Origin of the sequence: Chryseobacterium kimseyorum (assembly GCF_025971945.1) — a bacterium.
GTDB lineage: Bacteria > Bacteroidota > Bacteroidia > Flavobacteriales > Weeksellaceae > Chryseobacterium > Chryseobacterium kimseyorum.
Genome location: NZ_JAPDHW010000002.1, coordinates 458,905 through 509,924, shown reverse-complemented (window position 1 = coordinate 509,924; position 51,020 = coordinate 458,905). Strand labels below are relative to the sequence as shown.

At 34.4% G+C, this 51,020-nt stretch carries 47 protein-coding genes, 3 tRNA genes and 1 pseudogene (1 of these 51 running past the window's edge); 23 read left to right on the top strand and 28 right to left on the bottom strand.

Annotated features, from left to right (window positions below; translation table 11 throughout):
* The first annotated feature begins 307 nt into the window (after positions 1–307).
* From OMO38_RS05020 to OMO38_RS04995, 6 genes are all read left to right on the top strand, one after another.
* Complete coding sequence (locus OMO38_RS05020; protein WP_264749118.1) at positions 308–583, top strand: helix-turn-helix domain-containing protein; 276 nt, start codon at positions 308–310, stop codon at positions 581–583.
* Between the two features lie 214 nt (positions 584–797).
* Positions 798–1,787, top strand: coding sequence for a replication initiation protein (locus OMO38_RS05015; RefSeq protein WP_264749117.1), 990 nt, complete (start codon positions 798–800; stop codon positions 1,785–1,787).
* A gap of 384 nt (positions 1,788–2,171) precedes the next feature.
* Positions 2,172–3,047, top strand: coding sequence for a toprim domain-containing protein (locus tag OMO38_RS05010; protein WP_264749116.1), 876 nt, complete (start codon positions 2,172–2,174; stop codon positions 3,045–3,047).
* Between the two features lie 238 nt (positions 3,048–3,285).
* Positions 3,286–3,744, top strand: a complete 459-nt coding sequence (locus OMO38_RS05005) for a plasmid mobilization protein (RefSeq protein WP_264749115.1) — start codon at positions 3,286–3,288, stop codon at positions 3,742–3,744.
* Between the two features lie 9 nt (positions 3,745–3,753).
* The gene (locus tag OMO38_RS05000) at positions 3,754–4,677 is read left to right on the top strand and encodes a relaxase/mobilization nuclease domain-containing protein (RefSeq protein WP_264749114.1); all 924 of its coding nucleotides are present in this window, start codon (positions 3,754–3,756) and stop codon (positions 4,675–4,677) included.
* Positions 4,678–5,271 carry a hypothetical protein gene (locus tag OMO38_RS04995; protein WP_264749113.1) on the top strand — a complete coding sequence of 198 codons (594 nt, stop codon included), beginning with the start codon at positions 4,678–4,680 and terminating at the stop codon, positions 5,269–5,271.
* A gap of 740 nt (positions 5,272–6,011) precedes the next feature.
* Here the strand turns inward: OMO38_RS04995 and OMO38_RS04990 are convergent.
* Positions 6,012–6,446 (bottom strand): helix-turn-helix domain-containing protein, encoded by a 435-nt coding sequence (locus OMO38_RS04990; RefSeq protein WP_264749112.1) that lies wholly within the window; start codon positions 6,444–6,446, stop codon positions 6,012–6,014.
* A 146-nt stretch (positions 6,447–6,592) separates the two neighbouring features.
* Here OMO38_RS04990 and OMO38_RS04985 point away from each other — a divergent pair, with 146 nt between their 5' ends.
* Positions 6,593–8,164: a hypothetical protein gene (locus tag OMO38_RS04985; protein WP_264749111.1), complete on the top strand. Its 1,572-nt coding sequence runs from the start codon at positions 6,593–6,595 to the stop codon at positions 8,162–8,164.
* Between the two features lie 87 nt (positions 8,165–8,251).
* Here the strand turns inward: OMO38_RS04985 and OMO38_RS04980 are convergent, their stop codons facing one another.
* The 4 genes from OMO38_RS04980 to OMO38_RS04965 are packed head-to-tail and all read right to left on the bottom strand — an operon-like array spanning position 8,252 to position 16,457.
* The gene (locus OMO38_RS04980; RefSeq protein ID WP_264749110.1) at positions 8,252–8,980 is read right to left on the bottom strand and encodes a hypothetical protein; all 729 of its coding nucleotides are present in this window, start codon (positions 8,978–8,980) and stop codon (positions 8,252–8,254) included.
* 15 nt (positions 8,981–8,995) lie between these two features.
* Positions 8,996–12,433: a DUF6443 domain-containing protein gene (locus tag OMO38_RS04975; protein WP_264749109.1), complete on the bottom strand. Its 3,438-nt coding sequence runs from the start codon at positions 12,431–12,433 to the stop codon at positions 8,996–8,998.
* Positions 12,434–12,436: 3 nt separating this feature from the next.
* A complete protein-coding gene (locus tag OMO38_RS04970) occupies positions 12,437–15,205 on the bottom strand; it encodes an RHS repeat protein (protein ID WP_264749108.1) in 2,769 nt (922 codons plus the stop codon).
* Positions 15,206–15,212: 7 nt separating this feature from the next.
* Positions 15,213–16,457, bottom strand: a complete 1,245-nt coding sequence (locus OMO38_RS04965) for a T9SS type A sorting domain-containing protein (RefSeq protein WP_264749107.1) — start codon at positions 16,455–16,457, stop codon at positions 15,213–15,215.
* Between the two features lie 18 nt (positions 16,458–16,475).
* Here OMO38_RS04965 and OMO38_RS04960 point away from each other — a divergent pair, with 18 nt between their 5' ends.
* Positions 16,476–16,613 (top strand): hypothetical protein, encoded by a 138-nt coding sequence (locus OMO38_RS04960; RefSeq protein WP_264749106.1) that lies wholly within the window; start codon positions 16,476–16,478, stop codon positions 16,611–16,613.
* 6 nt (positions 16,614–16,619) lie between these two features.
* Here OMO38_RS04960 and OMO38_RS04955 read toward each other — a convergent pair whose 3' ends face one another.
* A complete protein-coding gene (locus tag OMO38_RS04955) occupies positions 16,620–16,754 on the bottom strand; it encodes a hypothetical protein (protein ID WP_264749105.1) in 135 nt (44 codons plus the stop codon).
* Between the two features lie 299 nt (positions 16,755–17,053).
* Between OMO38_RS04955 and OMO38_RS04950 the strand changes: the two genes are divergently transcribed.
* The 8 genes from OMO38_RS04950 to OMO38_RS04915 all read left to right on the top strand — a co-directional run bounded on the left by OMO38_RS04950 (position 17,054) and on the right by OMO38_RS04915 (position 25,979).
* Positions 17,054–17,659 (top strand): recombinase family protein, encoded by a 606-nt coding sequence (locus OMO38_RS04950; protein ID WP_264749104.1) that lies wholly within the window; start codon positions 17,054–17,056, stop codon positions 17,657–17,659.
* Positions 17,660–17,938: 279 nt separating this feature from the next.
* Positions 17,939–20,734 carry a T9SS type A sorting domain-containing protein gene (locus OMO38_RS04945; RefSeq protein WP_264749103.1) on the top strand — a complete coding sequence of 932 codons (2,796 nt, stop codon included), beginning with the start codon at positions 17,939–17,941 and terminating at the stop codon, positions 20,732–20,734.
* Positions 20,735–21,173: 439 nt separating this feature from the next.
* A complete protein-coding gene (locus OMO38_RS04940) occupies positions 21,174–22,358 on the top strand; it encodes an NUMOD4 domain-containing protein (protein ID WP_264749102.1) in 1,185 nt (394 codons plus the stop codon).
* A 60-nt stretch (positions 22,359–22,418) separates the two neighbouring features.
* Positions 22,419–22,805, top strand: coding sequence for a DUF2750 domain-containing protein (locus OMO38_RS04935; protein WP_264749101.1), 387 nt, complete (start codon positions 22,419–22,421; stop codon positions 22,803–22,805).
* A 205-nt stretch (positions 22,806–23,010) separates the two neighbouring features.
* The gene (locus OMO38_RS04930) at positions 23,011–23,526 is read left to right on the top strand and encodes a hypothetical protein (RefSeq protein ID WP_264749100.1); all 516 of its coding nucleotides are present in this window, start codon (positions 23,011–23,013) and stop codon (positions 23,524–23,526) included.
* Between the two features lie 154 nt (positions 23,527–23,680).
* Positions 23,681–24,295 carry a hypothetical protein gene (locus OMO38_RS04925; protein ID WP_264749099.1) on the top strand — a complete coding sequence of 205 codons (615 nt, stop codon included), beginning with the start codon at positions 23,681–23,683 and terminating at the stop codon, positions 24,293–24,295.
* A 195-nt stretch (positions 24,296–24,490) separates the two neighbouring features.
* Positions 24,491–24,712, top strand: coding sequence for a hypothetical protein (locus OMO38_RS04920; protein WP_264749098.1), 222 nt, complete (start codon positions 24,491–24,493; stop codon positions 24,710–24,712).
* Between the two features lie 310 nt (positions 24,713–25,022).
* A complete protein-coding gene (locus tag OMO38_RS04915) occupies positions 25,023–25,979 on the top strand; it encodes a hypothetical protein (protein WP_264749097.1) in 957 nt (318 codons plus the stop codon).
* Between the two features lie 282 nt (positions 25,980–26,261).
* On the opposite strand, the gene OMO38_RS04910 is transcribed toward OMO38_RS04915, so the two are convergent.
* From OMO38_RS04910 to OMO38_RS04900, 3 genes are all read right to left on the bottom strand, one after another.
* A tRNA-Leu gene (locus OMO38_RS04910) sits at positions 26,262–26,345 on the bottom strand.
* A gap of 8 nt (positions 26,346–26,353) precedes the next feature.
* A tRNA-Gly gene (locus OMO38_RS04905) sits at positions 26,354–26,426 on the bottom strand.
* 6 nt (positions 26,427–26,432) lie between these two features.
* Positions 26,433–26,514: transfer RNA gene (locus tag OMO38_RS04900), tRNA-Leu, on the bottom strand.
* A gap of 174 nt (positions 26,515–26,688) precedes the next feature.
* Here OMO38_RS04900 and OMO38_RS04895 point away from each other — a divergent pair.
* From OMO38_RS04895 to OMO38_RS04885, 3 genes are read left to right on the top strand one after another with little or no spacing between them, the layout of a single operon-like run.
* Positions 26,689–27,072, top strand: a complete 384-nt coding sequence (locus tag OMO38_RS04895) for a DUF3127 domain-containing protein (protein WP_229983009.1) — start codon at positions 26,689–26,691, stop codon at positions 27,070–27,072.
* Positions 27,073–27,126: 54 nt separating this feature from the next.
* Complete coding sequence (aat, locus tag OMO38_RS04890) at positions 27,127–27,780, top strand: leucyl/phenylalanyl-tRNA--protein transferase (protein ID WP_264749096.1); 654 nt, start codon at positions 27,127–27,129, stop codon at positions 27,778–27,780.
* Positions 27,767–28,651: a DMT family transporter gene (locus OMO38_RS04885; protein ID WP_264749095.1), complete on the top strand. Its 885-nt coding sequence runs from the start codon at positions 27,767–27,769 to the stop codon at positions 28,649–28,651. Before aat ends, OMO38_RS04885 begins: the two co-directional genes overlap by 14 nt.
* 641 nt (positions 28,652–29,292) lie before the next feature.
* Here OMO38_RS04885 and OMO38_RS04880 read toward each other — a convergent pair.
* The 5 genes from OMO38_RS04880 to OMO38_RS04860 all read right to left on the bottom strand — a co-directional run bounded on the left by OMO38_RS04880 (position 29,293) and on the right by OMO38_RS04860 (position 35,848).
* Positions 29,293–30,672: a tetratricopeptide repeat protein gene (locus OMO38_RS04880; RefSeq protein ID WP_264749094.1), complete on the bottom strand. Its 1,380-nt coding sequence runs from the start codon at positions 30,670–30,672 to the stop codon at positions 29,293–29,295.
* Between the two features lie 127 nt (positions 30,673–30,799).
* Complete coding sequence (glmM, locus tag OMO38_RS04875; protein WP_264749093.1) at positions 30,800–32,182, bottom strand: phosphoglucosamine mutase; 1,383 nt, start codon at positions 32,180–32,182, stop codon at positions 30,800–30,802.
* Between the two features lie 286 nt (positions 32,183–32,468).
* Complete coding sequence (gene feoB, locus OMO38_RS04870) at positions 32,469–34,502, bottom strand: ferrous iron transport protein B (RefSeq protein WP_264749092.1); 2,034 nt, start codon at positions 34,500–34,502, stop codon at positions 32,469–32,471.
* Positions 34,502–34,756, bottom strand: coding sequence for a FeoA family protein (locus tag OMO38_RS04865; protein WP_264749091.1), 255 nt, complete (start codon positions 34,754–34,756; stop codon positions 34,502–34,504). The genes feoB and OMO38_RS04865 overlap by 1 nt, the downstream gene beginning before the upstream one ends.
* A gap of 156 nt (positions 34,757–34,912) precedes the next feature.
* The gene (locus OMO38_RS04860) at positions 34,913–35,848 is read right to left on the bottom strand and encodes a GLPGLI family protein (protein ID WP_264749090.1); all 936 of its coding nucleotides are present in this window, start codon (positions 35,846–35,848) and stop codon (positions 34,913–34,915) included.
* Positions 35,849–35,973: 125 nt separating this feature from the next.
* Between OMO38_RS04860 and OMO38_RS04855 the strand changes: the two genes are divergently transcribed.
* Positions 35,974–36,471 carry a DinB family protein gene (locus tag OMO38_RS04855; RefSeq protein ID WP_264749089.1) on the top strand — a complete coding sequence of 166 codons (498 nt, stop codon included), beginning with the start codon at positions 35,974–35,976 and terminating at the stop codon, positions 36,469–36,471.
* A 62-nt stretch (positions 36,472–36,533) separates the two neighbouring features.
* On the opposite strand, the gene OMO38_RS04850 is transcribed toward OMO38_RS04855, so the two are convergent.
* Both OMO38_RS04850 and OMO38_RS04845 read right to left on the bottom strand, forming a co-directional pair.
* Complete coding sequence (locus tag OMO38_RS04850; RefSeq protein ID WP_264749088.1) at positions 36,534–37,298, bottom strand: FkbM family methyltransferase; 765 nt, start codon at positions 37,296–37,298, stop codon at positions 36,534–36,536.
* 153 nt (positions 37,299–37,451) lie between these two features.
* On the bottom strand, positions 37,452–40,145 hold the full coding sequence (locus tag OMO38_RS04845; RefSeq protein ID WP_264749087.1) for a TonB-dependent receptor: 2,694 nt from the start codon (positions 40,143–40,145) through the stop codon (positions 37,452–37,454).
* 303 nt (positions 40,146–40,448) lie between these two features.
* On the opposite strand from OMO38_RS04845, the gene OMO38_RS04840 reads away from it, so the two are divergent.
* Positions 40,449–41,333, top strand: coding sequence for a cupin-like domain-containing protein (locus OMO38_RS04840; protein WP_264749086.1), 885 nt, complete (start codon positions 40,449–40,451; stop codon positions 41,331–41,333).
* 33 nt (positions 41,334–41,366) lie between these two features.
* Here OMO38_RS04840 and OMO38_RS04835 read toward each other — a convergent pair whose 3' ends face one another.
* The 12 genes and pseudogenes from OMO38_RS04835 to OMO38_RS04780 all read right to left on the bottom strand — a co-directional run bounded on the left by OMO38_RS04835 (position 41,367) and on the right by OMO38_RS04780 (position 49,659).
* Positions 41,367–41,909, bottom strand: a complete 543-nt coding sequence (locus OMO38_RS04835; RefSeq protein WP_264749085.1) for an RNA 2'-phosphotransferase — start codon at positions 41,907–41,909, stop codon at positions 41,367–41,369.
* 10 nt (positions 41,910–41,919) lie between these two features.
* Positions 41,920–42,861: an ADP-ribosylglycohydrolase family protein gene (locus OMO38_RS04830; RefSeq protein WP_264749084.1), complete on the bottom strand. Its 942-nt coding sequence runs from the start codon at positions 42,859–42,861 to the stop codon at positions 41,920–41,922.
* Positions 42,861–43,547, bottom strand: a complete 687-nt coding sequence (locus OMO38_RS04825; protein WP_264749083.1) for an SIR2 family NAD-dependent protein deacylase — start codon at positions 43,545–43,547, stop codon at positions 42,861–42,863. Before OMO38_RS04825 ends, OMO38_RS04830 begins: the two co-directional genes overlap by 1 nt.
* 4 nt (positions 43,548–43,551) lie before the next feature.
* Positions 43,552–44,058 carry an O-acetyl-ADP-ribose deacetylase gene (locus OMO38_RS04820; RefSeq protein ID WP_264749082.1) on the bottom strand — a complete coding sequence of 169 codons (507 nt, stop codon included), beginning with the start codon at positions 44,056–44,058 and terminating at the stop codon, positions 43,552–43,554.
* A gap of 10 nt (positions 44,059–44,068) precedes the next feature.
* Positions 44,069–44,638 (bottom strand): annotated as a pseudogene (locus tag OMO38_RS04815) (DUF4291 domain-containing protein).
* Positions 44,639–44,699: 61 nt separating this feature from the next.
* Positions 44,700–45,101: an ADP-ribosylation/crystallin J1 gene (locus OMO38_RS04810; RefSeq protein WP_264749081.1), complete on the bottom strand. Its 402-nt coding sequence runs from the start codon at positions 45,099–45,101 to the stop codon at positions 44,700–44,702.
* Between the two features lie 169 nt (positions 45,102–45,270).
* Positions 45,271–45,744, bottom strand: coding sequence for a macro domain-containing protein (locus OMO38_RS04805; protein WP_264749080.1), 474 nt, complete (start codon positions 45,742–45,744; stop codon positions 45,271–45,273).
* Between the two features lie 5 nt (positions 45,745–45,749).
* Positions 45,750–46,157: a hypothetical protein gene (locus OMO38_RS04800; RefSeq protein ID WP_264749079.1), complete on the bottom strand. Its 408-nt coding sequence runs from the start codon at positions 46,155–46,157 to the stop codon at positions 45,750–45,752.
* A 144-nt stretch (positions 46,158–46,301) separates the two neighbouring features.
* Positions 46,302–47,372, bottom strand: a complete 1,071-nt coding sequence (locus OMO38_RS04795) for an adenylosuccinate synthetase (RefSeq protein WP_264749078.1) — start codon at positions 47,370–47,372, stop codon at positions 46,302–46,304.
* A 3-nt stretch (positions 47,373–47,375) separates the two neighbouring features.
* Positions 47,376–48,230: a hypothetical protein gene (locus OMO38_RS04790; protein ID WP_264749077.1), complete on the bottom strand. Its 855-nt coding sequence runs from the start codon at positions 48,228–48,230 to the stop codon at positions 47,376–47,378.
* A gap of 2 nt (positions 48,231–48,232) precedes the next feature.
* A complete protein-coding gene (locus OMO38_RS04785) occupies positions 48,233–48,568 on the bottom strand; it encodes a hypothetical protein (RefSeq protein WP_264749076.1) in 336 nt (111 codons plus the stop codon).
* A 395-nt stretch (positions 48,569–48,963) separates the two neighbouring features.
* Positions 48,964–49,659 carry an NUDIX hydrolase gene (locus OMO38_RS04780; RefSeq protein WP_264749075.1) on the bottom strand — a complete coding sequence of 232 codons (696 nt, stop codon included), beginning with the start codon at positions 49,657–49,659 and terminating at the stop codon, positions 48,964–48,966.
* A 122-nt stretch (positions 49,660–49,781) separates the two neighbouring features.
* On the opposite strand from OMO38_RS04780, the gene OMO38_RS04775 reads away from it, so the two are divergent.
* Together OMO38_RS04775 and OMO38_RS04770 are read left to right on the top strand one after the other, a co-directional pair.
* Positions 49,782–50,420, top strand: a complete 639-nt coding sequence (locus tag OMO38_RS04775; protein ID WP_264749074.1) for a DUF1579 domain-containing protein — start codon at positions 49,782–49,784, stop codon at positions 50,418–50,420.
* Between the two features lie 62 nt (positions 50,421–50,482).
* On the top strand, positions 50,483–51,020 hold the 5' portion of the coding sequence (locus OMO38_RS04770; protein ID WP_264749073.1) for a hypothetical protein. The gene runs 227 nt beyond the window's last position; the window shows 538 of its 765 coding nt (coding positions 1–538); the start codon lies at positions 50,483–50,485; its stop codon lies off the right edge, out of view.

Sequence of the window (51,020 nt, the reverse complement as noted above, 5' to 3'; positions counted from 1 at the left end):
ATATATAAATCATGGCGAATTGTTTTTCTTATAACTTGATTTATTTTAAAAAAATTCAATAATCTTTATTCCTTAATTAAACGAAAGAGAAGTTAAACTATATTAAAACGGGCTGTTTTTAGTTAAATTTAGTTAAAAAATAGATTCCGTTCAAAAGTCTAATTTGGATTAATTTAGATTAATCTGGATTTAAAAAATAAAATCTGGGCTAATTTGGATTAGATTAGACGAATCTGGACGACCAATAACTATTTGATTTACAGTTATCAAATTATTATTATTGCATTTGAATTTAAAATACAATAATATGTCCGTACAACTTTATTCCCATTCCAAAGGAGATTTGGAAAAAGCGGTAGAAATCATTCTTAAGAAAGCAACCGAATTCACATTACCTGCTAAAGCAGAACAACAACCCGAAGACCTTATTCCACAGATTGAAGCTGCGAAATTCCTTCACGTTTCTATTCCAACCATTATTGATTGGAGAAAAAATAAAAGCCTACCCTACTACAACTTTAGCGGTCGCTATTACTATTCCAAAAAAGAACTCTTAGAATACGGAAAAAATAGAAGAAAATAAGTGTATCTAATTCTAATTGATAAGTTACACCTCTTCTTTTGTTCAACCTTGCAGTTTTTTGTACGGATTCAAATTCTTACAAAAAATTAGCGGAAAAAATTCTTGCTATGAGAGTTGAAATAAGCTACTATAAAACTATTCAAAAGCCATCGCTCAGTAGATAAAATCTCAATCCTGGATGATAACAATATTTTAAAATGTAAAGCAATTATAGATGGAAAGTAAAATTTTCACTCCAAAAACTCGAAAAAAAGTTCTTATTTCTAATGATTTTCGTGAGGTTTTAATTTCTCACGAGACAACCATTATCGAGCAGAGAATTTTGGTGGTCATCTTGTCTGCGATTAAAGAGGAACAATCCTTATTTATATCGGTGAAATCCCCAATAAGGACAAAAGAAGAGCATCAGCTTTCTTTTGATGATTACTATGAAGGATGGGCTAATCAAGGAACGGTAGATTTTTTATTACCACTCAACGATTTAAATCCGGATCGAAGAATGAAAAATGACTATATCCAATCCGCATTGATCAATATGGCCACTATCAACTGGCTGAGATTAAAAGATGAAACTATCAACGGGTACAAGGCTGTCCCTTTTATAATAGAGCCGGGATGGAACAAGAAAAATATATTTTTCAAAATGGATAAGGCTGTAATGAGACATCTAGTAAATATGAGTTCTTATTTCTCAATCAAAAAAGAACTCCCCTACCAAGCCTCAACTTCCAATACTATCCGATTTTTAATGTGGTTATTGAAATACAAACAGCACGGAGGAATTATAAAATCGTATTCTCAGTTACTTAAAGAGTTATTCATTCCTAAAGAATACTATGAAGGGCATTACCGTTTTGAGAGAGATTTTTTGAATAATGTAAAGGCAGATCTGGATACTTTTAATGAGCTAAGTTTTAATTACGCATATAGCAAAGGCAATTATAATTTTTTGATATACTACACAAAGAACGCTGTCGGTTCCAGAGAAATGTTTTCATCATTAAACAATCTTCAGACGGATCGGGCATTGAAATATTTAAAAAAGATACGGAAGCTTGACGATAGAAGTTTATCCGTCCTACGGAAGCTTTTTGAAGTCAGAGGTTACAAAGAGCTTGCAATTCGTTTGAAGCGAAAAATTGATCCGAATTTGATAGGAATTGATTACTTAAAAGCAGTGTTTCAATTACTAGAAAATGAGTAGGATATTATCTCCGTTCTTCTGGATATTACCTCCGTTTTTTTAGATATTATCTCCGAAATTATGGATATTATTTCCGTAAAAATAGATATTATCTCCGTATTTCTGGATTTTATTTCCGAATAATAACGATTCGCCTCTGTTTAAGTTATTCATTTTCAAAACCTTATAGGTGTATTGAAAATCTGCTTAATTATGTTAACACCTATTAACTATTATAATATTAATAATTAAAATAATAACTGTGGATAAAATATCAAGAATCTGATTTTTGTAAAGGACTGAAAATCAACTGTTTTAAAAATAGAAAAGTTGTTGACAATTTGGATATTATCTCCGTAGATATTTTTGATGGTGAATGAAAAAAATAGCAAAAAAAATTACAAAATGAACTGCAAACAATTCAACAGCATACCGTTGGAAGAAGTCCTCCTTTCTCTCGGACACCTTCCCACGAAACAAAATGAAAAAGAAGCTTGGTATCTCAACCCCTTTGCCAGCGAATCCCAAGCCTCTTTTAAAATCAATAAAAATCTAAATTATTGGTATTTATTTTCAGAAGGAATTGGCGGAAACAATACCTACTTTATTAAGAAGTATCTGAATAAGACTACAAGTGAAATTTTAGCCTGGGCAGAAGATCAGAATTTTTCTTCTTTTCAAAAGCAAAATATTTCGAATAAGAGTTTCCAAAATGCGGAAAAAAATTATGAGATACTTGACGAAAAAGAAGTTCAACACCCTGCACTTTTGGAATATTTAAGAGAAAGAAAAGCCGAAAATCAAACTCAATTCTTGCACGAAATTCATTATCGGATGAGAGATAAAAACTACTTCGGAATTGGCTTCAAAAACGATTCCGGCGGTTATGAAATTCGTAATAAATATTTAAAGATCTGTATGGGCAAAAAAGACATTTCTACAATCAAAAACGATTCAAATTCAGTTAGGATTTTCGAAGGCTTTTTTGACTTTCTTTCTTTTAAAAATGCAGAAAATTTTTTAGCGAAAGAACCTTCAGATTACATCATTTTAAATTCAGTTTCGATGCTTCACACTATTAAAGAATCACTCAATAAATATGAAAATATTATGCTTTACATCGACAATGACGATGCCGGAAATCGTGCAGTAAGAATGATTAAAGATGAAAATCAAAACGCAGAAGATTGTCGGGATTTATACTCAGATTTTAAAGATTTAAATGACTGGCTAATGCACAAAAAAGAAGAGCCAAAAGTAGAATACAGATTAAAAAGATAAGATTTATACCTGTGTAAAATAACACAAGGTTATCTGAAAGGTGAGTAATATAATAGCAGGTGCAAACCTGCGTAAAATAGACCGAGGTAGATTTAGCAAAAGATTGAAAAAATATGGTAGACAGCTAGTGCAAAAAGTACCCAAAGTTTACAATAAGCGTAACCGCTGATTGCAAAATTGGGATTTTTGATTTCTTCCTATCGTCAGAAATGTTTTGAAACACACTAATATAAACGCAATGGAAAAAGATTTCTTACAGGACTTTATCACGAAAGCCGTCGAGGAAAATGAAAAGAAACTTGATGGTGAAAAGAGAAAAAAACATTTTCAGGAGCTCGGCAGAAAAGGTGGTTTGAAAAAGAAAAACAATAAACATTTAAGCAAAATAATTTCTTTTCGGGTGACAAATTCTGACTATGATGACAGTCAAAAATCTGCTCAAAAATTAAAGCTCAAATTATCCACTTATGCAAGGATGGTTTACATGGAAAAAGAACTTAAAATAAATGAATTTAAAACCGATGAAGTTTTGCTTCAATATGGGAATCATTTCATAAGAATTAAAAATTTACTGAGGCATCGTGAGTTCTCTGAATTTGAAAATAAGAAGCAGATCCTTCAGGAAATTGAGACCGTCACCAACCTGATTTATCATTATCTGTATGAAAAACCAAAAAGAGAGAAACCTGCTTACTGAAATCTAAAAATGAACAATAGCGCAACAACCAGAAACATCTCAAAGATTGCCATCGAATACAACGGCAATGACAAAGGAACAGCTCGGAGAATTTACCAAAATAATCTGGTAACCGAAGATCCGGAACACCAATTTAAAGAGATGAAAACAGTTGCGGACAGAAACAAAAATGTAAAGAACTGGGCACTGACCGGATACATCTCTCCTGAAAAATCCATTGGAGACAGACTTTCCAACGACGAATTCACAGAACTTGCGCTGAGAGCATTGAAAAAGATAGGAGTTTCCGACAATAATCAAATGGTTTTGGATATTCATTCGTCAACGAAACAAAAGCACATTCATTTCATCGTAAATAGGGTTGACATTCGTGGTGTCAATACAATTAAAGCTAACAAAATCGGTGAGAACTTTGGTAAGGCTGTACGAGAAGTCTGTCAGGAAATGAATCTGAAAACAGATATTGAGATTGGTAAAGGAAAGAAAAAACTGATGTTGGATGCGTTGATGGCTTCTCTCAAAATGTCAAGAAACTTTCAAGAGCTTATTGATTCAATGAAAAATTTAGGTTATAGGATAACACTTTCTCAAAACGAAAAAGTAGGTATTTCGGGGATGAGAATTGTAAGATTTGAAGATATTAATCATCAAACCGAGCGTGAATATAAGCCGGGTTATAAGCTTTCTGAAATCACAAATACATTGAAAATTTCAGACATAAAACAGAAGCTGAAGGAAAATCAGGAAAGAACATTAAAGTTCGATTCAACAGAAAATATTCAAGTTAGTGTAAATGCGAATGTGAATGAACAGGAAGATTCAACCTCTGTCAGTAGGCAGCTTGAAAATATGGCTAAGGTATTATTAAATCCAACTTTCACCGCACCGCAGGATGATGATTTGCTAAAAAAGAAAAAACGGAAATTTAGATAAATGGAAAATAATAACAACCATCTAGATAGCTTTGCATTACTCAACAAAGTAATTGAAACTAGTGAAGCTACTATCGAACATTACATCATGCTCATGAGTTCTCGTGAAGATATAATTCGAATAGATCAAAAAATAGATCAATCTTTAATTAATTTGAATGCGACTTTTGAAAAATCTTTTAAATTCATGGAAATAGAAGACCAAAAAAGGCAAAACTTTCTTGTTTCGATTCCTAAAAGCATCGAGGCAAATCTTTCGAATAATGCAAACAGGCAATTAGAGCAATTTGAAAAAAAATCAACACTCGTAAAAACTGTCTATTACGGAATGATTGCAGCACTTTTTCTTTCTATTTGTACAATTATCGGAAATATTGTTTTAGCTAAGCAGTGGTACGCCGAAAGCCTTCGCTGCAAAATTGAAATCAGGCAGCAAATTCTGGACGAAATTAAAAATAACGGTCAATCAGTTTACAGAATGGAAGATTATAAGCAACTTCAGTACAATACAGAATTGATGAACCAATGGATGAAAAAAAATCCAAAAGATGCAGAGAGGTTTTTAAGAGTTAAGGATGGTTATGAAAGCAGATAGATAAGAGTTTAATAGTACTGAAATACCAACTCTTACCAATCAATCAATTATCTTTCATCCAACGGTATTCCAAAAATGAATGTCTATTTCTTTATTTTTTTCCCTTTACTTCTTTTCGCCATTAGTAATTTATTTGTTCATGACATTCATCTTTTAAATTATAAAAAAAGAGCCACGCCGTTGTATATAATCTATAAGCATTTAGTGAGTGTTCAAAACCTCACCCTACGGGTTTACAAGCACCCTCGTTATTTTTTTATCCGATGATCAATTCGATACCGGCCTTTGGAGCAGTTTGATATTAATTTTGGACGAGATGATTTTTTCGGTTTTCTATTTGGTGTAAAACGCTTTTCCTGGAAGCTTGTGTAAACTTGCACAAAATAAGATGGATAGAGACTTTGCAAAAAGTGTCCTTTCGTATGAAAAACGCTTTTTGGTCTTTGTCTATTAATTGAAATATAGCATCAATAAAATATAATACATTAAAAAAAATATGGAAATACTGGATTTTAACAACACAAATGCAATCAATAATAATGATAAGATTAATTTTTCTCTTTATCGCAGCAATGTCACTTATCGGAGTGGCGTTCTATGTATTCAGAAAAACGTTTGAGTGCAAGGATGAGACGGATTTTGGTGTGTAGAATCGTTTAATTGGTATAGTAAGAAGCCTAAAGACTAAAAAAGTGGAGCCTCCCTTATGGAGAGGCTCCACTTATATTCTAAGTTAATTCTTAAGCTTTTGTTATTTTATGAATCAGCTCCTCGATAAGCCTGCTTTTTTCTTTCTCACTCTCCAACAGACGTTCGTACAGCTTTTTGTTCTCCTCATAGGATTCCAGCAATTTATCTATCGGATTAAAAGTTGGATAATAATTTAATGAACTCGCTATTAATGTCGAGTTATCATTACTTGTATTGTGGTAAGTATTAGCGATAATATTAAAAAACGCATCCTCCGAAAAATTCTTCAAAGCTTCTACTGATATTTCTAAAGCTTTTGCAATAGGTTCCAACTTTACGTCCTCAAGTTCTTCAGCATTTTCAAATAAGGATATCTTCTGCTGGCTCACACCCAACAGTTCTGCCAAGGTCTCCTGTTTCATCCCTCGCATTTCTCTGATTCTTGCGATATTTCTCCCGATATGTTTTTTCCCTGTTTCTACCATTGGTTATGATTTTATCTTACCAAAGATATAAAATTACACGCTATTGCGCCAAGTCTGTTTTTTACATCGTTTCTCTTGTAACATACACCTGCCATTGGTTCTGTACTCGGGTTTGTAGGCTCAACTTGCTGTAAAATATTACGAGTATGTCACACAAAATCATTATCCCAAACACACATCCACATCACAAAAGATTGTCGGATTCCATTAACTCTTTCGCAGGTAAACACGATGTTAAACTTGTATTCCTAAGTTATTCCAAGACCTCCCAAAAACATTTCCTTATCGTCCACATCAAGGATACACACGTCCCTGAAGAAGTTCAAAAAAGCAAATGGATTAAAAAAGCTCTGGAGCAATTCGATACCCACATATTTATAATGGGCGAGCAAAATGTCAGACTAAGCCTGAACAAGGGAAGCCTGTTCATCTACAGACACTGCAATGCTTCAACCTTGATATACAAAAAGGAAGGACACGAGTTTACATATCCTGAACTCTCTAAACAGCTTAAAAGATTCAGACAGTTCAAGGAAGATTACTATCACACCAAATTCCTTTTAGACGCCGAGATAGAGGGAGCTAAAGAGAATAATGCCTTTTCAATGGCTTACCATCTCTATCTGTCTCTTTTCGAGCATTACATTTTCTATTTGGAGATTCTCTGCATAGGCGACTATTTCTCCAAAGGTTCGCTCAGTGAACGCATTGTAAGGTTGGAGGGTTTTCTGCCGGAACTTAAAACGTTGATGCTGAAAAAGACGGAGAATACGTATTTTATCATTGATGCACTAAATAGTGCAAAAAAAGCAGATAAGGAACAAGAACTTTCGTGCTTGAAAGATGAGTTTGAGGACGCCATATTTCAGACCGAACAGCGACTTCAAGGTATTGTGGAGGATGTTTTTGACGAGATAAAAAAAACTGCAAAAAAGACCGAACAAAATCCAATATTGATTGCAAACAAAGGGGTTTCTCCCTACGAACCTGTAATTACAATCCTAAAACGTTTCCGCATCAAGGAGATTTTTCTATTTCATCAGGAAGAAGAGTCTTTTGAGAACAAAAAAACAACGGTATTGTATCTTCTTTTAATCAGTAGTAAAATAAATAATGACAGCCTTTTCAATATAATGCAGATGGTATCAAAACAGACAGAGGGAAGATTTAACGTCGTACCGATTGCACATTCAGGGGCGTGGATACAGGAGCATCTTTGGGAGTATCAGGAGTTTTTCCAAAAAGTGATGATTCCGGAAAATTCAATATTCCAAGCAGATGTTCCAACAGTAATCCATTGGCACAAAGAACAACTATACTCAGATACCTGCGCAATGCAGTACAGGGACTGTAATGAACTGTATGAAAAGTATAAACTATTGCGCTCACAGGAAGAACTAAAATCCAATGAGGGTTTAGGGTTGATTCTGAGTGCGCTCTTTTATAGGATTGGTACTGTATTTCCGTACGCAACCCTTGGTTACCGTCCCAACGACATCAACATCCGGATTCTCTGGAAGCTCTGCGAGTATGCAGACCCCAAGGTCAAGGACTTTGACTACCTTATCAAAAAACTGCCCTTTGATTTCTTCGAGTTCATTAATCCGCACAAAAACCTGTACTGGAACTTCACCCACCTTGGAGAGAAGCATTTCCCGATATTCGATGAACTGGCGCAGGGGTTCTTCGACCTTGTTGACAAGCAGTTTGAAAAGTAACAAAAAAACGTCTTAACACAAAAAAACCTCGAAATTGCGAGGTTTTTTATTATCTGCCACATGATGCAATCGTGTGATAGCGGTAGATTACCAACGGCGAAACTCTATTTTCATATCAAGAAAATTTCTATCATCTAATTTATTTGATGCTTCTACTATTACTTTTTTAAGTGAATTTTTACGAGGTATAATTACTTTTTCTAATTTAATACATCTATGAAGCTCTAATATTTCAAGGTCTAAATTTTGGGTAATATCTAATTCTACTATAGAGCCGTTATTTATCCAAAATTCTTTCAGTTTGGGGAATTTATTTAAAATATCATTTGACTTTTTATTCTCATACCAAAGAATGAGCTTTTCTACTTCCTCAAACTTATCCAAAATTTTTCCTTTAAATGTTTTTACCGACAAAAAGGTAATATCAACTAAAGTAGGAAAGTTAGAAAAAGATATATCTACTTTCACAGAATCTCCAATAGTTAAATATTTTACATTATGAAATACAGGAAATAATTTATAATCAATAATACAATTATGAAATGAAATACTTTCAATATTCAATTTAGATAATTTATATATATCTGAAGTGATTCCAACGCCTATCCCAACACTTTTAATTCCTTGTTCAATAGCAATAGATATTGCCACATCTAAATCACTTTCCAAATTACTACCAATAAATTCAAAAATGGTTCTGTCTGATTCTTTAATGAATTTATTTTTTAATTCATTTGAAATTATTTTTTCCGCATAACCAATAGGAAAAAAAAGAAGAGCTCTATGACCTTTTTGATTTGATATTACTATTTCCATTTTCGCATAATTTAATTAAAATCCATCTTGTAATATGTATCCGTATCCATAAGATTGTCGGATGTTAAAATTTATTGGGTTTTGGTACCCCTGATCATAGCTTCTTTGTGATTTAATATTGAACGTTGCATCCGTTTGCATTCTTCTGTATTCATCTTTAAATGACTCTCTATCCGATACAGAGGGAGTCCACTGCATAGATTTGACAAAAGTTACATGGTTTACAGATTGTTGAATTGCGGAATCAAACATCCTATATAAAGGTCCTTTTCCATGATATTTGTAGCCTTCGTCAAAAATAATAGTATACGATCCCGGTTGCTTTCCTCTATTTTTAACAGCATCAGTAATTTTCGCAGCTTTAAGTTCTGCAATAGTTTTAACACTTCCATAAGCAATTCCCATTGTTTTAGGATCGGCTGGAATATGAGCAGAGCCAAAGAGATCATTAATGGCCATCCATCCTAACCCGATAAGCCCACCTCTAGAAAAAGATGCTGTACCCTCCGCAACAAATTCTCCTAGTGTCAATGCACCATTAGGACAGCAGTTTTGATTACTACTAAGATAGCTCTGCATCCAGCCACTCAGCGAGCTTCCATCGTTAGCAAGATAAGCCATGATGTCTTTATACATCTGGGTTTGTCCGAAAGTGGTACTTCCTCCACCACCTCCTTTTTCTCTTTCAGAGCCTGATGTCATTTGTACAAATTCATCCAGAGAACCAAACTTTCTTCTCTGATTGCCTGAAGTAAACCAGCCACTTTCAGTAGGAACATTCCATGACCAGCTTTCATCGACAGCCATTGCTTTTCTTCCATCAGGATCAATAAAACTGATCGGGTTATTATAAGCATAATTGTAAGGCGTAAATCTTCTGGACGTTTCAGCTAAAGGATCAATCACACCCCAATTTCCAATATCTGCCATGTACCTCCTTGCCCCGAAGTCGCTCCAACCCGTTTCCTTCTGGAATTCTTTTCCGCTGTGTTCGTAATTGTAGGAAGGATTACTTTGTACCCTAAACTCCTGCTTCATCCCATAAGGATAGAAATTGCTTTCTTCAATGATCGCTGCTCCCGAACCGTTTTTAGTGTAACTTAATCTGATGTTCCCTAAATGGTCGGTATAGCTGTAAATATACTTATTATTTTCAAAACTATAATACCCTTCAGCTGTCGGTACAAATTTTAAAACACCGTTTTCATACTGAAAGCCGTCTATATAATCTGTTGTCATTCCTGCACTTGTTTTCGTCAGCTTGCTTCCATCTGCCCGGTAAAGGTATTGGATGGCATTGCTTTTTTGAGTAACATTTGAAGGTAGGTCAAGCAGATTATATGCGATGTTTGAGATGCCCTTATCCATTTGCCTGGTCATGTTCCCGTTCAAATCATAATCAAAAGCACCGCCACCTGATGGATAACCAGAGGCATTGTTTCTAGAATCAGTTACAGTCTGTAGCCTGTAGCCACTGTACACATAGGTAAGATCATCAATTTGCTGAGCAGTGGAGCCAATTCCTCCACCGGTTCTCTTCAGGGTACTGATGTTTCCTCCCAGATCATACGTAAGGACTTCATTGTAGAAATTATCTTTAGGTGCGGCGGCTCCCGGCTCTGTATACACCCCCGAAGTCATTCGGTTTAAAGCATCGTATTGGTAAGAATACTTTTTCAGTATTCCATCCTGTGCACTTTTCCAGATTGCTTCTTCTACGTTTCCGCTTCTTTTTCCTATAGTGGGACTTGCAGGAGCATAATATTTCAGTTCATATCCGAAAAGTTTTGTTCCCAGGTTTGCAGGATCGTTAATTTTAAGCAAAGAACCCCTGATATTATAGGTATAGCTGATATTCTGCAAACCGCCACCGACAGCCTTGCTTGAAAGTTGCGAAAGTTCGTTATAGCTGTTTTCCGACAGTAATTCTGCTGCCATCTGACCTGTAATCTGATGGTATTGTTTTTTCAGGCGGTTTTGGCTGTCATATTCAAAAGTCTGGGTAATCACTTTTTCGGCATCCGAAGCTAGTCTTTTATGATAAACTTTGGTAGTCAGCGGCACCCCTGTAAAGTCAATATTAGACTCTGTTTTGGTATAACCTCCCAAATGATTCACAGAATGCATACCCACAATTCGGGATTTTTCATCATACCATGAGTATGATTTCGTCCAGTTGTCATTCTCAAGGTTTTTTACATAAGAAGCGGTAGGAAGGTTTTTGGTATTGATATTCTGGCTAAGATCATCGCTGATAATTGATTTTCCAAAAACAGTGGTAGGTCTCGCCGGGCTTCCCTGTGGGTATGTATCATAATAACTGATTGACAGGATTTGTGAAAATGAGGTAGGATATACCGTGTTGGTATAGTAAGCCGTTTGTCCTGTAGCAGCAAAACCTCCTGTGCTTCTGCTTTCATAGTATGCTGTTGCACCATTTAGCTGGTTCTGTTCTGCCTGTCTTCCTGCACTACTATAGGTATTGGTACTCGTAAAAATTCCTGTAAAAACAGTTCTCCCAAACTTATCAAATTTGGTAAATAGCCATTTTTTAGAATCTCCCATATTAGCGTCCTGTGTCATCACTATACGATCGAGCTTATCGTAAACAAAGTATTGCCAGCCTTTACCGGGCAGCTTTTTTTCTACCTGCCTTCCTTTAGCATCATATTTATATTGATAACATAGGTTATTGAGCGTTGCCTGATCAAGTGCCAGATTGTTGGCAAGAGGAGGAACTACTGCAACGAGTTGACTGTATTTGTTGTAAATATAATAGGTGTCAGAATTCGGGCTTCCTGTTTTTCTCACCATCACGGTCTGTTCTTTTCCGTTCACAAATTCTGTGGTTACATTACCGTCTTCATCGGTTACAGAATTTTTCACTAGTTGCCCAGCTGCATAATAGACGGCGGGTGAAATCACATCTTTCGTTGCCCCGTTTTCCCATGTGGTCTGCACAGTGAAGAGCTTTACTTCAGAAGCAGCATTCACCTCATATGCGTACGTTGTACTGTGAGACTGGTAATCTGCTCCGGGCTTTTTTGAAGAAAGAGGCTTTCCGATGGGCGAGCTTTCAACTGTGGACGAGCTGTAATAATAAATATCTGAACCATAGCTTTGCGGAGCATTCGTATGTGGATTTGCATAGATTGCTCCGTTCTGGGTCTGGTTTTGCGGAATCGGAAGATAAGATTTGAGGCTTCTCCCGAACTCGTCATAGTCTAGGGGAGTTACAATATCTTTTGCATTAGGAGTTCCCTTGATGCTTATGACCTGCTTTGCCCTTCCCAAACCGTCGGAATACTGAATAGCTTCAGTCTTTCTGGTGCAGTCTTCATTGAGGCAATTTTTGGTGTAAACATAGTTTTCAGCAGTAGAAAACTGACTGCTCTGTGCATACGTTAGTAAGGTTGCAAACAGCAACAGGAATATATTTAAATTTCTTTTCATGGTTTAGTGTTTGTAATTGTACTGGTTTTCCTTCAGTAATTTTCCGTTACCATCCTTTACGGTGCTTAATCTACCTGCCGCATCATAAGAATACGACACTTTAATCCCATTACCGGAAATTGAGTTAGTAACTCCTACTAAAGGATCATAAGTGTAGACGGTTATTGGGTATTCCTGCAAAGCACTGTTTAAACGCAGATTGTTTAAAGCTGTCAGAAGTGTAGGTTCGTTATTGCCGTTATCTGCATCTGCATCCGAAGCGGTAACAGCATTGGTAACAACTGACAGTGAAGAGATATCGCTGTATTTTGCTCCCACGATCTCTGCAATAGGCAGAGTCTTGTTGTAGCCCCAGATTGTTGTCGTGCTTACTCCTGCTTTATTAGTAACCTGTACAAGATTCCCTTTATCATCATACAGATCAAACGTTAATTGTGTTTCAGGATTTTGTGTAAGATCTGTGGTTACTACAGATGTCGGATAAAAATGACCACTGTTGCTAAAAATTGTTTTGCTGGTCGATAGGATATCACCATTATCTTTTAGAATAGATTCAAGAGGAACCGAAATCATATTGGCATTCATCAGTCTTGTATCTGAAAGATCCTGAGCATATCTTGTTAAGGTTTCCTGTATATCTCCGTTATGGGTAGTCAACTTAGAGGAAATCTGCTGAAAATTGTTTGGGCTGATTGTAGATTCATTTACCGTAATATAATTTGTATTATCTCTTTTCACAGTATTTGTTTCTGTAAAATGCTGTACATATCCGGGGATATAAGAATAAAAACTTGACAATGCATGTCCTGAGGCGCCCGGAATATTAGTGATTGTATAAGTATATTCTGTTTTTTCCTGTGACTGATTACTGCTGTTCCGAATTTCCTTTTTTTCTAAAAGACCATTGCTTGTAAGATTAAAGTACAGTGGATTCAAATTAGCATCTTTGTAATCATCGGGTATTTTATAGGTGTATTGTATACTCCCATTATTTAGATTGCCAGAAATTTCAGTTTCTTTCACATTCTTATACAAAACAAATTGGGAAGATGATAAAGAATTGGGGTCGTTAAGTTCAGAGTAGTAAAGATAACCTGTCGCATCCTGGGGATTTGTGAAAGAATTATAATCGTACTTTTTTGTCTTTACAAGAGTACCATCTGAATCAAAAGATCTTATCATCTTTATTCTTGCACCTGTCAATTCTAATACTTTATTACTGTATGGAAGCGGTAGGGAATTAATTTGATAGACCTTGAAGTTTCCATAATCAGTCGCATTATTGGTGTTAATTGTGTAAGTGCCGGGATTGAGACGGTAATTTGGGATGCTACAAGTGCTGTTATCCTCTCTTGTCATTACAATGCCATTCGGGTTTTTAACATTAAATGTAAAAACCGGGGGAGGATTGTTGAAATCTATGATTGTTCCATCATACAAAGATTCAACATTGAGGTAAACGGGATATTGAGTTCCGGAATTTCCTTGTACCTGAAATGTATATACCAGAGAACTGCTGGTATTGTAAGGAATAATGTTTTCAGCATAGTATTGCACCGCCGAATCTGCAATGTAATTATATCCCGTAAAATTTAAAGTACTTTTGTCTGCATATACCTCATTGGCCTCAAAATCATACAGTACAAATCCTTTGGTTGGAAAAGTTATTTTTTTTAAAGTTCCCTTTATATAATTGTAAGCGCCACCATCAGTCGCACAGATTTGATTGCCTGGTTCGGATGGCGAATTATACGTGTCTCTATATTCAAAGTACGTTTGCTCCTCCATTTGAAGATTTTTATTTAATTTTTTTAAAAAAGCAAGTGTCTTTTTTGTAATCAAACTTCCGTAAGAATTAGTATAATTTGTTTCAACACTTCCATAGATGAACTCATATTTTGATATTAGCAGCCCATTCATGCCCATCAGAGAAACATTTTTTACGGTATACGGATCATTAGCAAAATTTTCTTCACTATCGTCAGATGCAGTATAATCAAAAGCAAATGAGATTTTCCCTTTCGAAGTAATCACATCTTTTAATTTACAGTACTGATATTTTAAAGTGGTCGATGCACCTATGTATTTATTTTTTTTATCGTAGACGTAGTTGACAATCTCATGATTTCCAGCATCCTTAACCATATTAAGCTCAAAACCTGTTTTATGATTTTTTGTTCCGGCATTCGTTGAGTGAGTGCCAATATTATAATCATTAAAAAAATATTGATACCCTTTATCGTCTGTAATCTTGAATGAATTAATGATCAATTTAGTACTGTTCAGATCTCTTGTATATTCAATTTTTAACTTCGATCCAGAAATATTGTTGATCACCAGATCGTTACCTGTACTACTTTTATGGATATTAAATTTTCCCGAATACCCCGGGATGGAATAATAAAAAATATCAGCTTCGCTTTCTGTAATTTCGGTGATATTTTTAGTTTCATCAATATCTAAAATTGCTATCCTATTGATGCTTCCTCCTTTAAATAGCGTCCATCCCAATCCCACCTCACTCGCAGGATTGCCATCTACCGCACTGTAGGGATGGTAAGATAAGGCTACAGAAATAGGGAAACCAGCATCTGAACTTTCTAAATTATAAATGGGAATACTGATAGAAGGAATTCCAGTCGCCGGCGAGACGGTAGCATTGGCATAGTTCTGAAATGAAGCAGCAGATGGAGGTGTTGAAATTTGACTTTGTGCAGATATCTCGAATGTTAGTAATCCTGTCGTTATGAGCAGAGTTAATATTTTTTTCATCGTTATGTTATTTCTTAATTATTTTGGCATTGGCAATTTTATTCGTATCCGTTTTTATCGTAATCAGATATGCTCCCTGAATCAAATTTTGTGTATTAATCTTGGTTACTTTGTTCTTCGTTTTCATAGTTTGCAATTGTCTTCCTCCCATATCGTAAAGTGTAATATCGGCTTCCTTGAAGTCAAACCCAATCTCTACATAACAGTAATCAGATACCGGATTCGGATAAATTTTAATATCTAATTTCTCAATCAACTGATCCAGCTGCTTATCTCCCAACTTCACAATCTTCCAGTTCTCTTTTCCTAACTCCTCAGCACTTGTACCTGCCAGAATAATTGAACCGTCTCTGTTTAGCTTAATATCAGATAATCTTTCTTCCTTTTTTCTCGATTCTCCTTTCACATGCTTTCTCCACTGCTCATTGCCGTTTTGATCAAGGTAGAGCATCCAGAATGTTTCATCATCTGTTTCTATTCTACCTTCTGCCTGTGTGTAACCACCGAGTAAAATTCCTTTTGAGTTTTTATCGTCTCCTGTTTTGATGACATTCATGCCCATCAGAACATCCCTGTTTTTGAAATTGTAGGATTTCTGCCAAATCTCTTCACCTCTCTCGTTTAAGGAAATCAACCACATATCAGTTCCATCTTCAATACCTATAGATTTATTTCCTGATCTTTCGGATCTTGAACTTCCACCAATCATGTATCCTGTAGAACTTAAAGCTAAAGTTTTGATGCGATCATCTGCTTTACCGCCGTAGTTTTTTTCCCATTCTACTTTTCCTTCTTTATTGAGTTTAACAATCCAGTAATCGCCTTCCCCAAAATTTTCTGTTTTCTTTGATCCTCCTGTGTTACTTCTGGAATATATTCCCAGTAAAACACCTCCATCCACAGTAGGAATCATTTTTTCCACTTCGTCCAGTCCTTTTCCACCTAAAATTATTTGTGAAAGTTCTTTTCCGTTCTTATCAATTTTTACCACCAGGACATCTTTGGAACCGTAGCCTTTAGCTGCATTCTGAACATTTCCTGCAATAAAGAATCCTAGATCCGTAGTCTGAATCACAGCTCTTGCATCTTCATCCTGAGCTGTACCCAAAGTTTTTTGCCACAGTTCGTCACCGAATTCATTGATCCGGATCAGCCATATATCTGAACCTCCTTCGGAAGCATCTTTTTTGTCTAAGTTTTTACCAGAATAAGAAGTTCCTGCCAAAAGAAAACCTCCCTCCTGTGTTGCCACCGTCGCTGAGAGAAAATCATGGTTCTGACCCGAGAAATATTTTTCCCAGACTTCTTCACCCTGTTGATTGAGTTTAATGAGATGAAAATCGTAACCGTTGTTTTGTTTGTTTTCGGAACTAAGTTTCTTGGATTGAATGGAACTTCCGGAAATTAGATATTGCTAATCGATTGTTGTGGTGACTTGAGAGAGAAAATCCTGAGTGGAGGATTTAATATCTTTCTGCCATACTACATCCTGAGCATGCAAAATAGCAGTCGTGCATAAGAATAATGCACTCGCGTAGAGTTGTTTCATGATTTGGATTGGTTATTACTTTTTTGCGAATCTAATCTTTTTTAACACATATCACAATACTTTGATACAAATTTGATGTTGACGTGATATATATATATTTGACAAAGCTAAATTTGAAAAGCGTCAAAACTTGACGTGTTAGAAGATGAAATTATTTATAAAGTAAAAACGGTGGTTTTATAAGATTTTGGAATACGCAAACTTTGAATTCTTATTTTTTTAAATAACATTCTCAAAATCTCGTATCATTAAACAAAGTTTCATAAATTTACGGAGTATGAGTTTAATGTAACAAAATTATGAAAATAGGATATGCCCGAGTTTCAACCAAAGATCAAAATTTAGATTTACAAATTGAAGCCTTAGAAAAAGCAGGTTGTGAGAAAATTTATCAAGAGAAAATTTCGGGTGCCACAAAAAATCGCCCTGAACTTGATAAAATGATAGAACAGTTCAGAAAAGATGATGAACTTTATGTCTGGAGGTTGGACCGGTTAGGGAGAAGTTTGAAAAACATTATTGATCTTGTTTTAAGTTTGAGTGATAAAGGAATTATAATAAAAGGTCTTGTAGATGGTGTTGACACTTCTACGATTAACGGACGGCTATTTTTAAATCTTATGGCATCTCTTGCCGAGTACGAACGGGAGTTGATAAGAGAAAGAACGAATGCCGGATTACAATCTGCAAGAGCAAGAGGGAGAACCGGTGGAAGACCGAAGGGATATACACAAGAAACAATTTCAAAGCTACTACTTCTACGTTCAATTTATAAAGATCCAACAATGCGGCCGGAAGATATATACAAGCCTTTAGGACTGACCAGGGCAACATTTTATAGGTATGCTAAGATTCTGGACAATCATACGGATGAAGAAATAAAGAAAATGGGAATTAAAAAATAGTAAATATTAAAAAAATAAGTTTTGATTGACGATTTGCTGAACGTGCCCAAAGGTAGCTACTGTCTGCGTAATGTAGTTTATTTCATCTATATGGATTTTTATCCAAAAAACAAAAGATTCATCACTCCAAATTAATATTAAGGTAACCAGACTAGAAGCACTTAACAATCAATTTACCAAAATAAAATTTTATATTAGCAGCATAAATAGCTAAGCCTGCTAGTAATTATATTGACGCAGTGCGTAATAACCAAAAGTTAGCATAAATTATAAAAAACCATGAAAAAAAATTTACAGATTCTATTTACATTTTTTATTGTTTTAATAAAATCACAATCACCTATTAATTCTTACATAAAAGAAACAAATTTTTTTCCTGGGTCAGAACCTAGCGGATTAATACAATTTGGAGATAATTTAATATTTGCAGCAAATACAACCTATGGTTTTGAACCGCATAAATATAATTTGCAAACGAATTCAGCCGAAATGATACAGAATATCAATAATGGATTTGCTGACAGTATTATAAAGAAGGAATTCTATAAAATAGGCAGTAGCGTATATTATTTTGCTACAGACAATTCCAATTTACAATTATGGTCTACAAATTTAACTACCAATGTTACTACAAAAATAAAAGATTTAAATATATATTATTCAAATACAAATAACATTATTGCCAAAGTTTTAAACAATAAATTATATTTTGTTTTTCAGCAAAAGCTATATGTAAGTGATGGTACAGCAACTGGGACAATTCAAATTAATAATGTTACCAATGTTGGAAATTATATATTTGAAAATAATGGATTTGTATATTTTTTTGGTAACAATAATAATTATGGTCGAGAAATATGGAAAACGGATGGCTCTGTAGCTGGTACAACTGTCGTTAAAGATATTAACCCGGGGACAGCTTCTTCAATAATATTTGGTAATGAAAAGATGTATCAATTTAGTAATAAAATTGTATTTATTGCTATGGATGGTAATTCTAATTTAGGCTTATGGAGTACTGATGGTAGTTCAATCAACACCACCAGTTTCTATACATTAAGCAATAATTCCATTTTCTATGATTTTGATTTTCAAAATTACGACAAATTACTTTTCACTGTAAACGGAAATTTGTGGAAGACAGACGGAACATCTATGGGTACAAATCTTATTTATACTAGTATTCCACCGATTAATAAACTCACGTACTATAAGAATAAAATTTACATTGATACAACTTCTAATTTATTCTATGTAAATCAATACGATCAAGTGAATTTTTTAACTAATTCAGTTGGCACTCTATTTCAGACAATTTCTCCAAGCAATAATGGTAATTATTTAGCTTTAAGAGAATACAATAACAATTCTTCACCAATCTATTTTTTTGATAATAGTAATTTATTACAAACAAATATTAAATTCACAAATGATACCAAATTTATTGAATATCAAAATCGATTAATCTTTTCAGGTTATATTGAATCTTACCAGGATTTTTCTACAACTTATAAGAATACCGAATTATTCTCTTATGATCCTTTGAATAATGTTTCAAAAATTGAAAAAGATTTGAGTAATGGTAGTTCTGGAGCACCTCGAAATTATACCGAAATAAACGGCGAAGTATATTTTCAATCTAGAGATGGTTATTATTATCAAATTTATAAATTAGACAGCAACAACAACGTCGTAAAATTAAGTGGTAATTTGGCTGATGATTTTATAAACGACACCGTCGAGTTTAATTCTTTAATTGTTTCGGGAAATTTTATTTTTTTTCATAATAATAAGTTATACAGGACAAATATAATTACACATTCTTCAGAACAAATTTCTCCACCTGTTAATGAAAAAATATATGGAACCTATGCAGTAAGCAATAACAAAATTATAATGAAAACTTTTAATAATACTGATAATTATATGAGAATTTGGAGTTTGGAGAATAGCTCAACAAATTTCTCTTTGTTACTTGAGAAGCACGTTAATAATATGCCATCTTTATCTAATGTCGATAAAGATTTTGTAAAAACGGATTCCGGAATTTATTTTAAAATGCTTAATAATTCCACTACAGAAATTTGGAAGTCTGATGGTACTTTGAATAATACGATTGAAATAACTGATATTGGTAGTATTTATGCTTTTAAGAGTTTCTTAGGATCTCTTGGAAATAAAGTAATTTATGCTAATAATCTGAGTACAGGATTACAAAATTCTGAACTTTATTATATTAACGATAGCAATAATCAAAATTTCCTGATAAAGAATAATTATCGATTTATTGATGGAAATTCGTTTGTGGCGAATAATAAATTATATTTTTTTACTTCAAATAGCAATGGCTTCTACACAGAAATACATAGTACAGATGGAACGTTACAAGGTAGCCAACTGATTACTACAAGTTTTTTTACTGGTGAAAATTATATAACTAAATGTGGAAACCAAAATTATTTTATTGGTAAATCCGGAGGTAATCAAATACATGGGATTTTTAAGACTGACGGAACCGCAGCTGGAACATCTTTAGTAATTGATGGTTATCAACCTGGAGTGATAGGACAAAATTTTACATCTTTAAACTGTCTCAATAATGAAATCTACGCCATAGATTCTATGCAAAGAATTTTCAAAACGAACGGAAATGTTGGAAATTATCAACAAGTTAGTTTTACGATAGATAATCAACTTTTACAACAACCTAACTACACATGGATTAAAAGTTTATACATACATAATTCTAAAATTTATTTTAGTGTCGATCAATACAAGAATCATGGTGAAGAACTTTTTATTACAGATACTATAAACACTTTGTCTGTTAGCGATGACCATGTTATCGGCCATGATAGAATACTGATCTATCCTAATCCTGTAGCTAATGAATTTAATATTAAACTAAATAATGGAGAAAAAATCTTAAAAGTACTGATATATGACGCAAATGGTAGAATGATTTCTACCCATCATAATACATTAATAAATGTTCAAAATTTATCTGCCGGAATATATTTTCTAAATGTTTTTACTAATTTAAATAGTTACAATAGCAAACTGATTAAGAAATAATTATTTATATAGTTACTAGTTAAATATAACTTCTGCTAACATCGGTAAATGTTACACAACTCCAATATTCCGGGGATAAATTAAAATACTAGAAAAAAATAATCCTTTTTAAAAGCGATTTTAGGGAGGTTTATCTTTTAAACATCCAATGAAAATATAAAATTAGTAGCCTTAAACTAAATATTTTAAACCATAATAAACAAAGTTTGGGAATTCCATTCTTCCCTTGTCTTGAAGACGAAACCTGGGCTAAAATATTCGGAATTTTGAATATAACCTTCACTACGAGCACACCAAAAGTAAATTTAATATATATAATCTTTTGAGAGTTTTAAAATAGTCAAATCAAGTATAGCATAATCTAGGGTTTCGTGACAGATAATAACAAATATTCTCAAAAACGATAAAATAGTAGATGTGTACTTTATAATTTTATTTTATGAAACTGCCAAATGAACTAGAAGATAAATATGTAAGAGAAGTTCTCTATAACTATTCCTTAGAAAACCTTCCTAAAGAACAATGGAAGCCGATTGAAGGTTTTGAGAATTATGAAATATCTAATTACGGAAGGGTAAAGAGCTTAAGTCGCCTTTCTCATATATCATTAGGAGTAGAACATTGGGTTTCCGAAAAAATCCGAAAGTTGCTTTTTACCAAACAGTATAATAACTATCTTAAAGCCGATGTTTATAATGTGCACTGTGGATTATCTTTGGAGGGTCGAAAGTATACAAGATCTGTTGCTCGGTTGGTGTATTATCATTTTGTTGAAAAGTTTGATATAGATGATCGTTCAATTATTATTTCGTATAAGGATAATAACGTATTTCATAAGCATAGCAGTAATTTAGAGAAAATTTCAGCCAGCGAGAGACGTTTGAAAATCTTTCGTCATAATAGAGCTAGAAACGTATATGTTGATTATCTGCAGGCAGTTAGCCAGTATACCGCCGAAGGAGAATTTATTGCTCATTTTGAAAGCATATATGATGTAGAAGAAAAATTGGGTATTGCTTGCGAAAGTATTATGGACGTTATCAATAAAAACATCTTAACATCAGGGACATTTCGATGGTTTTTGCGGGGTAATCCTCCGAAACAAGAAGATTTTTACATGGTCAAAACAGCAGATGTGTTAAATGATTTACTTAATAAGCATCTTTGGGAGAAGTTGGGTAAACCCATAATCGACAAAGATAGTCCTCCTTCGTGTTTTAATTTGTCAGTGATAGATCTTCCCGGAGAGTACTGGGTTCCAATTCCCATTCTTGGATTTGAATCTAGATTTGTCTTATCTAATAAAGGGAGGGTAAAACGGTTAAGTGGTTGGATTTCAAGCGGACGTATTATGTTTTTACAGGAGAAAATATTATCTCAAAAACTGATTATTAATAGTGAAAAAACGTATTCTCTATCATGTACATTAAGTAGTGAAAGAAAATATGTTCGGGTTGTAATAAGTAAATTGCTTTATTGTTGTTTTGTAGAAAAATTTGATTTATCAGACAGAAATTTGATGGTGGTCAATGAAAGTGATCCTTTATGGGATATTGATATTTCAAAATTATCACTGCATCCGGCCAATTACGTTTTGAAGAAAAAATATAAAATTGAGGATTAAAATCTTCATTAATCATAATCTCAAAAAACGATATATTAGATTGCATCAAAAGAAATACAAATGACAGAAATAAATAAAAAGATTTCAGAAGTACTTAAAATGTCATTAGATGAAAAGTACGAGTATTTCATTCGAAAAGTTGCTGATTTTGAACTTATTTGGGGACTAAATAGTGATGGATGGGCATTATACGGGGATAGTAAAGGAAACCGAGTGCTTCCTTTGTGGCCTGAAAAAGAATTTGCTGAAGTATGTGCTGTTGATGAATGGAAAGATTACATTCCTGAAGCTATCGAGTTAGAAAATTTTTTACACAAATGGGTTTCCGGAATGACTAATGATAACACATTAATTAGTGTTTTTCCAACGGTAATTAGTTCGGGGCTTATAATTTCGCCGTCTGATTTAAATCAAGACTTACTTCATGAATCAGAGCAGTATGACTAAAGTATTAATCTGCACTATGCATAATATAAAAAAAATATTTTCTTGTACTTCCTTTCATTTGGTAATACTATAATTTTTTCTTTCTGTTAATTGATAACCAGCAAAAAGTGCTTATAATAATGCTAATTAGAGATATATAAATCTTAAAAAACGATTAATACTATATAATTAATATTATTATTGCATTTTGTTTTAATTAATTATTATGAAGTTAACACTGCATTTTATATTTTTATTCTTTACTCAACTATTATTCTGTCAGGCTATTGAATGGTCTGAAGAACGTAAGTTGAATTTTGACGATTTCAAAAGAACTATTTTTACGGAAGATGGCTTTAGTGCTGCGGAATCAAATGTTGCCATAAATTTTCGGATTGTTTCAAAATCTATTTGGACGGGTAATATAAAAATTAAGATCTATGCAGTTTTTAATTCTGAAGACTCCTGGTTTAGAAAAGATCAATCATCAAATACCTATGTTTTAAATCATGAACAGAAGCATTTTGATATAGCGCATGCCTTTGCAACTTACCTTCAAAAAATAGTAGATAAGGAAATAAGGGGAGTAACAGATTTTAATAACAATTTTCAAAAATTGTATGATATAACCTTTGCTGAATATATTGCTTTTCAGACTAAATATGATCTGGATACTGGCCATGGTTCAAATTTAGAACAGCAGATTAAGTATAATGATATTATCAGTAAAATGATTGAGTAAATTATTGCTATGTCTTTATACTGCGATTGATTTAAATTGAAATCTTTATTGTATAAAACATTTAATAATTATTCAGTTATGTATTAATAGTCTCAAAAAACGATACATATAAAAAGATATGGGACTATTTGACAAATTTTTTAAGACAAAAAAAATGCAATACGAAATAATAAAAGATGAAAATGGTAAACATCAAATAGGAGGAGAAATTCCACAAGATTTTACGATTCCAAACAATGAATTTTTAGCTGGGTTTCAATATTTGGGTTTTATAGACAATTCAGATCCAGTTTTTTCTTGGCTTCCATTCAGAGTAAACCTAATTCATCCAATTTATACTGACGAATATTTTGTTTTTCTTGACTATTCAAATCCAAATAGTCCGACAATTATTGAACCTATGGACACTACTTCGTCAACAAGTGCATTTGACGAAATTGATAAAAACTCAAAAATTATTTGGGAAGGAGTTAAAGTAAGTTTAGAGGAAAAAGAAGAAATTGACGAATTTGAAAGTATAGGAATTTGTGGCCACCCAGATTGGCTACAAGAAGCGGAAATTCCAAAATGCCCGAAAAGTGGAAAATCTATGAGATTTTTGTGTCAATTAGGAAGTTTTAGTGATATTGAAGCAACGTTTAGCAACGTTGAACCAACAAAAGGAATGGAAGAATATTTCCAAAAATTAAACTTTTGGTGTGATGGAAATTTATACATTTTTATAGAACCGACAACAAAGACAATGTGTTATACAATGCAAAATACATAATAACATAAACAATCGAAAAAGAGCAAACTATCAACAAGCTTTTTGCAATAGTGGTGCGAAATTTCAAAGGTTTTATTTCTATTAAACTTTTGTATAAGATTGAAATTTATACTCGATTGCCTTACCATCTCAAAATCTAAGAACATTAATAACAGCTAAACTAAATTTCAAAAAAGAAAACGATAAAAAAAAGTTATGACTGTAATCTTATGTATTGATTTTCATCGAAAACCCATGAATTGGAAATCTCCTGTTCTTCCAAGAATAGGAGAAAAGCTATTTACCGGAGATTTCTTTCCTGGAGAAGAACTTAGCCAAATGGAAGATTATTTGATTGTTAGGGATGTCATCTGGCATAAAGAAAAAGAAGATTCAAATGAATACAGTGTTAGTTTGCTGTTAGATTATCAAGAATAAATAATGTAAGAAATAGGAAGATGGGATACAAAAATAAAATCATTGAATTACTAAAGGACGGTTTCACAATCACTGAAATATCAGAATATCTAAAAGAAAATAACTTTGAAACCAGCAGTCTAAGTTCAGTTGAGAAATTTGTCTATAAATTAAAGAAAGAATATAAAGCTAAAACGATGTTTCAACTTGCTCATTTAATGTTCAAATAATCTCACAAAATGATGATAACACAAATTACGGAATGAAAAATTGTATAATAGATAATTCTTACAATTATAGTGTAGTTTAATTATTTTTGAAAAACCATTTTATGAAGAAAATCTACTTTACCTTCTTTATTTTACTCAATTTTCTGTTGTTCGCTCAATACACATCCAATTCTTTAGACCGAATTTATTTAAATGTCGAGGATCTTCAATTTGATCAGATTAAAGATGTTGAAATTGAGAATTTCCAGTTTATCAATCCTACTTTAAATTTTGATTATGGGGTATATATCTTTCAGGTTAAGCCTTTTGAGTTCATACCTAAAAAAGGGGCAAAACAAATAAAAAAAATTTCAACATATCTTAAGTATGCACTCAACGGGGATAAGAATTTGTTTTCTTATGATTTATTTGATCGAGAAGGAAAAAAATACATCACAAATGAGCGGGGATATATTAATATTTACTACCATTATGATGAACAAAAACGTTTGAAAGAAAAAATCAGAGTTGTAAAAAACGATACTGTTAACCACAGCAAATATCATTTCAATGAAAAAAATCAGCTTTTAACATTATCTGAAACAGCTGTTGAATACGATCATCAAAATAAGCCAAATCAATTTAAGAACACTAAATTTCCTAACTCACCATACTCAACAGTTTTAATTTATAATAAAAACAAAGTAAGGATTGAAGAACGTGAGAGTAATGAAATAATTGGATTCAGAGAATTTACCTATTCAAAAAGTAATAATTTAATTAAAGAGAATTATAAAAGTCGAACAGTTTTTAACAGTTACAACGATAAAAACCAAAAGATAAAAAGTGTTGAATTCAATAATAAAAATTTATATTCTATAGAGAATTTTGAATATAATGAAATGGGTGATCTCACAATGCATCGTTTTCGTTTTAGTGGAGATATAAAAAACGGGACAAAAGCTGAAAGTCGATCACATTATAAATACGATCGGTGGGGCAATAAAATTTACGTACTTACTGAAGGAGAAATCAATGCAATTACTACCGAACATTTTTATGAAATTGAATATTATTAATATTTATCTTCAGATTTGGTTGTCGACACTATTTTCATTACTAAAAAAGAAAAACAATTATTATTTGAAGAATAATCTCACAAAACGATTTATTAATTATTCAATATTTCGTGCAAGAAATTTCCATTGCAAACAAATAGGACATTAGTAAACTTTGTAAAGTACATTTATTGATAAGTAATAGTAAAAGAGAAAAATTTAGTAGAAAATTAAATGTTCCCCCTATTGTTCCCCCTTAAAACAAAAAACTCTCTGATAACCGTAGTTACAGAGAGTTTTTAGTACCCCAGACGGGACTTGAACCCGTACATCCTTGCGGATACAGGATTTTAAGTCCTGCGTGTCTACCAATTCCACCACCAGGGCGTGATGAGAGCGAAAAACGGGACTCGAACCCGCGACCCCAACCTTGGCAAGGTTGTGCTCTACCAGCTGAGCTATTTTCGCAATTAGTGCGGATGAAGGGACTCGAACCCCCACGCCTCACGGCACCAGATCCTAAGTCTGGCGTGGCTACCAATTACACCACATCCGCATTATTATTGAGTTATTTTAAAGATCTTGTTTCGTTTTTGTGAGTGCAAATATAGGGCAATAATTTGTATTTGCAAGACTTTTCGAAAATATTTTTATTTTTTTTACAAAATTTCTTTCCGTGTTGTTTTATTACATTTCAATTTACTACTTTTACAAAGTTAATAATTACGATATGGAATTACAAGGAACGGTAAAGAAAATCACTGATGTTCAAACATTTGCAAGTGGTTTTCAAAAGAGAGAAATGGTTATTCTTACACAAGAACAGTACCCGCAACCAATAAACATTGAATTTTTACAAGATAAAATAAATTTATTGGATGCTTTGAAAGAAGGAGAAAATGTAAAGGTAGGAATCAACATCAGAGGAAGAGAATGGGTTTCGCCACAGGGAGAAACTAAATACTTCAACTCAATTACCGGATGGAGAGTAGAAAAAGTAATGGATGGCGGTACTGGTTCTGAGCCAACGCAGGCTTCTTCTCAGCAATCTGCATCACCGGTTTCTAACGAAAATCCTTTTGCAGGAGACGACGATGACGATTTACCTTTTTAATTAAAGCATACCACCAAATACAATCCCGCTTTTTAAGTGGGATTTTTTTCACCTATGATTCGATTAGATCCAAACGAAATTTCATTTCCCAATCCGCAGATTTATGACGGTCACGAAGGCATTATTGCATTCGGAGGCGATTTATCGATGGAAAGAATTTGGTTTGCCTATCAGAATGGTATTTTCCCGTGGTTCAATCCTGATGAAGAAATTCTATGGTGGTGTCCTGACCCCAGGTTTGTGCTTTTCCCGAGTGAATTAAAAGTCTCCAAATCGATGCGGAAAATTTTAAATAATCATCTTTTCACATTTACCGAAAATCAGAATTTCAGAGAGGTGATTAAAAACTGCCAGCAGGTCAGCCGAAAAGGACAGGACGGAACCTGGCTTTCTGATGAATTGATGGAATCTTTTATCCAACTTCATGAGTATGGATTTGCCAGAAGTGTTGAAGTTTGGCAAAACGGGGAACTGGTTGGTGGCTTTTATGGTTTGCAGGTAGGCAAAGTCTTCTGCGGAGAAAGTATGTTTGCCAAAGTGAGCAACGCTTCAAAAGCCGGCTTTATTAATTTTGTGGAAGCTCATAAAGACCAGTTCGCTTTAATCGACTGCCAGTCTCATACCGAACATCTTGAAAGTTTGGGAGCAACAATGATTTCTAAACAAGAGTTTCTCAAAACGTTGTACGAAAATAATGAACGCAGATAAAGAAAAATGGATTCTTCTGATTGTCCTCAGTATTATTTGGGGATCATCTTTTATTTTAATTAAAAAATCTTTAGATCATTTTACTCCTTATCAGGTCGGAGCGTTAAGGGTTTTGATTGCGGGAATTATCCTGATGCCAATTGCCATATCAAAATACAGACTTTTCCCGAAGAAACATTTAAAATGGCTTATTCTAGCCGCATTTGCGGGAAATTTCATCCCGATGTTCCTGTTTCCTATCGCCGAGACAGAAATCAGCAGCAGTATTGCCGGAATTATTAACTCAATGATGCCTATTTTCGTCATCATTGTCGGAACATTATTCTGGAAATTTGAAACTACTAAAAGACAGATGATCGGAATTTTCATCAGCTTTACCGGAGTTTGTCTGCTCGCATTGGGCGGCGGAGACGACGCTCAGTTTAAAATATTTCCAATTCTGCTTTTGCTTTTGGCAACATTATGCTACGCCATCAGTACGACAACCGTAAAATCGAAATTGATGGAAGTTTCGTCGACGGTCTTATCAGCATTTGTATTTTCCTTCATTTTGTTTGTGCCGTCATTGATCGCATTGATATCAACCGGCTTCGTGTCAACATTCACCTTTTCAAAAGAAAACATGACGGGTTTACTGTTTGTGGGACTTCTATCGGTTTTCGGAACCGGACTGGCGATGATGATGAATTACCGTCTGTTGAAAGTCTCTACTCCACTTTTTGCATCAACGGTTACCTTGTTAATGCCGATCGTTGCGATTATCTGGGGAATTTTAGATGGTGAAAAACTGACGGTTTTGCAATTTGCAGGGGCAAGTATCATTATTGCCGGTTTGATCTTTTTAAGGGCTAAGGCTGTTGTTCAAAAATAAATCCACGTTGTTTTATTTAAATTATTGAAAATGTTTTTAAATTTAAACGCAAAGTCCGCTAAGATTTTTTTTAAGTACTAACCGCTTTTAAGTTCGCTAAGGCGTTCCACTTAGCAGAGACAACAAAGTTTAATGACTCTTTTTCAAAAATAAATCCCGCATTGTTGCAGGATTATTTTATTTAAATTATTGAAATGTTTTTAAATTTAAACGCAAAGTCCGCTAAGATTTTTTTAATTACTAACCGTTTTTAAGTTCGCAAAGGCGTTTCACTTAGCAGAGACCGCAAAGTTTCCTGATCACATTAGCTCGATTGATAGATGTTATCCAAAAAAAATAATTCCCACATTGCTGCAGGATTATTTTATTTAAATTACTTGAATGCATGTTTTGAACAGAAAGTCCGCTATGATTTTTAACTACTCTGCTTTTAAGTTCGCTAAGGCGTTTAACTTAGCAGAGATCACTAAGTTTCATCACTTGAATTAATCAAACCTGATGACTTTCTTTCAAAAATAAATCCCGCATTGCTGCAGGATTATTTTATTTAAATTAATTTTTAAACCTTATCAGGTGAAAAGAGTGAATTGTATGTAGGGCAAAGCAAAGCATCCATATTCCAGTTCTCAAGACCCATTTAATTAATTTTTCTTCTTCACTTTAGCTTTTACTTTCTTCACCTCATCTTTAATATACGGATATTTCTTCTGCATATCAGTAATCATCGAAGAATCCAATTCTAATGCTTTTTCTAAAGTTTCTGCGCCTCTTGTCGTATTTTTTAAATTAAAATAACAGTTACTCAGCTGATAATAAAGTTCTGCACGATTATGATGCTGTAAGGCTGCAATCAAAACGGTAACCGCCTCCTCATATTCGCCCACCAACATTAAAACTTCAGTGTACGCATACCAGTTATAAAATCTTGACGGTTCGGCATCTACCAATTTTTTAAGGCAGGAAAGACTTTCTTCAAACTTTCCTGAATCGATAAATAGAAATGCCAGTCTTTTCTGATAATCAAGATTTCCATCGTTCAGCAATGTAGCTTCTCTTGCAAAGTGAAGAGCTTCCGGCATTCCGCCCATTTCTTCATATAAGTAAGACTGCTCCATCATCGCCATGTAAAACTGAGGATCTTCTCTCAGTGATTTCTGGAAATAATTTAAAGCTACAGTCGGCTGTTTTAAAGCTTTATAACACAGTCCGATTTTATAAAATGTAAACGCCTTTGTGTATTCCAGCTCCAGCATTTCTTCATAAACTTCTACTGCTTTTTTGTATTGATTTAAAGCTTCATAGCAAGCCGCTTTACTCGCATAAACCCCAACAGCGCTGGAATTGATTGCCAGCATATAGTCGAAACCTCTGATGGCTTCTTCGTAGTTTTTTCTGTTGAAATAATATTGTCCGTACTCGCTCCATGCAACTTCTGAGTAGGCAAAATTATCAAGATAGTCATTCAGGAAAGCAATAGCTTCCTCACTCTTATTCAAATCACTGAAACAGATCATTGCGTTTTCCAGTGAATATTCATCCGTAGGATCTTCTTTCAATGCTTGTTGATAATGTTTAAGAGCGTTAAAAGGATCTCCCAAATTCACATATTCATCTGCAATAAAATTATTCAGGAAGTTTTCTTCTTCGTTTAATTCTAAAGCTTTTTTGCAGATTTCAATAGATTTTCTAGGGTTTCCTAAATTCGAATAATACTTCGCGTAGCATACCAAAAAGTCTGTATTCTCCATAGAAGAACCTTTTAACTCGTCGATCATTTCCTTCGCCGTATTATAATCTTCCCATTCTAAGAGTACTTCAAGTTTTTTGATCTTGATATCCAAAGAATTGGGATGAAGTTTGAGACCGTAATTAACCGCCATATCAGCGTAATTAAAATCTCCCAACTCCAGATAATAAACAATAATGTCATCTAATTCTTCTGTATCGAAGTAGAATTCATCATTGTTTTCCATCATTTCCTCGAACTTTTTTACGAGTTCATTTCCAAAATATTCTTCCAATATAAAAAGAGTTTTAAGATTTAAGACCAGAGATATGAGATGTACAAATACTCGCTTCTGATAATCTTATTACTTTTAAAGTTAATAATAAATACGATTAAAATGATGAAACAGATGTTAATTTTTTTTAAATCAAACTTCTGATTTTAGCTATCATATCATCGCCTAATTTGTCGGCTTCTTCCTGTGAGAAAGCCTCTGTATAAATTCTGATAATAGGTTCTGTATTTGATTTTCTTAAATGAACCCAATTGTTTTCAAAATCTATTTTTACACCGTCTACCGTAGAAACTTCTTCATTTTGATACTCTTTTTCCATTTTAGTTAAAAGATCATCCACATTAATATCCGGAGTTAATTCTATTTTCTTTTTACCCATGAAGTAACTTGGATAGCCGGCTCTCAATTCTGAAACTGTTTTATTTTCTTTTGCCAGATGCGTTAAAAACAAAGCGACTCCCACTAAAGAATCTCTTCCGTAATGAAGTTCAGGATAGATAATTCCACCGTTTCCCTCACCACCGATCACGGCATTTTTTTCTTTCATCAAATTCACCACATTCACTTCTCCTACAGCACTTGCAAAATATTCTGAGTTGTGCGTCTTTGCCACATCTCTTAATGCGCGGCTTGAAGAAAGATTTGAAATGGCAACTCCGTTTTTGTTTTTCAACAGATAATCTGCAACAGCAACCAGGGTATATTCTTCGCCAAACATTTCTCCGTTTTCATCTACCAAAGCCAGTCTGTCAACATCAGGATCTACTACAACCCCGAAATCTGCTTTTTCTTTGACTACCAATTCACAGATGTCTCCCAAATGCTCTTTCAAAGGTTCAGGATTGTGTGGGAACTGTCCGTTGGGTTCACAATATAATTTTACCGTTTCGCAGCCTAGTTTATCTAAAAGCATTGGAATTGCAATTCCACCAGTAGAGTTTACGGCATCGAGGACGATTTTATATTTTTTAGCTTTAATAGCTTCTGCATCCACCATCGGCAGATCAAGAATCTGCTGGATATGAATATCAAAAGCATCATCTCTGGTTTCGTATTTTCCTAAGTCGTCAACCTCAGCATAATTGAAATCTTCATTTTCTGCCAACGCCAAAACCTCAGCACCATTTTCACCGTTAATGAATTCGCCTTTTTCATTTAACAGTTTCAATGCATTCCACTGCTTTGGATTGTGAGAAGCGGTTAAAATAATTCCACCGTCAGCATTTAATTCAGGAACCATAATTTCTACCGTAGGCGTTGTAGAAAGCCCAAGATCAACTACATTAATTCCCAATCCCTGCAAAGTAGCAGTTACCAGAGAATTTACCATTAAACCCGAGATTCTGGCATCACGGCCAATCACTAAGGTTAAATCTTTTTTATTTTTATTATTCTGAAGCCAGGTTCCGAATGCCGAAGCAAATTTTACGACATCAAGCGGCGTCAAGTTATCATTTACTTTTCCACCAATCGTTCCTCTGATCCCGGAGATACTTTTTATTAATGACATACTTTTAAAAATGTTTTTGCAAAAATACGAATAAAAGAAAGATCGATTGATGAATTGTGCTTAACGTTAGTAAGTTGTTCCTTTCAAAAAACAGAGTTTAAACTTTGTTAATGATGATCACCCGCAGAAAGGTTCTAAGAACACCCGCAGTCCTTATCGCAACCTGATCTTTTAGAATCAAATTTCTTCGGGGCAAAATTTTTCCTGATATATCTGAATAAAGAATAGCAGGCAAAAAGCACCACAAGAGCGATAATAATGTATTGAAAAATTAAGGAAGACTCCATTATTTTAAGATTTGATAAGCTATTAATGACACAAAATATGCCAAACCGGTCATCATTACCACCTGAAAGCCAGTCCATTTCCAGCTTTTGGTTTCTCTGTAAACTACTGCAACGGTAGAAACACATTGCATTGCAAACGCATAAAACAATAAAACCGAAATCCCGGTTGCAAAACTGAAGACTTTTTCGCCGTTTGGTTTTACATCCATCCGCATTTTATCGATTACTTTTCCTTCCGGAGCGTCATCATCCAAACTGTACAAAGTAGACATCGTTCCCACGAAAACCTCTCTTGCGACAAAGCTTGTCAGAATTCCGACTCCCATTTTCCAGTCGTATCCTAAAGGAGCAATCGCGGGCTCAATCGCTTTCCCCATTTTAGCCAAATAAGAATGATCGAGCTCAACATCCGTAGCAACAATCTGATCAGGATCCTGTTTTGGCCCGAAATAACTTAAACACCAGATGATGATACTTACGATAAATATAATTTTCCCTGCTCCGGTAATGAAGTCCCAGACTTTTCCTAAAACCATTTTCAGATCATATCCGAAAAGTGGCTTTTTGTAAGTCGGTAAATCCATCACCAGATAGGTCTTTCCTTTATTTTTAATAAAACCTTTCAAAACAGCTGCTGAAAGTAACGCTACAAAAAATCCTAAAAGATACATGGCCAAAAGCACCAAAGCTTTGTACTGAATTCCGAAGAAGGTTTTATCTGAAATAATCAGCCCAATGATAATGCTGTACACCGGAAGTCTTGCCGAGCAAGTCATAAACGGTGTTACCAAAATGGTAAGAAGTCTTTCTCTGAAGTTTTCAATATTTCTCGTTGAGATCACGGCAGGAATTGCACATGCTGTTCCTGAAACCAGCGGAACAATACTTTTCCCATTTAAACCAAACGGCCGCAGAAACCGATCCATCAGGAAAATCACTCTTGCCATATATCCTGAATCTTCCAAAAGATAAAGGAAGTATAATAAAATCCCAATTTGCGGTGCAAAGATGATAATTCCACCTAATCCCGGGACAATTCCGTCTGAAATCAGTGAATTAATTGGACCTTCCGGCAAATGTTCTCCTGTGAATGCTGAGAGCCATGCAAAAAACTCATCGATCCAGTTCATTGGATATTCTGCAAGGAAGAAAACACTGTTGAATATAACGAGCAAAATTCCAATAAAAACAACGTACCCAAAAATAGGATGTACAAGAACTTTGTCTAATTTTTCGGTTAATAGTTCTTTAAACTGAGGTTTTTTAGAAATAACATTAGCCAATATTTTATCAATATTCTGATATCGCCTAACCACTTCCTGAACCTGCAATCTTTTAGGAACCAAACTTTTAGCTTCAGAATCTGTGATCAGATCTGTTGCAGAATTTAGTTTTTCTATATCTGCACCTACAGAAATGCTCATCCACGCTTTATACTCGTTTTCAAAATGATTGTGCGCAGAAACTTTACTTAAAAAATCTTTATGCTCAGCAGGAATTTCAAATGAGGGTTTTTCTATCTCAGCAAAATCATTATTTAAAACAGCTTCCTGTATTGCTTCAATTCCTAACTGTTCTTTGGCGTTGGTCTGAATAATTTTGATATTCAAAGCCTCAGAGAATTTTTGAATGTCGATATTAATTCCTCTTCTTTCAGCCTGATCGATCTGGTTTACCACCAAAATCATCGGCACTCCCAAATCCTGAATCTGCTGAAACAGCAACAGTCCTCTTTTTAAACTTAAGGCTTCTAAAATGTAAACAACTCCGGCAAAATCTTTCTGACCTTCCAGGAGAAATTTAGAAAAAATAGCTTCATCTTCTGAGCTTGGATAAATGCTGTACGATCCCGGAAGATCTACAACCTCAACCTCTTCATTTTTGTACGTATAATTGCCGGAATGGCTGGAAACGGTAACTCCCGCATAGTTTCCTGTCTTCTGTTTTTTATTACACAGTGCATTAAAAACGGTTGATTTTCCTACGTTGGGGTTTCCTACTAAAAGTATCTGTTTTCTGTTCTGTTGCTGCATTAATTCCAATCTTCTACAATGATAAATTCTCCTTCTTCTTTACGCAGTGCAATCCGGCTTTTTTCTTCGCCAAATTCTACATACAAAGGACCATTGAAAGGAGCCTGATACAGAATTCTGAAAACAGTTTCAGGCAAAAGCCCCATTTCTATAATTTTGTTGGGCATCTTCAGATGCTGATTGTCATAGCCCAAAATTTTCCCAAGTTTGTTCTTAGGAAAGCTGCTTAATTTATGTGAATAGTTATCTTTCAATACCTATATTTTTGTAAGTGCAAATATACTCTATTTAAATTTAATCTAAATAAGCGTTATTTTAAAGATTTATAGAAACTATTAGGCTTAATAACAAACCCAAACACATTGCTGCATTTGGGTTTATTTCAATATAGTTGAGTTAAAATATGAATGTTATTTTTTGTCTTTTTCTTTTCCTACTTTTTCCAGATTGCCAACATTTACAGTATTTCCTTTTTCAACCGGGTTGTCATTCGCATTGTAAAAATCTTTGTACATTTTTTCCTGCTTTTTCATCATATCACCAATGGTACCGTCAGTTCCAGGCATCGTTCTAGACATTATCTCCTGCGTCATCATAGGTCTTACTGATGCAAAAGGATCTTTTTTGAAATCATTAAATGTTTTATCAAACTTCTCTCTTGTCAGTTCTTTAGGTTTTCCCCCAGTTGCCTGCATCAGCCCTTCGATATAAGAAAACTCGCTGTACTCTTTTATTTTTTTATTTCCCTGAAGTACCCAAGAATAGTTTTTGTCTGTATCTTCAATTTTCACGATCAACCCGGGAAGACCACTGAATTTATAAGGTCCGTCCTGAAAAGGGATATCTGAAGAGAACCAGGCAGTCCAGGTTCTTCCGCCAAATTCGGTGGTTGCTTTTTGAGTGTTGTATTCTCCAATTTTCTGCTTGTCATTTAAGATTTTCCAGTTAAATTTCAGGTCTTCTGTGTAAGCTATATTTACAGGAGTCATTCCATTAGCCACTTTATCCACATATTCCACCTTCATACTTGGATATAATTTGTGTATTCTTGAAGAAAACTTCGGAGTCTTTAGAGATTTTGAAAGGTCTTTGTATACACCTGCCTTCTGCATCGCTTCAATTTCCACCTTTGAGATAGAATCTTGAGAAATTACTGTGTAATCCTGGTAAACCGATCTGTTTTTATCTGTAATATCCAGCACCGTGATAACTTTATCAAGCTTAGCTGAATCTTTTTTAGGTTTAAAAGTAAGCTCATAGAAGAAACGGTTTGAACTTTCTTTAGCTTCCTGTGCGTTGGCAATTGCGAAAATTGCGACAAAAAATATTGAAAATAAATTTTTCATTTTAATAACGTTTTTATAATTAGTTAGCGGTTATACAATTTTGTTACAGTTTTTTTTAATTAAAATTATTCTGTCCTGTTTTATCTAAAATTTTTAAATTTAAATACCTTAAAAACAAATATTGTATGGACCCATTAAAACAATTCAGAGAAGAACTCGAGGCCGAGTATCAGACGACAAAGAAGTTTTTTGAGATTTATCCGGAAGACAAAAATGAGTATTCCCCGCATCCCAAAAGCATGAAAATGGCACATCTTGCCACCCATATTGCAGAAATTTTTGGCTGGGCAGGCTTTATGCTCAACAGTTCTGAAGTCGATCTGGCAAAAGGTGGATTGCAACCCAAGCTTCTGACTACGAAAGAAGATTTGCTGAAAGTTTTGGAAGAAAACTACCATTCCAGCATAGAAGCTTTGGAAAAAGCCAAAGAAGAAGATCTTGAGCCTAGCTGGTCTTTGAAAAATGACGGACAGACGCTTTCCTCATGGACGAAAAATGGAGCCATCCGTCACAGTTTGAGTCAAATCACCCATCACCGTGCCCAGTTGGGAGTCTACTACCGGTTAAATGACATTCAGCTCCCCGGAAGCTATGGCCCAACCGCAGATCTGCAGAATTTTTAAATTGAAGTAAAAAACCAACCTCAGTGAGATTGGTTTTTTTTTAAGTCTACACTTAAGAATGATTATTTAAGAGAAAGATTTTCTACCACCAAATTCTCGCCACTTACTAAAAGACGGTATTGAGGCCACATTTTATTTAAAGCTTCAAAAAATACTCTTGAAGAATCTTTCTGCATAGAGTCGTGAAGTTCAACAATTAGAATTTTTACTTTTGGCAACCAATCTTCATAATTTTTAGAGAACACTTGTTTTTCGCTGCCCTCTATATCCATCTTTAACAAATCAATTCTTTCGAAATTGTTTTCCTTGATAATGGTGTTGATACATATTGCCTCAATGTTACCGTTCTCATTATCCTCAATAACCTGAATTCCCCATTTTGCAACATCCTCATCAATAATCTTTAGTTTAACATCAGTACTCCAAAGACCTTTATTTAAAACTTTTACATTAGAATACTTATTAAGATTTCGGCTTGCCATCAAAAAATTATCTGGTTCAGGTTCAATTGTGATAATTTCTGAGTCAGGAAATTTGTTTTTCATTAAAACCGAAAAAAGGCCAACATTACCTCCTGCATCTATGATAATTTTTGGGTTTTTATAAAAATTTGGGTCATATTGCTTTTCTATGAAAACCTGTTTAAAAACTTCCAGATCAGATTTTTCATTTATTCTAAGATGGATGGGATGCTTTAGTCCATAAACACTTATGTTATCCCAGTTTGATGAAGCCAATTTTTTATAAAGTTTATATCCTTCTTTAAATCCGTATTCACTATAATATGGTATAAAAGTTTTTAGTTTATCGTATAAATTTTTTCTCATCTGACGGAAATTTTTTGCTAAAATAATACAATTTTTCCTTTTCTACCTTTTAATTGATTGGGTTTAAAAAAGAAGGTACTTTCATAAAGATAACTTGTTAGAATAAGGCAAAAAATAAAAAAACCAATCTCAGTGAGATTTGTTTTTGTGTTTTTATTTGAAGTTGAATTTTACGGTAAACATCACTTGGCTTGGTCGAAGTAATATTCTCGTGTAACTAATATTTGTAGTATTGATATCGTATGTTTCAAATACTTTTTTATTTGCAATATTCATCCATTTTAGTTCAAAGTCGATTTTCTTTTTTGACCATGTAAATTGGTATGATAAATCGTAAAATCCATTATGGTATTCCTCATTGGCAGCACTTGTGTTTACCTGATCCCAATTAAATCCAATTGTGTGATTTTCGATCGGATAGAAAAATGCACCCAAATTATGAGTAAATCCAGTTCTTGATGCACCAGAATCCGTAGAACCAATACTTGTCTGTTTCGTCTTTGAAATGCTTGCATAATAATCTATACTCATCCAGCTGAAGTATGTATTATTAAACTTAATACCAAAAGATTGGCTGTTGTTTTTGTTTGTAAATGCAGCATCATTTAAAAAAGCATCAGATTTTGACGTGTTATTACTGTAGCTAAGAGATGCATTAGTTTTAAATTTTGGAAAGTACTTCCCAATCTCTGCACTGTATCCACTATTGACCACATTATTATCCTGCTCAATATATTCCAGTACCGTATATCCTGATCCGTTGATTGTAGGGTTAGAAATTAAATTTCTTTTAGCATCTGACAATCTGTAGTTTACATTAAAAAACAAATTATTCAATGGATTTCTGTATTCTAATCTTGCTCCCGCAGATTTATTATTGTTTTCAGGAATAGGGTTTTCGGCGGCCATCGCATTCAGTCCACTAGGGGAAGTCATTAGGAATCCTGAGTAAGCAGTGTTGACCTCACCAAAGTTATTACTGATGTTTCCATTTAATGAAGCTTTAAAGAATGAAGCAAAATTGTACTGAGCAAATAGATTTGGCTCAAACGTTATTTTATTTACAGATTTTGAAACATTTCTTAAAGGATCTTCCGCTTTGATATTATTTGAATTTACCGGAACATTTGCATAAATCATCCATGAATCATCTTTGTAGTTGATCCCTACACTTCCGTAAGGTGTAGCAGTTGTATATTTCAGATCGTTTTCAAAACCATCTCCATAACCAAAAGCTTCTCCACCCACATTTCTGGTAAGTGCTGATCTTAAATCAGTTGATTTATAGTTAAATCCTATTTCTGGTGTAAAAGTCCAACCTTTAGCTGAAAAACCAATGTTGGCGGAATGATTAGCCTCAAAGGTTTTTAACTGTAAGTTTTGTCTGACAGATTCTGTTGCAATTCCAGGGAAAAATTCAGGAATATTAAGATATGATGCCGGTAAAATATCTAATTTTTGAACATCATTTTGATAGTTGATGAATGACTGAACGTTCACCATTTTCTCTTTCCACGGTATAATTGTACTCAAAGAGTTTTGAAAAGAGGAAGTTGGTGATTCAATCGCCTGATTACCTGTTCTGCTACTAGTAGCATCTGTTCTGTCAACAAAAGCTCTGTCTGCATTCCAGAATTGTGAGAAGCTCGTTGCATTTTTAAAGAATCCCTTTTTGGCATTCTTCGTAAAAATCAATTCTCCTTTTGCCTTATCTGTATAAAAATTATTTAAAATATTTTGTCGAATGCTAAATGCAGGAGTTTTTGATGTTGCGAAATAATCTGTCTGAGAATAGGACTCTCTTTCTACCGCATTGTTAGTGTAATTCGCATTTGCTTTTAGTTCCCACTCTTTTTTCTTATCAATGTTAGTTAGATAGTTTGCGGACAGGTAATGAACGTTATTCATCAAGTATCTTTTCACAGGAAGATTGGGTGTGCTTGCATTTTCCACATTAAGCCAGTCATTCTGAGATGCATTTATTCTTCGTCCCTCGTATCTGTTTCCGAAAGCTAAGATGTTTCCCTCGTTTTCAACCTGCTCACCCATATTATTGGTCTTGTAGTTTACTACCCACTGGCTTTTCTGACCAAAAAACATGGGCGTAAGCTTTACATTCCACAGCCACGGATCGCCAAAACCGGTTCCCACTTCACCACGTCCTGTCATCGTAACCGAGTTTTTAAGTTTAATGTTGATCGCTGCTGCATCAGAAGGAATTTTTCCCTGAAGCATTTTTACCGGCTGGTGATTTTCTAATACCTCAACTTTCTGTACAGCATCTTTTGGAAGTGAGTTATTGATTGTTCCGTAACCGCCTTCCATTAAGTCTTTTCCATTCACGTAGAATTTATTGATGGCATTTCCCTGGTAAAGAATAGAACCGTCTGCGTTCACCTCAATTCCAGGAATTTTCTTCATTACATCGGCCAATGTACGGTCGTTTTTGCTGTCAAACGCTTTCAGATCATAGGCAATAGTGTCACCTCTTGCGGTAATCATTTTGGTTTTCAGCTGAACTTCTTTGATTTCTGTTGCTTCAGACTGCATTTTGAAGGTTAAAGTCTGATCGCTATTTGGGATTTGTTTGGTTAAAGGTTTTTGGTTAAAAGCTTTTACCTTCAAGTCTACATTAGATTCTGCAGAAGTGAACGTTACCTTATATTCTCCTTTAGAATTGGTAATTCCGTAAGCTAAGATGGCATCTTTGCCGGGCTCTTCTACCGTTACACTGGCACTAGGGATTGCCACACCGTCTTCATCTGTAATTTTCCCTGACACTGTTTTCTGAGCGAAAGCAATTACCGAGAAAAATACCATGAGAAATAAGGAAATTTTTCTGATCATAATTTATTATTTGAGTAATTAGTTATTAGGATTGTTTTTTTGTTACACAATATAGAGATATAATTTTCGATCAAAGGTTAAATTGATTTTATAACTACAAACATAGTGATAAATTTAGTTCTATAATATTTTTTTTAAATTTTTAACAATGCATTAAGATCGAATTTTCAATTTGAATGGAACTTAAAATACGACCATTATTTTGAATCAATAAAAAAATGATGAAGGTCATAGATTAAAAAAATGTTAAACTTACTGCGGTAACTATTTATTTAATAATTTTGTAACATAAAATTTATAAAAATGGGGGTTATTCTAAAACCTATAGATATTGTTGACGATATCACTCAGGAAGAGTTCCGTGAGAAGTATCTGATCCCAAGAAAACCGGTAGTGATAAAAAATATGGCCAAAAAATGGCCAGCCTATCAAAAATGGACGATGGATTATGTGAAGGAAGTGGTAGGAGACGTTACGGTTCCCCTATATGACAGCGCAAAAGCTGATCCTTCAGCTCCCATTAATACGCCAACAACCGAAATGAAGTTCGCCGATTATATTGATTTGATCCAAAGAGAACCTACCGATTTAAGGATTTTCTTTTTTGATCCTATCAAGCGTGCAAATAAACTGTTGGAGGATTACATTTCTCCTTCAGATCTGATGGGCGGATTTTTGGATAAATTTCCTTCAATGTTCTTTGGAGGGAAAGGTTCAGTGACTTTTTTACATTACGATATCGATTTAGCACATATTTTCCACACGCATTTCAACGGCAGAAAACACGTTTTGCTTTTTGAATACAAATGGAAAGACAGATTATACAAACTTCCTTACGCCACTTATGCTTTAGAGGATTTTGATATTTCGAATCCCGATTTTGAGAAATTCCCTGCACTGGATGGTGTGGAAGGAATAGAATGCTTCCTGGAACATGGTGACACTTTGTTTATGCCTACCGGATGGTGGCATTGGATGAAATATCTGGATGGAAGTTTCTCACTTTCACTGCGCGCATGGGACAAATCATGGGCTGTAAAGGCTAATTCTTTATGGAATTTAACTGTTCAGAGAAATTTTGATAACATCATGAAAGGTCAGTTTAAAAAGAAATATATGGACTGGAAAGAGAAAAAAGCCGTTGAAAGAGCCAATTATGCTTTAAAGAAAGGATTACCTAAAAGATAAAAAAAATACGCTTCAAATTATTGGAGCGTATTTTTATTTTGAAATGTATTTTGCATCAACAAAATCTGTCAGCCAGACATTGTTATCCGAAAGATAAAATTGAACTCCATCATCAAACATCATCTTTGTTTTTATGGTCAGAACAAACGGTTTTCCATGACGCATTCCGACATTGGTTGCAGTTTCTCTATCCTGACTTAAATGAACGTGTTGCCTGCTTCTTTTTTCGATGCCTTTTTCTAATATAGATTGGATATTAGTTTGAGCTGTTCCGTGGTACAAAAATTCCGGCGGTTCTTGTGGAGTCAGAGCCAGATCAATAGCAATCGAATGTCCCTGATTGGCTCTGATTCTGGTTTTATCTTCATTAAAAATAAACCGTCTCTTATTGTTAGTCTGCACGATTTCATCGAGTTCTTCGAAAGTAAAGCCTTGAGAATTGTTGGCCGACTTTGAAATCAGTTCACTAACATTTGCCCAGCCATTTTCATCCAAATTCAAATCGATGAGTTCGGGATGATGCCTGAGAACATAGCTCAGGAATTTGCTTGTGTTTTTCTTCTGCTGTTCGTTCATGGTTTGTATCTTATTTCTTTAACTTATCCGCTAATTTGCCGCAAAGCTTTTCAATATCATCTTTTCTTACCAAACCAGCTACCCATTCTTTAGGAATATTTTCAAAACCATAATAAATCCCTGCAATTCCGCCGGTGATGGCTCCGGTAGTATCGGTATCATCTCCCAGATTCACGGCTTTCAATACTGCTTCAGAATAACTTTCAGTAGTGAGAAAGCACCAGAGAGAAGCTTCTAAACTTGAAAGAACATAGCCTGAAGAACTAATAGTTTCCTCGTCATATTTTGAAATATCATTTTTTAAAACTCTGTCAAAAAGTTGAATCTCTTTTGGGTTGAAACCTTGCTCTTCCGCAAATTTTAAAGCTGTTTTTTGACTATCAGCATAAGCTTCTGTTTTATTTTTTCCTTTAATCAATTCAATAGCAAAAATCACATAGATGAAGCACGCAAAAACAGAACGAAAATGCCCGTGAGTAATTGATGAGACTTCTTTTACGGTTTGATATAGCTTTTTAATATTTTCTTCGTTTTTAAGATAAAAAGCTAAAGGAAGAATTCTCATTAAAGAACCATTCCCATTATCTTCTTCAAATATATTACCTGAAAATTTTGCACTTTCTCCCTTAATCAATCTCGCAATTGAATGTCTTGTTGTTCCGCCAATGTCGAAAAGTCTTCCGTGAGCGGTCCAATGTCCATATTTATTCCATTTTACAAAACTTTCTCCGATTTTTTCTAAGTCGTAACCTTTTATCAATACTTCTGCAAGACAAAGTGTTAAAGAACTATCGTCGCTCCAAGTGCCCTTCGGCTGATTCCAAGATCCGAATTCCCGCATATCTTCAACAGGAAAGGTTTTTAAAGTTTCTCTTGTATTAAATTCCACCGGAACGCCCAAAGCGTCGCCAACGCATACTCCAAAGATTCCGGATTTTATTACATTTTCCATCAGGCTAAATTTAAAAGTTTATCAAACAACAATTTCATTCCCTTTGTTGCGGTTTCTTTCATCACTACAGCTCTTTGTCCATACCCAAAACCAGTCTCATTGGGATTAATAACGATCAACAGACAATCATCTTTAATATCATGAAGCAATCCTGCCGCCGGATAAACCTGCAAAGAAGTTCCGATCACCAGAAAAATATCGGCTTCCCTTGCTTTTTCAGTAGCTTCCTTCATCAATGGAACATCTTCTCCAAACCAGACGATAAACGGTCTCAATTGTGCTCCATCCTCTGCTTTGTCGCCAATGTTGATGTCGCCTTTCTGGTCGTAAGTCAAACTTTTATTGTTGCTCGAGCAGGATTTAAACAATTCGCCATGAAGATGAATGATATTTGTCGACCCTGCTCTTTCATGTAGATCATCGATATTCTGAGTGATGATTTGAACTTCGAAATGTTTTTCTAATTCTGCAATAAGCTTGTGCGCATCATTGGGTTCTACTTCATGAAGCTGGCGGCGACGCTGGTTGTAAAATTCAAGAACCAGTTCTCTGTCTTTTCTCCAGCCTTCAGGACTTGCTACATCGGTGATGCTGTGATTTTCCCAGAGACCATCTCCGTCTCTGAATGTTTTTATTCCGCTTTCGGCACTAATTCCGGCACCGGAAAGTATGGTTAGTTTTTTCATTGTGTTATTCTAATAATCGTTTATAAATTTTTTCATTCTCATCATCGAAGCAAACAAAAATTACTTTCTCAATAATTTCAGATTCAAAACTATTTACTTCCTTCACGGCAATTTTTGCAGCCCGTTCTTTAGGAAATCTGTAAACTCCAGTGCTGATATTGGGAAAGGAAATCGTTTTCACACCAAGACTCTCTGCCAACTTTAAAGAGTTTTTATAGCAATTTGCCAAAAGTTCGGAACATTCTTCTTCATTGTTATTCCAAATCGGCCCAACCGTATGGATTACGTATTTTGCAGGAAGATTTCCGGCTGTTGTTACTACTGCTTCTCCTGTTTTACATTTTCCCTGTCTGTTTCTTATTTCTTTGCATTCCTCCAAAATCTTTTGCCCGCCGGCACGATGAATGGCTCCGTCAACTCCACCGCCACCAAGTAATGATGAGTTGGCTGCGTTAGCGACAGCGTCTACATTTATTTGGGTGATATCACCTTTTAATAACTCAATTTTCATAACTTTAATTTTAGTTTAACCTTAATTTCTTATTTAAATTTTCATCATCAAATAGCAACTGTTTCTCGTCGGGAAGAACTAACTTATCTAAATCATCCTTAAGAACAAATTGATATTGTTCTTTCACAAAATCTGAAATATTTTCAATTAAAATAATATCTTCCTGAGCAAAAGACCGGATGAAATCATTTCTTAATCCAATCTGGATTGCTTTTCTCTCTAATTTATTTCCAAAAGGATCATGATCCGGATCCCACTGCAATCTCACGGAAGATTCTTTCACCTGCTCTTGCCATTCTTCTTTCGATAATTCTAACCTTTCGTTGTAGGAAGAATAAACTGCATTTTCTAAGTACTTATTAAAAGCGTCAATTTTTAAATGAATTGCCAAAACATATTCCTGCCCATCCTTTCTTCCCCATCCATTTCGGTACATCATCCAAAGAAAATTGGGTTTTATCTAGGTCATTCTTTCTAAACTGAAAGCTCCGCCAAAATATTGATTTTTAACTGCAAATTCACCGATTTCTTTACGATAAGACTGGTAAACAATTATTTTTTCATCATCATATTGTGCCATGATATGATATCCTTTTTGAGGCTAGTCCTGTAGTTGTTGTTTATAACTTTTAAGTTTAAGTTTAAGTTTCATTTTTTAATTTTAAAATTAAATTCTCAATTTCAGTGTTTTCAGATTTCCTGAAATCATTCCCAATAAATACATTTGTGACTTCAATACTTCCAATAATTGCCTGATTAAATTTGTCTAATTTCTTCTGACGGCACCCACAACTCATTATGATTTCTTGCTCCGACATTCTGGGCAGGATATTGATTTGCAATTGGGTTACAAAACCTAAATAATTTCCTGCTTCATCTCTGGTATTCCATTTTTCTGCAATTTCGGAGGCATAACTTTCGTCTAAAACGGGATAGAAAATGGGTTGCCACTCTAATCTTGGCGGAAACTTTTTGAAATTGCTTTCTAAAATTAAAACCATTTCTTTTTCTCCGACTGGTCTGTAAAGTGTTGTTGTTTTCATTGTTTTTAAATTTTGATTTTTTTATGAATGTCAGTTTTTCATTATAGCACTTAAACCAGCAATTTTGTTTGTCATTCCGTAGGAATCTCAACACACTGAAAATAAAGCGGTTTAGATTCCTACGGAATGACAATACACCTTTAAAGAGTAGATTATATCAAATTAATTTTTATTCAAAATCGTAAACATATACTTCCACGTTATTTTTCAGCAATGTTCTTTCAATCATTGGTTCTATTTCTTCCCATCGTCCTCCAGCCAAACCGCATCCAATTCTCGGCATATGGACACTTGCATTTAATTTTAAAGCTTCATCAATTAGTTTATTTAAACATTTTTCTACTGCTTCGTATCTAATTGGAGGAATTCCTTTCAAATTAGTCATTGTTTTATGTTGACCGATCATATTACAAACCAAAATATTTTCTTCAACTTTAACGATCTGAATTTCACCGAGATGAAAATTTTCTTTGCTCTGAAACCATTTTCGATATTCAGTTTCAGGTAGCTTCCATCTTTTAGAAATTGCCATTACAAAACCTTTTCCCCAACCACCGATATCGTTACAGATATGGGCAATGATTTTATTTCCTTCAGTCTTCGGATTTGTTGCGTCTCCTTTCAAACATATTATTGTTTTCATGGTCATTAAATTCTAATTTTGTTTAAACATAGACACTTTTCAATATTTTTTAATGTTCCGCTTTTTCTTTTTTCATCTGAATTAAAATCAATCGCTAGAAAATGAGTACAGTTTGAAATTGCATAATTGTCTCGTTCCAAATCAGAAATAAAGTCTCCTTTAATTTCCCATTTTCCAGCTTTTGTTTTAAACGTACTGGCAAAATATCTCGGTTTTTGTCCGATATGAAGCAGCATTACATTTTCAGATTTATCTTTTAGATATTCCATCATTAAAGTATCAACTCCACAAAAATCTCCAATGATAAATTTACATTCGGAAAGATCGAAATCTTTTAACCGTTCAATATAAAACTGATTAAATTTTTCCAAAGACAAGTTTCCGTTTCCAAAAACATATATTTTTTTCATCATTCCATTTGTATTTTTAAATGTTGTTCTGTAAGTATCGGCTAAAGCCGTCGAATTTTTTCATTATAAAAATAGACTAAAGCCCATTCCTATTGATCTAGTGCTGATGTAAAAATGTTTCTTTTAAAATTACTTAATATTTTTTCATCAATTAATTTTTCTAAAATCTTTTGAATAAGGAGAATAAGAACCATAAATCTCATCAAATTTCACATCAAGATTATCTATTTTAAATTCCACATCCGATTGATCCAGACAGGTCACCACCAGATTTTTTTTATTGGCAGCAACATAGGCTTCATCCACTTTCAGAGCATAATTTAATAAATTATAATCTAAATCTCCAAAGCGAAGATCCTTTTGATATTCATTAAAAATACAGGTTTCCTCTTCATTGTTTTTTAATTTCAACTCCCTTTCATTGCTCATCCATCCGCTTCCGTGGCGGGTTGAATAACTTCTCGTGACGTAAAACATTTCGATATTTTCAATATTTAACAATTTACAGATTTCAGATGCGTTTTTTGATGTCGTGTTGGCAAAAGTGACGTTCGGAAAAACGCCGTGATCCATATCCAGTAAAATTCCCTGACTGCCTTCAAAAATAAGATGGTTTAAAGAATTCAGATAAGAATAACCTTCAATCTTCCAGTTAATGGCATCGACTGCTTCCAAAAAATCCTGTAACGCATTTTGAATCTCCTGACCTTCTTCAAAACCATAATAATTGGCAATGCCTTTTAATTTTTCAATCAACATTGATCTTGGAGCAATCAAATCAACTGCAAATAATTTAAACGGACTTTCATTTCGCTTCATCGTTGCTCCGACACCTTTCCCGCAGGTTCCGTGTTCTAAGTTTCTGACATTTTTTCTGTTGCTGAAAACGTCAAATGGCGTGGTAACTTTTGCCAGTGGATGAATATGAAGTTCGGTATTTCCGTTTTTCTTCTTTAATTCTTCCATTTCGTTGAACAGAAAAGTTGGATGAATCGTGCAGTGTTCCGTAAAATAGGATGGTAATCCTCTTAAAGCACCGCTTGCAAAACTTGAGTGAATATGCTTTTTATTATCCATCATAACGGTATGCGCCGCCTGCTGTCCACCAGAAAAACGAATAACCACAGACTCAGGATTTTGCTGAGCCAGAAAATCGGTAGTGATTCCTTTTCCTTCATCACCAAAACCTAAGCCTATAATTATTTGCGCTGTTTTCATTTTTTAGAACATTTGAATATTATTAATATCACCTAAATCTTTAGTTTTAAACTGATTTTCATTAAATCTGCTGCAGACAATCTCTTTAATTACCTTTGGAACATCTCTGTAATCTTCGATGGATAAACAGTTTTGTCCAAGTAAATCTTTCCAGCCCTGATCTGCATTCACCGCCTGTCCGGAATGCAGAACACTGATGTGGAAAACTTCATATCTCTTTTTAGCTTCTTCCAACAATTCTGTATGTTTAAAACTCTGTTGGCCGCTTCCCATAATTTCTCTGATGGCTGAAGCAGGAAGTGTTTTCAGGCATGGTTCGTCGCCTACCGTGAAAAGTAATCCTTTCTGACCTCTCTTTTCAAATGCATCGGTTCTGGTATGAAAAGCAGCAAAATACCAAGCCAGTAAATAACTTTCGCCGGCATTTCCGCCCCCACCGGATTCAATATAGGTTCTTGTCAGCCACATATCCAGTTCTTCATCACCAGATTCAAACTGACCGACCTGCAAAGGATAGCTGTCACATTCGTGATCTCCGATTCCCAGGAACAGAAGCGCTGGATCAGGAACTCCACCTTGGATAATACCACCCATTAATTTTGGAAGGCCTTCTTTAATTAATTCATGAGGAATATGTCCCATGCTTCCGGTCACATCCAGACCTAAAATAATAGGAACCGAATTCGGGTGAACCGAAGAATCTCTGGATTCCCTGAAAGAAATGCCTTTTGGATTCATTGATTCGTGAGCCATTCTCTTTGCATTCTGAGTGAAAATTTCACCGGCAGATTTTGATGCATACCCTTCTCTTTTTGCTCTGTCGTAACGAGCGTCCATGTCGTATCGTGTACTTCCCATAACTAAAATTTTTTGCCAAATAAATACTCAAATCTTTTTCTGGAAACTTCAAGCTGAATATTTAAATTTCTGATTAATAATGATAATTCTATGTCTTTCTGAACGAATGCATCCGGCTGAAAATCTACAAATGTCAGACTGTTTTTGTCTAGCGGACTGATGTCGATCAAACCTTCCTGTTCGCGTTCCAGTCTTTTTATTTTCAGTTCAATATCTTCCACCCTACGCCTGTATATCAATTCTGAATCTTCCCCAATTGTTCGTGCGCGGTCTTCTCTGATCTGGTCATTGTTTCTTTTTAATGACTCGATAAATCTGGGTTTTAAGTCTTCTTCCATAATTAAATTTTATTTGTGTTGTTTTTACGCTAATTTAAATATGCATAGTAAGCTCAATCTTTAATCTTAAAACACTTTTAATTGCGTTATTGTTACACAAATGTAAAAAGCTTTAACTTTTCTTGCAAATTTATTTGTGTTAATTTTACGCTAATTAATTTAAATAATTGATTTTCAGTAAAAAAAATTCACATTAAATAGATCAAACAAGTATCTTTCACAAATTCCACAATTGATTTATTGCTCATTTAAGTTTCGGCTAAAGCCAATGGACTGTTTGTTTATTAAAAAAACGGGCTGAAGCCCGTTCCTATTGATGTAAAAAATTCTGATTATATTGATATTAGAATTTTGTTCCTTTATGTAAATAATAGTGATATTAGTTTTTTAAGAAATCATTTAATCTCAAAATAAAAACCTTCCTCCTCAAGCTCTTTATACTTCTCCTGATTAAATGTGAACAGTTTCCCAGGCCTTCCGCTGCCCTCTTTTTTAAACTGGGAAGTTTCGTTGAGAAGTCCATAACTCATGATTTTTTTTCTGAAATTCCGTCTGTCGATTTCTTTTCCGATGATGGTGGTATAAAGATTTTCAAGTTCAGAAAAAACAAATTCATCATTCAGAAGATTAAAACCGACCGGCTGATACTGGATTTTTGTGCGGAGTCTCTTTAACGCGATGTCAATAATTTTCTGATGGTCAAACGCAAGTTTCGGAAGCTGATTAATACTGAACCACTGTGCATCATCTGCATCGGAATCGGCAAACAGTTCGTGGTAAGAAGGATTAACCAAACCTAAATAAGCTACTGAAACTACCCGATTTCTCGGATCACGGCCTGTGTTCCCAAAAGTATAGAGTTGTTCCAGAAAATCAGGCTTTATGCCCGCCTCTTCCTGCAATTCTCTTTTTACGGCATCGTCAAGATTTTCATCATCCAAAACCAAACCTCCAGGCAGAGCCCAGCCGCCTTTGAACGGTTCAACATTTCGTTTAATCAAAAGAATGTGTAAATCTTTCTTATCAAAATATCCGAAAATAACGGCATCGACGGCAACTTTGATATCCTGTAGTTTTTTTAGAGAATCCATAATTTAATTTGCGTTATGAATACACAAAATTATGAATTAGAAATCTGAATTTCAAGATTAAAAATTTTTTTTTTGAATTTAATAAATAACTAAATTTATAATCATTTTAAAACTAAGTAATTATGAGAAAATTAATTGTCGCAGCCAGCGCTGCAATGCTATTTATCGCTTGTGATAAAGTAAAGATGGATGTCAAAACAGATTCAGACGCAACTGCATCGAGAGAAAAAGAAGAATGGAAACCTGTAGATTCTGCAACCGCTACCAAAGCCTGGATGGAATTTGCAACACCGGGAGAAATGCAGAAAATGCTCGCAAAATCTGACGGCGTATGGTCCGGAGAAAATACCATGTGGATGGAAGACGGCGGAAAACCCACTACCAGCACCTCAACAACGACCAACAAAATGATTTTTGACGGACGTTACCAAACCAGCGAACATAAAGGCGATTTTATGGGAATGCCTTTCGAAGGAATGAGCATCACAGGCTATGACAATTCTAAAAAGAAATTCATCAGCACCTGGATCGACAACATGGGAACAGGATTTATGAACATGGAAGGTGAATGGAATGCTGCCAAAAAATCCATTGAATTTAAAGGCAAAATGACCGATCCGGCAAGACCCGGCAAAGACTGCGACGTGAGGGAAGTCTACACTTTTGTGGATGACACCCATCAGACTTTAGAAATGTACGGCCCTGATTCTAAAACCGGCAAAGAATATAAGACCATGGAGATAAAATATACTAAAAAATAAATAATAAACCGTTTCAGTTGAAACGGTTTTTTTGTACATTCAGAATTCTTAGAAAAGATTAAATGAAAAGATTTTTTTTGATTTTAACCATCTTGTTCATTGGCTGCAAAGAAGAAAAAACTTTTGCAGATGATATTGTTTTGAGCTTTCCGAAAGGTGAAAATTTGACTTTTCAGCAATTTAATGAAGGAATTGGAGAAAATGGAACAGGTATAATTTACATTGGTAAAGATACTTCCAAAATTAATGTTCAATATTTTCAGAGTATAATTCCTGCACCTCCTCCTCCGCCAGGATACGAATTTGGTTCTGTTGATATTGGAAAACAAAAGATGATGTCATCTTGTTTTCATGATGCATCTAACCGAATTAAAGACAGTGAAAAACCTGTAAGGTTTGACTCTCTTTCTGAAAAAAATGTTAAAATAGTTGCAAAAATCAAGGATACGATACCTAAATATGCCTTTAACTACGATACTCAAACCCTAAAAAAATATAAGGCTTTCCCCATTTTTATTAAAAATATTTCAGGACAAAAATTAATTCTCACAGAATTTAAAAATCTTCCCTTGACTGTTCTCAATGAAAAAAATAAATGGC

What these genes read in the sequence shown, in the direction of transcription:
- OMO38_RS05020 (WP_264749118.1), top strand. Translation starts at nt 308, where the DNA reads ATGTCCGTACAACTTTATTCCCATTCCAAAGGAGATTTGGAAAAAGCG.
- OMO38_RS05015 (WP_264749117.1), top strand. Translation starts at nt 798, where the DNA reads ATGGAAAGTAAAATTTTCACTCCAAAAACTCGAAAAAAAGTTCTTATT.
- OMO38_RS05010 (WP_264749116.1), top strand. Translation starts at nt 2,172, where the DNA reads ATGAACTGCAAACAATTCAACAGCATACCGTTGGAAGAAGTCCTCCTT.
- OMO38_RS05005 (WP_264749115.1), top strand. Translation starts at nt 3,286, where the DNA reads ATGGAAAAAGATTTCTTACAGGACTTTATCACGAAAGCCGTCGAGGAA.
- OMO38_RS05000 (WP_264749114.1), top strand. Translation starts at nt 3,754, where the DNA reads ATGAACAATAGCGCAACAACCAGAAACATCTCAAAGATTGCCATCGAA.
- OMO38_RS04995 (WP_264749113.1), top strand. Translation starts at nt 4,678, where the DNA reads ATGGAAAATAATAACAACCATCTAGATAGCTTTGCATTACTCAACAAA.
- OMO38_RS04990 (WP_264749112.1), bottom strand. Translation starts at nt 6,446, where the DNA reads ATGGTAGAAACAGGGAAAAAACATATCGGGAGAAATATCGCAAGAATC.
- OMO38_RS04985 (WP_264749111.1), top strand. Translation starts at nt 6,593, where the DNA reads ATGTCACACAAAATCATTATCCCAAACACACATCCACATCACAAAAGA.
- OMO38_RS04980 (WP_264749110.1), bottom strand. Translation starts at nt 8,980, where the DNA reads ATGGAAATAGTAATATCAAATCAAAAAGGTCATAGAGCTCTTCTTTTT.
- OMO38_RS04975 (WP_264749109.1), bottom strand. Translation starts at nt 12,433, where the DNA reads ATGAAAAGAAATTTAAATATATTCCTGTTGCTGTTTGCAACCTTACTA.
- OMO38_RS04970 (WP_264749108.1), bottom strand. Translation starts at nt 15,205, where the DNA reads ATGAAAAAAATATTAACTCTGCTCATAACGACAGGATTACTAACATTC.
- OMO38_RS04960 (WP_264749106.1), top strand. Translation starts at nt 16,476, where the DNA reads ATGGTTCTGACCCGAGAAATATTTTTCCCAGACTTCTTCACCCTGTTG.
- OMO38_RS04955 (WP_264749105.1), bottom strand. Translation starts at nt 16,754, where the DNA reads ATGAAACAACTCTACGCGAGTGCATTATTCTTATGCACGACTGCTATT.
- OMO38_RS04950 (WP_264749104.1), top strand. Translation starts at nt 17,054, where the DNA reads ATGAAAATAGGATATGCCCGAGTTTCAACCAAAGATCAAAATTTAGAT.
- OMO38_RS04945 (WP_264749103.1), top strand. Translation starts at nt 17,939, where the DNA reads ATGAAAAAAAATTTACAGATTCTATTTACATTTTTTATTGTTTTAATA.
- OMO38_RS04940 (WP_264749102.1), top strand. Translation starts at nt 21,174, where the DNA reads ATGAAACTGCCAAATGAACTAGAAGATAAATATGTAAGAGAAGTTCTC.
- OMO38_RS04935 (WP_264749101.1), top strand. Translation starts at nt 22,419, where the DNA reads ATGACAGAAATAAATAAAAAGATTTCAGAAGTACTTAAAATGTCATTA.
- OMO38_RS04930 (WP_264749100.1), top strand. Translation starts at nt 23,011, where the DNA reads ATGAAGTTAACACTGCATTTTATATTTTTATTCTTTACTCAACTATTA.
- OMO38_RS04925 (WP_264749099.1), top strand. Translation starts at nt 23,681, where the DNA reads ATGCAATACGAAATAATAAAAGATGAAAATGGTAAACATCAAATAGGA.
- OMO38_RS04920 (WP_264749098.1), top strand. Translation starts at nt 24,491, where the DNA reads ATGACTGTAATCTTATGTATTGATTTTCATCGAAAACCCATGAATTGG.
- OMO38_RS04915 (WP_264749097.1), top strand. Translation starts at nt 25,023, where the DNA reads ATGAAGAAAATCTACTTTACCTTCTTTATTTTACTCAATTTTCTGTTG.
- OMO38_RS04895 (WP_229983009.1), top strand. Translation starts at nt 26,689, where the DNA reads ATGGAATTACAAGGAACGGTAAAGAAAATCACTGATGTTCAAACATTT.
- aat (WP_264749096.1), top strand. Translation starts at nt 27,127, where the DNA reads ATGATTCGATTAGATCCAAACGAAATTTCATTTCCCAATCCGCAGATT.
- OMO38_RS04885 (WP_264749095.1), top strand. Translation starts at nt 27,767, where the DNA reads ATGAACGCAGATAAAGAAAAATGGATTCTTCTGATTGTCCTCAGTATT.
- glmM (WP_264749093.1), bottom strand. Translation starts at nt 32,182, where the DNA reads ATGTCATTAATAAAAAGTATCTCCGGGATCAGAGGAACGATTGGTGGA.
- feoB (WP_264749092.1), bottom strand. Translation starts at nt 34,502, where the DNA reads ATGCAGCAACAGAACAGAAAACAGATACTTTTAGTAGGAAACCCCAAC.
- OMO38_RS04860 (WP_264749090.1), bottom strand. Translation starts at nt 35,848, where the DNA reads ATGAAAAATTTATTTTCAATATTTTTTGTCGCAATTTTCGCAATTGCC.
- OMO38_RS04855 (WP_264749089.1), top strand. Translation starts at nt 35,974, where the DNA reads ATGGACCCATTAAAACAATTCAGAGAAGAACTCGAGGCCGAGTATCAG.
- OMO38_RS04850 (WP_264749088.1), bottom strand. Translation starts at nt 37,298, where the DNA reads ATGAGAAAAAATTTATACGATAAACTAAAAACTTTTATACCATATTAT.
- OMO38_RS04845 (WP_264749087.1), bottom strand. Translation starts at nt 40,145, where the DNA reads ATGATCAGAAAAATTTCCTTATTTCTCATGGTATTTTTCTCGGTAATT.
- OMO38_RS04840 (WP_264749086.1), top strand. Translation starts at nt 40,449, where the DNA reads ATGGGGGTTATTCTAAAACCTATAGATATTGTTGACGATATCACTCAG.
- OMO38_RS04835 (WP_264749085.1), bottom strand. Translation starts at nt 41,909, where the DNA reads ATGAACGAACAGCAGAAGAAAAACACAAGCAAATTCCTGAGCTATGTT.
- OMO38_RS04830 (WP_264749084.1), bottom strand. Translation starts at nt 42,861, where the DNA reads ATGGAAAATGTAATAAAATCCGGAATCTTTGGAGTATGCGTTGGCGAC.
- OMO38_RS04825 (WP_264749083.1), bottom strand. Translation starts at nt 43,547, where the DNA reads ATGAAAAAACTAACCATACTTTCCGGTGCCGGAATTAGTGCCGAAAGC.
- OMO38_RS04820 (WP_264749082.1), bottom strand. Translation starts at nt 44,058, where the DNA reads ATGAAAATTGAGTTATTAAAAGGTGATATCACCCAAATAAATGTAGAC.
- OMO38_RS04810 (WP_264749081.1), bottom strand. Translation starts at nt 45,101, where the DNA reads ATGAAAACAACAACACTTTACAGACCAGTCGGAGAAAAAGAAATGGTT.
- OMO38_RS04805 (WP_264749080.1), bottom strand. Translation starts at nt 45,744, where the DNA reads ATGAAAACAATAATATGTTTGAAAGGAGACGCAACAAATCCGAAGACT.
- OMO38_RS04800 (WP_264749079.1), bottom strand. Translation starts at nt 46,157, where the DNA reads ATGATGAAAAAAATATATGTTTTTGGAAACGGAAACTTGTCTTTGGAA.
- OMO38_RS04795 (WP_264749078.1), bottom strand. Translation starts at nt 47,372, where the DNA reads ATGAAAACAGCGCAAATAATTATAGGCTTAGGTTTTGGTGATGAAGGA.
- OMO38_RS04790 (WP_264749077.1), bottom strand. Translation starts at nt 48,230, where the DNA reads ATGGGAAGTACACGATACGACATGGACGCTCGTTACGACAGAGCAAAA.
- OMO38_RS04785 (WP_264749076.1), bottom strand. Translation starts at nt 48,568, where the DNA reads ATGGAAGAAGACTTAAAACCCAGATTTATCGAGTCATTAAAAAGAAAC.
- OMO38_RS04780 (WP_264749075.1), bottom strand. Translation starts at nt 49,659, where the DNA reads ATGGATTCTCTAAAAAAACTACAGGATATCAAAGTTGCCGTCGATGCC.
- OMO38_RS04775 (WP_264749074.1), top strand. Translation starts at nt 49,782, where the DNA reads ATGAGAAAATTAATTGTCGCAGCCAGCGCTGCAATGCTATTTATCGCT.